Below are 51,304 nucleotides of genomic sequence, written 5' to 3'. Positions count from 1 at the left end.
CACGTCCGCCGCCCCGGCGCCGGCAACCACGTCCGCCGCCCCGGCGCCGGCAACCACGTCCGCCGCCCCGGCGCCGGCAACCACGTCCGCCGCCCCGGCGCCGGCAACCACGTCCGCCGCCCCGGCGCCGGCAACCACGTCCGCCGCCCCGGCGGCCACCCTCACCGCTGCGGCCCCTGTCCCCTGAGTACCGGTACCGCTGCGATACGGGGCGTGTCAGGGCATCACTCGACTGGTCTAGAGAAAACCGGTCTCTCGCGCGCGTCAGCTGTGCTATATGGGCATGAACTTCGCGAACTTCACCGTCGAGCGTGGCGTAACGACGACCACCCATCACCCGATCGAGTGCTTGAGGGTGGCTGCGTCTGATTGAGCCGGGACGCGTTCCTCCCTCTCGTGCACCAGCGGGTCGACCTGGGGGGGACGTTGTCGAACGAAGGCGGAACAGCGCTGCATGCGGGGGACGCCGCGTCCGCAGCGCTGCGGGGCTTCACCGAGCTCGCGGGCCCGGTGACCGATCCGCCCGAAGGGGAGTACCGCGTCCGCTACCGCAGCCTGATCAGCGCGGGCGGCCGGGGGGCGGTCGTGCGCTCGACCCTGCTGATCGTCGTGAACGTGGTCTTCGAACTCGGGTTCGTGCTGTGGCTGCTCGCACCCTGGCACCACCCCGAGGTCGACGGCGGCGGGTGGGCGCTGGCCGCGAACGTGCTCGTGATCGCGTCTATCGGGCTGGTCGAGGGGCTGCGGCTGGTCAACGTGTTCTCGCTGTCGCTGGCCTCGTTGCTGGCCCGCGACCCGATCCCGGTCCGGCCGGACCCCGGGATGCGGGTCGCCTTCCTCACCACGATCGTGCCGGGCAAGGAGCCTCTGGAGATGGTGCGGGCGACGCTGCGGGCCGCCCGCAAGATCCGCTGCCCGGGGACCCTGGAGGTCTGGCTGCTCGACGAGGGCGACGACCCGCAGGTCCGCGCGATGTGCGCGGCGGAGGGCGCCCGGCACTTCAGCCGCCGCCACCGGGAGGAGTACAACCAGCCGTCGGGGCCGTTCAAGGCGCGCACCAAGCACGGCAACTACAACGCCTGGATCGACGCGTACGGCCACCGCTACGACGTGTTCCTGTCCGTCGACCCCGACCACGTGCCGCTGCCCGGCTACGCCGAGCGGATGCTCGGCTACTTCCGCGACCCCGACGTGGCGTACGTCGTCGGCCCGCAGTGCTACGCGAACTGCGACAACTTCGTGACCAAGGCGGCCGAGTCGCAGCAGTTCCCGTTCCACAGCGTCATCCAGCGCGCGGCCAACGCCTACGGCGCGGCCATGCTGGTCGGTACGAACAACGCGGTGCGGCTCGACGCGATCCGCTGCGTCGGCGGGTTCGCCGACTCGATCACCGAGGACATGGCCACCGGGCTGGCGCTGCACGCCCGGCGCAACCCGGCGACGGGTTCGCGGTGGCGCTCGGTCTACACCCCGGACGTCGTGGCGGTGGGTGAGGGCCCGTCGTCGTGGAGCGACTACTACAGCCAGCAGCTGCGCTGGTCGCGCGGCACGTTCGAGCTGCTCTCGGGCACGTTCTGGCGGCGGTTGCGCCGGCTCGCCCCGGGCCGGGCGCTGCACTACGTCCTGATCACGACCTTCTACCCGTCGATGGCGCTGGGCTGGCTGCTCGGCGGCGCCAACGCGGTGCTCTACCTGGCGTTCGGCGTGTCGGGCATCGTCGTGCCGCCGGAGCTGTGGCTGGCGCTCTACGTCGACGCGACGCTGTTCCAGCTGTGGGTGTACGTGCGCAACCGGCGCTACAACGTCAGCCCGTACGAGCCGGCGGGCTCCCCGGGGATCCGCGGGATGGCGATGTCGGTGCTGGCCGCGCCGATCTACGCGTCGTCGCTGATCGCGGCGCTGCTGCGGCGGCCGGCACGGTTCGTCGTGACGCCGAAGCAGGGCGCCGGCAGCCGGGACGGGCTGGCGACCTTCCGCCGGCACCTGCTGTGGGCGGGCGCGCTCGCGGCGGCGCTGGTCGCGGCGGTGCTGCAGGGCTACGCGAACGTCGACGTGATGATGTGGCCGGCGCTGGCGCTGCTGATCAGCGTGGCCCCGGTGGCGATCTGGTGGCTGAGCGACGACGCCCCTCCGCCCGCCGACGGCACCCAGCTCCCGGCCGCGGCGCTGGTCCAGGCCGCAGCCGAGGTGAACACGGTGGTGATCGCCGCGCCCCGGGCGGCGTCCGATGAGATGGGGGCGGTGGCGTGACGCGCTCGTGGCTGCGGCGGGGGATCCGGCGCGCGGGCAGGTCGCTGCAGCGGCGACGCCGGGTGCTGGCGCTGGTGGCGTTGCCCACCGTGCTGCTGGCGGTGAACGTGCCGCCGGCGATCGCGTTCGTGCAGGACTTCCGGCACCAGATGCTGATCAACAGCCCGGAGTACCAGGCGCGGTACGGCAAGTGGGACGTCGTCGAGCTGCCCGCCGACCTGAAGGTCAACGCGATCCACGCGGCTCTGCTGCCCACCGGCAAGCTGCTGATCGTCGCCGGATCGGGCAACGACCAGCAGAGTTTCGACGCCGGTACGTTCCGCACCCTGCTCTACGACCCGGGCACCGGGCAGAGCCGCCTGATCCCGACCCCGGCCGACCTGTTCTGCGGCGGGCACGCGTTCCTGCCCGACGGCAAGCTGCTCGTCGCGGGCGGCACCCAGCGCTACGAGATCCTCGACGGCGCCGTGACGCGCGCGGCCGGCGCGATGGTCGTCAAGAACGAGTTCCCCGACGCCGGGCGCGACTTCCCCGAGGGCACCGAGTTCGTCGCCCAGGACGGCCGCAAGTACCGGGCCACCAACGCTTTCTCGTTGCCGCCGGCGACGAAGACGACGCCACGGAAGGGTCCGGTCACGGTCACGGCGAGCCAGACGACGGTGTGGGTGGAGTCGGAGGACACCGGCCGGGCCGGGGTCACGACGACCCCGGCGCAGTACGCGATCACGGGCCTCACCGGCGCGGATGCGAACAACCTGTACGGCCTCGCGCAGAAGATGACCCTCGACAAGCAGGACTTCCAGGGCATCGCCGACTCCTACGAGTTCGACCCGGTCAGCGAGCGGTACGTGAAGGTCGGCGACATGGCGTACAAGCGCTGGTACCCGACGCTGACCGGGTTGCCGAACGGCGAGGTGCTGGCGGTGTCCGGGCTGGACGGGACGGGCCAGATCCTGGCCGGGCAGAACGAGGTCTACGACCCGGCCACGAAGTCGTGGACCGAGCGCCCGGATCTGTTCCGGTATTTCCCGACCTATCCGGCGCTGTTCCAGACCGGCACGCCGGGGACGCTGTTCTACTCCGGCTCCAACGCCGGGTACGGCCCTGCCGATGCCGGCCGCACCCCGGGCCTGTGGAACCTGGAGCACAACACGTTCACCCCGGTGCCGGGGATACGTGACGCCGACCGGTTGGAGACCTCGGGCTCGGCGTGGGCCGGTCCGGTGCAGAACCAGAAGATGATCGTCGTCGGGGGTGGTGGGGTCGGTGAGTCGCCGCTGTCCACGGCGCGGATCGACGTCATCGACCTGAAGCAGCAGGATCCGCGGTTCACCGCGGGCCCGGATCTGCCGTTGCCGACGCGGTACCCGAACGTCGTCCAGTTGCCCGACGACAGTCTGCTGATCACCGGCGGGTCGCGGGACTACCGGGGCAAGGGCACCAGCGACAACCTGGTGGCGACCTTCTACCACCCGGACACGAACACGCTGACGGCCGCGGCCGACCCGACGGTGGGCCGGGACTACCACAGTGAGGCGTTGCTGCTGCCGAACGGCCAGGTCGTCACGATGGGCGGGAACCCGCTGTTCGCGGACAAGGACAACCAGAAGCCGGCGCCGTTCGAGAAGCGGCTGGAGATCTACACCCCGCCCTACCTGCTCCACGGTCCGCAGCCGGTGATCGCCGACGCTCCGGCGGAGGCGAAGCCGGGTGGGTCGATGACGGTGTCGTCGCCGGACGCCGCGACGATCGCCTCGGCCCGGCTGATCCGGCCGAGCGCGGTCACGCACGCGACCGACGTCGAGCAGCGTTCGGTGGCTCTCGACATCACCCGCAACCCCGACGGGTCGCTCGGGCTCGCTCTCCCGGGCGAGCCGACGCTGGTGCCTCCGGGCTATTACATGCTGTTCCTGGTGAACGAGGCCGGGACGCCGTCGGTGGCCCGATGGGTGCACGTCACATGAGGTCGTCGGCGCGCGGCGGCCGGCGCCGGATGTCAGACTCGCGACCCATGGCGCGCACGCGACGGGTCCCGCTGCTGGTGGCCGCAGCAGCCGCGGCGGTGGTGGTGCTCGCCGGGGCGGTCGTGGCCTACGTGTCGTCGGCCCCGGAGCCCGGGACCACCGCGCCGCGGAGTACGGCCGACGTGGTGGCGCCCTCGGGGTTCTTCGTGGACCCGCAGACCGCCGCGGCCGCGCAGGTACGGCAGTGGCAGGCCGACCGCCCGGACGACGCCGCGCAGATCCGCAAGATCGCCGACCGGCCGTTCCCGCTGTGGGTCACCGGCGACGCGGCCGAGGTCACCGCGCAGGTGCGCGCGTTCACCGATCGCGCCGCCGCGGCCGGGCAGCGGCCGCTGCTGGTGGCCTACAACATCCCGCACCGCGACTGCGGGAGCTTCTCCGGCGGCGGCGCCCCCGACGGGGGCTACTACCGGACGTGGACCTCGGGGCTGGTGGCCGGGCTGGCCGGGCGGCCGGCCACGGTGGTCCTCGAGCCGGACGCGGTGCCGCACGAGATCTCGGGCTGTGTCGACGGCGCGTTGCGCGACGAGCGGTACGTGCTGCTCGGTGAGGCAGTGGACGCGCTCAAGGGGGCCGGCGCCACGGTGTACCTGGACGCCGGCAACCCCGGCTTCATCTCCGACACCGGCGCGCTGGCGGGTGCGTTGCAGCGCAGCGGTATCGGGCGGGCCGACGGTTTCAGCCTCAACGTGGCGAACTTCTTCCCGACGCCCGACGTGATCGCTTTCGGCACCGAGCTGTCCGACAAGCTCGGCGGCGCGCATTTCGTGATCGACACCAGCCGCAACGGGCAGGGCCGGCTCACCGGTTCGACGGTCGACGGCGCCCCGTCGTTCTGCAATCCACCCGGGCGCGGGCTGGGCGAGGCGCCGACCACGCAGACCGGCAACGCCCGGGTCGACGCGCTGTTGTGGATCAAGCGGCCGGGGGAGTCGGACGGTGCCTGCCGGCCCGGCGAGCCGTCCGCCGGGCAGTGGTGGCCGGAGTACGCGCTGGGCCTGGCGCGGCGCAGTGTCGGGTCCTGATCCGGGTCAGGCCGTCGGTGTGGCCCCCGGCGCCTCGGCGAGGGCCTCGAGGGCCGAGGTGAAGCACGGCATCGAGGCCCGGACCTTCCCGGCCCCGACCATCCCGATGCCGCGCTCCTTGTGCATGACGGCTGTGGTGATCAAGGGGGCGATCCCCGTCGACACGACCTTGCGGACGTCGATCCCCACGGGCACGCCGGTGAAGTCCCAGTTCGGGATCGGCATGTTCGGGTTGTGGGTGACCACGATCTCCGACTGCTCCTCGCTGGTGGCGAGAGCGTCGGCGAAGCCGCCCTGGCCCGTCCCGACCATCTGCTGCACGGCGGGAGCCGCGACCGCCACCAGGCCGCCGAAGCCGTAGGCCTCGATGATGGCGCTGTCGCCGCAGTCCGGGCAGGCGTCCGCGTCGGTGAACCCGGGGAAGTACAGCGTGTCCAGCTTCTCCTCGGGTCCGGTGAACCAGCGGTCACCGAGCCCGCTGACCCGGATCGCGAACTCCCGGCCGTTTCGTGTCATGCAGGTGACGACGCTGCCCGCGTTGACGGTGGCCGCGGCGTCCAGGGCCGCCTTGCCTGCTGCCATCCCGAGCGTGAGGAAGAAGTTGACGTTCCCGGAGAGGAAGTCCAGCACGGATTCGAGGTGTTCCTGATCCATGCCGACCCGCACCAGCTTCGGTGCGAGCTCTCGGAACAGCAGGCTCGATGCGGCCGTGATGCGCACGTGGAAGTCGTCGCCCATGGTGACCGCCTGGGCCAGAACGGGGTTGATCGCCAGTCCGCCGTCGGGGAGCAGCTTCAGCGCCTCCGAGAGGCCGGCGCCGAGGACGTCGCGCATCCATACCAGGTGGTCGCCCACGGACCGGTCGTACACGCCGAAGCGCAGCACCTTGCCTTCGCCCTCGTGCATGCTCGTGTAGGCGCGATTCCCGTCGGTGGCGTTCTCCACCACGAACACGGGGATGTTCCCGGTCAGGATGCCGCCCATCGCCCCGACCGCGCGATAGTCATTGTTGGGGGCGAGCCGAACTTCTTCGGCGCACACCCGGCGTGCCGATTCCTCGTCCTGCGCCCAGCCTTCGAACAGTGCCGCCCCGATGGCCGCTCCCTGCACCGGGTCCGGCATGTCCTCGAATGCGATCGGTGGGCCGGCGTGCAGAATGAGTCGTTCCTCCAGCGCGGGAATGACGGTCTTCGCGGGCACCACGTCCACGAGCCGCGGCTGCGCGTCGATGATCTTCTGGGCGACAGCTGCATTCGCGTCGTCGATGGAACTGTATGTCGCCATGACGGGTTTCTCCGTTCACTTCAGGGCGTCGATGAGCGCCTGGAGTCTGCGATCGCCACCGGCGACCGGCTGCCAGTCGTAGTGGACGACCTGCGCACCCAGCCGGATCAGGGGTTCGGCGAATTCACGCAGACCGATGTTGACGATCCGCGGCGGTTCCGCGAGCAACCGGCGGATCGGCTCGGGCGTGGCGGGCAGGGTCGCCGTCGATGCGTCACGTCGCTGCAGGATCGCCATGGCGTGGCGGACCGCGGCGGCGTTGCCGGGCAGGACGGTGACGCCCGCCTGTTCGAGGATCCGTGTCTGTGCACTCAGGCACTGGGGGTCGTCCTCGGTGCCGCACACCGACGCCACCACGGCGAGATCCCGGCCGGTCGCGTGCAGCCTGGCCAGGCCGTCGGCGATGACTGCGGCGAGCGGTCCGGCCGGATCCGGGTGGGCGCCGTGACCGAGCACCACGTCGAGGAGCAGGACCGCGTTCTGCGGGTCGTCGAAGACGGCGGGGATGCGCTCGGTGCGCAACGAGGGATCGATCATCGGGTGCGGCCGCCCGCGGGTGTACACGTCGTCGCCGAGGTCGATCACCTCGTGGCCGGTCGAGCCGGGTGAGGCCCCGACCAGCATGGCGGCCTCCGCCGCCAGGGTCCCTCCGGTGTAGAGGGCCGTGATCCGCCGCTGCCCGGGGCGGAGCGCCACCGGGCGGGAGGCGCGCGTGCCCGCCAGTTCCACGGCCACCTGTGCCGTCTCCTCCAGGGTCCGCGCGTAATGGACGTTGCCCTCGACGTCCGTCTCGGGGCGTTCCCCCAGCAGAATCGCGACGACCGGTGTGGACAGCGTGCCGGCGACGCCGATCACCTCGTCGCGCACGCTCGCGGCGGGGGGTTTGCCGACGAGGACGACGACGCCGGTGGCCGCATCGGCGTCCAATGCCCGCAATGCCTGCAGGCACGTGATCGCGCCGACCTCCGCGCTGAGATCGCGTCCGCCGAGGCCGATCGCGTGCGACACCCCGCCGCCGAGCCGGTCGATGTGCACCATGACCTCTTGCAGCCCGGTACCGGAGGCTCCGACGAGGCCGATCGACCCGTCGCGGACCGCATTGGCGAAGCCCAGCGGAAGCCCGCCGATGCGCCCGGTTCCGCAATCAGGGCCCATCACGAGCAGTCCGCGTTCACGCGCCCTGTTCTTGAGCGCGACCTCGTCGGACGTGCTCACGTTGTCGCTGAAGATGAAGGCGTGGATGTTCCGGTCCAGGAGTCGATGTACCTCGGATGCCACGTACTGCCCGGGAATGGAGACGAGTGCGAGATTCGCCTGGCCGAGGATGCCCACCGCCCGTTCGAGCGAGCGGGCCGAACGCAATCCCGATCGGCCGGACACCGGCGCCCGGTAGCTGAGGAATTCGTCCACTTTTGCGAGCAGTGAGTCGCCGACCGCGGTGCCGGTGACATCGGCCACGATCACGAGGTCCGTCGGACCGGCATCATCGAGGGTGGGGGTGTCGAGTCCGGCGCCGCGAAGAATGTCTTTGTTGGTCGGCGTCCCCATCATGACAGACACCCGATTGATTCCGTTGGTGCCGTTGAGGGCGTTGCTCAGTTGCATGAGCCGCAACGAGTCCTGGTACGTGTTCGGCTTGATGATCGAGTAGAGCATTCCGCGCGCCTCGGCCTCGGTTGCATCCGGAGCTAGACCGTCGGCGCAGAGCCCAGGCCTGCGTAGGGCTGAAGGTCCCACGCGGCACGCCGGAAGGCCCTGCTCATCTGCGAGTCGCAGACACGGCTCGCCAGACCCGGCGGCCCGGCCCGCCCCCACCCCGGCTGTGGTGCCGCCTGCGCCGTCCGCGCCCGTGCCCCGCCCACCGGCTGGTCGACCCGGCCCGCCGCACTGCCCGGCTCCTCGGGCCGCCGCCGTCTCCCGTCCATGGGCCCGCCGGGAGCCTGGGTGGGGCCGGCGTCACGCGCTCCTGGTCCCGGACCGCTGTCGCTGTTCTTCGTGGATCCGGTTCTTCCGGTACCGGGTGCCCCAGGTCGCGCTGCGCACCGTCTCGGTCGACTCCAGGCCGGATCCGAGGGCGCCGCCGATGGTGGCCAGCGAGCAGACCAGCCAGGCGAGCCGAAGGTGGTCGACGAACCCCGCCGGCCGTCCGATCGCGTTGGAGAGCACCCGCGGGACCACCACGAACCAGCCGGTCAGGGTGGTTCCGGCGAAGAGCACCAGGTACGACACCAGGACGCCGATCGCGAGGGTCAACAGCGTCGCCGCGTTGTAGAGCCGGATCCGGCGGCGTTCCCGCGGGTCGTCGCTCCCCGGGTGCTGCCACAGTCCGTGGTTCAGGATCAGCCAGCCGATGATCGCGGCGAGGGAGACCACCATGGCGACCCACAGGCGGGCCGTGCTCATGGCCCCGCTGACCTGCCAGACCGGGCTGTTCACCAGCCCGAAGGCCGCGGTGGCCAGGGCCGCGGCGAGCGCACTGCGCAGCCCGAGCACCAGTCGCCACGGCCGGTTCACCCGCACCATCCCCGCGAGCATCCGCAGTTGTCCTGCCGAACTGGTCAGCCGCAGGTCGATGTCGTCGTCGTCGGGCTCGACCCGATGCAGGCCCGGCACCCGCTCCTCGAGTCGCCGAAGGGGCTCGTCGGTCTCTCCGGTCGCCCATTCGAGGATCAACCCGGCGACGACGTCGCGGGCCTGTTCCACCGGGTGCAGCACCTTCAGCGCCGGCACGACGAGCAACGCCGCTCCTGCGTCCCGGCTCAGCTCGGCCACGATGGGATGGCCGTCCTTGTGCACCGGCAGGTCGGTCAGGCAGATCGCGACGTCCCAGCCTTCCCGCTCGCGCCGGGCGGCGGCCAGGTCGATCAGCCGTTCCCCGCGGGCGTCCCCGCGACGGCGCAGCGTCTCCGAGACCACCGTGAACCTGTAGCGCATCCCCTCTCGGGGCTGGTCGGCCAGCATTCCCGGCAGCTCCCCGGCGAGCTGCTCGGCGATCTCGGTGGGAAGCCCGGGATCGGCCAGCAGCCCGACGACCACGGTGCGCTCCCGGCTGTCCTCGGTCTCCCAGCGGATCGGCCTCTCGAGCGTCTTCTGCTGTGCCATCGCCGCCCCCTTGCGTCCTGTCGGCCTCGTCGCCCGTTGCTGTGCACGCCCGGGGGCCGACTCGCCCCGGCGACAAGGCCAACCTCGGCCGATGGGCCGGCCCAGTCCTCGACCCCGGGGAACGGGGCGTGGTCGACGGATTCAGCCGTCCGGACCGACAAGCGACGGCCCGTGGATGTGCGTGTCAGCACCTCGCGTCCGGATGACAACAACCGATGCGGGTCCGGGGCGTTGATCACCACGTGTGGGGGATCGCGCAGCAGCGGCATGGGGACGATGCGGCGACAATGGGTGACGTGGGGCGGCACAGCCGGCGGGCGACGAGCTTCCGCCTGCTGTACGTGTGTACGGGCAACATCTGCCGGTCGCCGTTCGCGGAGATCCTGACCAGGCACCTTCTCGTGGGCCGGCTCGGTGGCCGCGCCGCGGCGGAGTTCGACGTGTCCAGCGCGGGGGTGCGGGCCGTGGTCGGCGCGCAGATGCATCCGGACACCCGGGACGAGCTCACCCCGTGGGGTCTCGACGGGGTGATCGCGGGCCGGTTCGCGGCCCGCCAGCTGCGCTCGACGATGATCGAGGAGGCGGATCTGGTGCTGGGGGCGAACCCGCGGCACCGTTCCGCGGTGGTGGAGCGCGCGCCGGTGGCGCTGCAGACGACGTTCGGCCTGCGGGAGTTCGCCCGGCTCGCCGCCGCGGTGGACCCCGGGGTGCTGCCGGTCGACGACCCGGTGGAGCGGGACCGGGGGACGACGAGCCCGGCGCCGGACGCTGGCAAGGCAACCGTCGGTGGACGCGGTACCAGCCCGTCGGAGGTGACAGACAACGCACGCTGCAACTGAGAGTGTGACGTCATGAGCGATGGCGACGCGGAGTCCCGAAGGCCAGGTCCCACGGCGGCCGAGGTCAGTGCCCACTTCGATGCCCTGTACGCCGGCGACGAGGCGGTGTGGAGCGGTGAGCCGAACGGCGCCCTCGTTGACGAGGTCTCGGACCTGCATCCAGGCCGTGCCCTCGATGTCGGTTGCGGAGAAGGCGCGGACGCCATCTGGCTGGCTCAGCGGGGCTGGCATGTGACGGCTCTGGACGTCGCGAAGGCAGCGCTGACTCGGGCCGAGCAGAATGCGCTCCAGGCGGGTGCTCAGGTTCAGTGGTTGCATGCCGGGCTGCTCGAGGCGCCCCTGGCCGGCGAGGCCTTCGACCTCGTGAGCGCTCAGTACCCGGCCTTGCGACACACCCCCGACAACGCTGCGATCCGGACCCTGATGCGCCTGGTGGCGCCGGGCGGCACCCTTCTGGTGGTGCATCACGCCGACGTGGACGTGGAGGAGGCCAGGGCGCACGGGATCAACCCTGCCGACTACGTCAGCCCGGACGATGTGCACCTGGCGCTCGATGAGGACTGGGTCGTCAAGGTCAACGAGCGGCGGGCGCGACACATCAGTGGCGGTGCGGGTGCCCGCCACACCCACGACCTCGTTCTCAGAGCCCAGCGGGTCGGCTGACGAAGCCGGCGAGCGGTTCTCGCCGCGCCCGAGTGCACTGGTCCGCCGCCGCAGGCGGCCGCCGGGCTGGGCGTGACGGAGACCGTGACCGTCGTGAGCCGCCTACAGGGCGAACGTCGGATGATGCGGCATTACCCGGAGCCCGCCTGGCGGACGCTGCGCGCCGCTCGTCGTCCCTTCTGGACCGCCGGACGACCGAGCCTGTGATCGAACACATGTTCGAGTAGAATGGCCCGTATGACCGAGTTGTGGCAGGCCTCCGACATGGAGTTGCTGGCCGCGCTCGGTGCGCTGCAGACCGAGTTGAATACGACGTGGGCGCGGATGCTGGGGTTCGTGCGTGAGGTGCAGAGCCGGGGGCTGGCCGAACGGCACGGCTACGGGAGCGTGGCCGATCTGCTGCGCGACACCCAGAACGTGACCCGGTCCACGGCCGCGGCGCGGGTCCGCGCGGCGCGCGATGTGCTGGCGGCCCGTGGGTTGTCGGGGCAGGCGCGGGCGGCGGGGTTGCCGGTGACCGCAGAGGCGGTGGCCGAGGGGGCGGTCTCGGCCGAGCATGTGCGGGCGATTCAGGACACGCTGGCCGGGTTGCCGGCGCATCTGGAGGGGCACCGGGCGGGCTTGGAGGCCGAGTTGGCCGGGTTCGCCCGGGCCCTGGACCCCGACGCGGTGCGCAAGCTGGGCAAGGCCGCGCTGGCCGGGCTCGACCCAGACGGGCCACGCCCGCGCGACGGGGACCCGACGCGGACCCGGTTCGCGTTGGTGCCCCGCGGCGCAGGCTTCGAGGCGCGCGGCTGGTTCGCCCGCGAGGACGCCGCGATCCTGCGCACCGCGCTGTCCCCGCTCGCCGCGCCGGCCCCGGCCGCGGGTGGGGTGCCCGACGAGCGCACCATGGCGCAACGCCAGGGTGATGCGGTGGTCGACCTCGCCCGCCGCTCGCTCGACACCGGGACGCTGCCCACCGAGGGTGGGGAACGCCCGCACGTCACCGTCACCGTCCCTCTCGAGGTGCTCGAGCGCCGTATCGGGGCCGGGCTGTTGGATTTCGGTGACGGCACGCTGGCGTCCGCGATCGCCGCGGAGGACGCGCGGCGCTGGGCCTGCGACGCGCAGGTGGTGCCGATCGTGCTCGGCGCCACCGGCGAACCCCTCGACATCGGCCGCACCACCCGGGTGGTGCCCCGCGGGATGCGCCGGGCGCTGGTCCAGCGCGACGGCGGCTGCGCCTTCCCCGGCTGCGAATGTCCCGCGCAGTGGGCCGACGCGCACCACATTCTCCACTGGGCCGACGGTGGGGTCACCGCGCTGCACAACCTGGTGCTGCTGTGCCCGCGGCACCACACCCTGATCCATTCCGAGGAATGGGCCGTCAGCCTCAGCCAGGGCTTCCCGATCTTCCACCCGCCACCCTGGATACCGGGCGGGCCGCGGCGCAACCCGCTGCACCGCACCGACCTCATCGCACGACCACCGGGTTCCACACCGAACGCGCCCGGATCCGGCGAGCTCGCACGCCTGCTCGCCATCTGACGCACGCCGGGTCCGCGGCAAGGCCCGTCACCCGAGTTGATGAATCCGGCCCCCGTGTCCGGTTCGCGGCCCACGAGGTGCTGAGATCCCCCGAGAGGGGGCAGACGCGATCGTGCCCGGCGCACCGGGCGGGACAGGGGGAGCGGAACGTGAGTATGGACGCGGCGGCGGGTGGCCAGGAGCCGGTGCTCGTCGGCATCGGCGACATCGCGGTCACGCAGTCCTGGGTGATCACACCGTCCGGCACCCGACCGGTCGGCAGCGTCCAGTGGCTGTTCACCGACATGTCGCGCACCACCGAACGGATCCCGACCTGGGCCATCGTCTGCGCGATCATCTTCTTCGTGTTCTGCCTGCTGGGCCTGCTGTTCCTGCTGGTCAAGGAGACGCGGACCGAGGGATCGGTGCAGATCGTCGTGCAGGGCCCACAGCTCGTGCACACCGTGCAGCTTCCGGTCTACTCCGTCGACCAGGTGCACGACTACAACGCGCGGGTCAACTACGCGCGTGCCGTGAGCGCCGCCGGGCCGCGGTGAGCGTTCGCTACGACCGGCGCGCCGCGTTCACCATGCTGCGCCTCTACGTGCTGTTCGCCGCCTGGACCGGTCGCCGCGACCTGCCCGGCGCGTGCGTCTACCGCAGACTGACCGGTCGGCGTTGCCCACTCTGCGGGCTGACGCATGCCGTCGCGCATGCGGTGCGCGGTGACCTCCGGCGGTCCACCGTGGAACACCGGCTCGCCGTCCCACTGATCCTGCTGACCGCCGGGGAGATCGTCGTCGCCGTCGGTCGGGCTGCCCGCCGACTGCCGCCCAGCGGCCACCGCCCGTGACGCCTCCATCGGGCAGTTGTCGCCCCCAATTCGCAACGTTACGTTCCGCTGGGCATCGGTCCGGCGGCCCCGTTCGAAAGGCATCACTGTTGTCTTCTGCTCCGCGGGCGGGCCGGTGCCGCAGCGGATCGAGCGTGCGCCCGGCCTGGCGTTCCCGGACGCGGCAGGACGGCAGCCGGCTGATCCGGTCGACCCGGCCGGCCGTCGTCGCACTGCTCACCGCCCTGCTCACGGCCGCGACGACGTCGGCGGCATGGGCGGCGTCCCCCGCGCCGGCCAAAGCCCTCGGGTACGACGTCTCCTATCCCCAGTGCGGCAAGCCGCTGCCGACCGGCGGCAGCTTCGGGATCGTCGGCGTCACCGGCGGCCTGGCCTTCTCGAAGAACCCCTGCCTCGCCACCCAGTACCGATGGGCCACGCGCATGCCGAACAGCGCGGCGGTGTACGTCAACACCGGCAACCCCGCGCCGGCGAGCAACCACTACTGGCCGGCGTCGGGGTCTCATGACCCGGCGCTGTGCAAGGACAACCGTTCCACCACCGACCCCGGATGCGCCTACGACTACGGCTGGCACGCCGCCGCCGACGCGGTGGCCACCGCGACATCGGTGGCTCCCGCGACGCTCCGGCTGACCTGGTGGCTCGACGTGGAGACCGCGCCGAACTGGCACGGCGACGGCCCCTCCAACGCCGCGGACCTGCAGGGCGCCCTCGACTACCTGCGCGGCCACGGCGTGCCGACCGTCGGGCTGTACTCCACGGGGTACCGGTGGCAGGCCATCACCGGCGGCTACACCGCGTCGTCCGCCGGCCGGTACAAGGCGGCCTGGGCGCCGGAGTTCGCCCCCCAGCAGCCGATGGAGTCGGTACCACTGTGGATCGCGACCGGAGGCGACGCCGCCGCCGCGTCCGCCGCGTGCCCCACCACCTTCACCGGCGCCCCCGCCTGGTTGGCGCAGTATCGCGACGGCGGCGGACGCGATGCGAACCTCGTCTGCGGATAGCCCGCCCCTCGACGGCCTTCCGGGCGGGCGCCGGGCCCATGTGCGGCCCATGATCGGTACCGAATGACGTGGAACGCAGTGTCTCGCCGGCGCGGAGCGCAACCGCTCGACGGAGGTCTCGCGTCCTCAGGAACCCGGCACGCCCCCGTCCCCGTTGTCAGGGAGCCCCGCCGACCGCGATCGGGTCGGCGCCGGCACCTCCACCGTCGGGGCGTGCCGCAGCATGGTCCACGGGAGGAGCCCATCGATGTTCCGGCAGCGCCCTGCGTCCCTTCGCCGCCCGGACCCGCCCGGCGCGAGGCGCCGTCGCCTCCGCGCGGGTCTCGTCGCGGCCGCCGGTGGCGCGGCGGCGATGGCGGTCCTTCCCGATCGGCTCCGGCTCGACCGCCGGTTCCCGTTCGTCGACGTGGCGGCCTGGCGGCCGCACGCGGCGGTGACGGCGGCGGCGGGTGCCGCGGTCCTCGCCACCGGGAAGGGTTCCCGCCCGGCCGCCGCCGTGGTCGGGACGGTGGCGCTGGCCGGGATCTCCGCCGTCGCGCGCCGGGCGATCGCGGCGCCGGCTCCCGCCCCCGGCCCCGGCGACCTGACGATCCTGAGCGCCAACGTCCTCAAGGGACGAGCCGACACCGGCGAGCTCGCCAGGCTGATCGAGCGGGAGACCCCGGATGTGGTGGTGCTCCCGGAGGCCGGACCCGACTTCCGCGACAAGCTGATGCCGCTGGTCGCGGACCTGGGCTACCGGTCGTGGGTGTCCGCGGAACCGGGCACCGCCGACCTGTGGGGCGTGACGCTGCTGGCCTCGGCACGAGCCGGGGATCTTCGCGTCCGCACGGGGTACGAGATGCGGTGCCACTACCTGCAGGCCACCGGCGGGATCCTCGGCCGCCGGGACCTCTTCGCGGTCCATGCCGCGTCCCCGCTCAAGCCACGGTGGACGCCGGTGTGGCGCAGCGACCTCGAACTCGTCGCGGGCTGGTGCGGTGCGCCGGTGCCGCCGATCGTGGCCGGCGACTTCAACGCCACGCTCGACCATTCGCTGCTGCGAGCGGGTCTCGGTGGGTGCCGCAGCGCCGCGACCGGGACCGGGCGCGCCCTCGCCGGCACCTACCCGTCGTCGCTGCCGCGGTGGCTCGGCATCCAGATCGACCACGTGCTGGTCCCGGCCGACGCGGTGACCACCCGGTTCGAGATCGTCGACGTCGCGGGGAGTGACCACCGGGCGGTGCTCGCCCGCGTGCGCCTCGCACCGGCCTGAGCCATGGATGGCGATGATGTCGGCATGGACCAGCGCATCAGCCTCGTCACCCTCGGCGTCACCGACCTCGCCCGCGCCCGCGCGTTCTACGAGGCGCTCGGCTGGGGCGGCGCCCGGCAGCCCGACGACGAGGTCTGCTTCTTCCAGGCCGGCGGGATGGTGTTCGGGCTGTGGACCGCGCTCGGCGGCCACGGCGCGCCGGGCATCGAACTCGCCCACAACGTCCGCTCGGCCGGGGAGGTCGCCGCGGTGCTCGCGGAGGCGCAACGCGCCGGCGGGACGATCGTGCGGCCGGCGGCGCTCGCCGAGTGGGGAGGCACGTCCGGCGCGTTCACCGATCCGGACGGCTACGTGTGGGAGGTCGCCCACAACCCCGGGTGGACGCTGGGCGAGGACGGGACCGTCCACATCTGACCGCGGGCGTCAGATCCGGCGGGCCCGGGCGAGCCGGGCGGGCAGGTCGACGAGGTCGCCCATCGGGCGGCCGAGCAAGGCGGCGTGAGCCTCGCGGACGATGACCCCTCGATACCGGCTCGGTCGCAGGTCCTCCAGGGCCCATCCGGCGCCGAACGCCTCCCGGATCACGGTGTCGCCGACCTGAGGCCCGAAACCCGGCCCGGTGTCGGACAGGGCGAGGACGTGGACCAGAGCGCCGGGGCGGCAGGCGCGGTGCAGGCTGTGCAGGTACCGGCTGCGGTCCGCGGGGCCGAAGATGTGGAACAGGGCGCTGTCGACGACCGTGTCGTAGAGCGGGTCATCACCCAGCTGCAGCGCGTCGGCGATCTCGAAGCGGGCCGCGACGTCGTGCTCGGCGGCGTTGGCGCGAGCCTGTTCGATCGCGTGCTCCGAGGAGTCGATGCCGCAGACGTCGTAGCCGAGCCGGGTGAGGTGGATGGTGTGCTCGCCGGTGCCGCACCCGGGATCGAGCACCCTTCCGCGGATCCAGCCGTCGCGTTCCAGCGCGACGATCGCCGGTTGCGGCTCGCCGATCACCCACGGCGCGGTGCGGGAGGTGTACGCCTCGTCGAAGGTGGAACGTGACGGGGCCGGCTCGGTGGAACTCATCAGCCGACCGTAGAAGCTCAAGCGCAGTTCAGGTCAAGCGCACGCGTCCGGTACGGCCGGCCGCGTGGACGCGTGCGGGGTCGGGTAGACAGAGCCGATGGCAGCGTTTCGACTGCGGCGGCCCCGGTCCGACGGACATCCGGGCGGACGGGCGGCCGCAGCCCTCGACGTCCTGGACGCCCGGATCCGGCCCGACCTCCGCCGCGCCGTCGTGGCCGGCGCGCTCGCCCTCGCCGCGCTGACCGCAGGCAGCAACCTCGGCGGGCTGAACGCGACCGAGTTGCACACCAGGCTGATCGTCATCGGGCTGGCTGTCGTCTTCGTGCTGCTCGGCATCGTCGCGACCCGGAGCACCGCCACCCAACTGGGGCGCGCGGCCGGCCACGCCGGCCCCGGCGCGGGCTCCGCCACCAAGGTGCTGTGCCTGCTCGTGGGCTATCTCGTCGTGTTCGTCGGCGCGCTGGGCCTGCTGACCATCCCGCTGCAGCAATTGCTCGTCGGCGGCGCGCTCACCGGGGTCATCGTCGGCATCGCCGCCCAGCAGCCCCTGAGCAACGTGTTCGCCGGCCTGCTCCTGCTGCTGGCCCGGCCGGTCGTCGTGGGGCAGCGAGTCTGCATCCACTCCGGCGCGCTGGGCGGTCCGCTCGAGGGCACGGTCGCCGACATGGGCCTGATCTACACCACCCTCACCACCGAGGACGAGGTCCTCAGCATCCCCAACGCCGCGCTGCTCAACTCGGCGATCCGCGCTCCGGCGGTGCGCTGAGTTCGCCGCTGCTCATCACGAATTCACAGGTCGGCGCAGTGGCCCCGCCCCCGTTTGCGTCATCCGTTCCCTTCGTCCCCCGGTGGTGCGCCGGTGGGCCCTGCGGGGATCGGATGAATGGCGTAGTTCGAGACCCCCGAGTGGCGGCCGGTGCGCTCGTTCCACTGCCTCCTATTTGTGACGCAAATAGTCTGTGAATCGGACGACGGTGCGATTCCACGCCATTCGAGGCCGGCGGTACAGGCTGATGGTGTAACAACTCGTCGACGCAGGTCGAGTCGCAACACAGGAGGGGAAGCCCTGGTCACGGCCGGTTTGCGCGCAATTCCGCAGGGTTGTGGTGCCGTGCGGGACGGCCGACCGAGCCGCGAAAAGGCTACGCCGCCCTTTCTGCTTCACCGGCATGACGAATCGGTCAGTGAGCGCGAGAAGGGGGAGCACATGTTCGCACGGCGGGTCGTCGTGGTCGGAGCAGGCTATGTCGGCCTGACGACGGCGGCATGCCTGGCCTCATTGGGCCATCGCGTCATCTGCGCCGAACTCGATCCCGCGAAGGTCGAGCGACTCGAGCAGGGCGATATCGGCATTCTCGAACCCGGCCTGACCGACCTGGTCGTGGAAGGTGCCGCTGCCGGTCGGCTCTCCTTCGTCGTGGGAGTGGCGGCCGCGCTGGCCGAGTTCGAGCGGGACTGGGACCCCACCGAGATCGTCTTCCTCTGCGTGCCGACCCCGATGGGGGTGGGTGGGATGGCCGACCTGAGTGCTGTCGAGAGTGTGGTGGAGGAGGCCCGCGACCTGCTGCCGGAGGGCTGCGTCGTGGTGAACAAGTCGACCGTGCCGGTCGGGACCGCGGCGCTGACCTCCGAACTGCTGGGCCGCCCGGACGTCGCGGTGGTGAGCAATCCGGAGTTCCTGCGCGAGGGCTCGGCGGTGCACGACTTCCTGCATCCCGACCGCATCGTCGTCGGCAGCGACGACCAGAACGCCGCCGAGCGGGTGGCCGCCCTCTACTCCCGGCTCGGCGCGTCCACTGTGCTCACCGATGCCGCGAGCGCCGAGATGATCAAGTATGCGGCCAACAGCTTCCTCGCCATGAAGCTGTCCTACGTGAACGCCGTCGCCGAGCTGTGCGAACGGTTCGGCGCCGATATCTGCGACGTCACCGAAGGTATCGGCTACGACCGCCGCATCGGCCAGGCCTTCCTCGCGCCCGGACCGGGATGGGGCGGATCCTGTCTGCCGAAGGACACGCAGGCGCTGCTGCAACTCGCCGACGCCGCAGACTTCGAGTTCCGGCTGCTGCGCGCAACGATCGACACCAACACCCGGCAGTTCCAGCGCATGGTCGACAAGGTGCGCCTCGCCGTGACCGGCAGCCGGACCGGCTCGCTGGCCGGTCGGCGGCTCGGGCTGCTGGGCCTGACGTTCAAGGCCGGTACCGACGACCTGCGCGACTCCCCGGCCCTGGGGGTCGCCGCGCTGCTGCGGCAGGCCCGGGCCGAGCTGGTCGGCTACGACCCCGGGCTGGGGCCCGACCGGCTCGATCTCGACCCGTCGTTGCTCACCCTCGTCCACGACCCGTATGCGGCGGCCAAGGACGTCGACGCGATCGTGATCCTCACCGAGTGGCCGCAGTTCCGCGGCCTGGACTGGCATGCCGCGGCGGGTCTCGTGCGGCATCCGGTGGTCGTCGACACCCGCAACCTGCTCGATCCCGACGTGCTGCGCCGGGCCGGATTCGCCTGGGTGGGGGTGGGCCGGCGGACGCCTGCCGCATGGCCCTTCCGATCGAACGGCGCGGGGGAGAGGAACGGACGGCCGTCGTCGCCGATGGCGCGCACTCCGAACGGCCCGGGCTGATGGGGCGTGTCGCCTCTCAGCCGGATACGGACCGGATCCACGCCAGGGTGCGGGAGATCCCCTCCCCGATCGCCGTCGGCGGCGCGAGCCCCAGGTCGCGCCGCGCCCGGGTCACGTCGAGGCAGCTGCGGGCCAGCTCGCCGGCGCGCGGCGGGGCGAAGACGGGGTCGAAGCCGGCCGGGTCGACGCCGGCCTCGGCGGCGATGATGCCGGCCAGTTCGAGCACGGTCACCTCGATTCCGGTGCCGATGTTGTACTCGGCGTGGGGCAGGGCGCCGGCGGTGGCGGCGGCGACGTTGGCCGCGGCGACGTCCTCGGCGTAGACGAAGTCCCGGGTCTGCCGGCCGTCGCCGTAGACGGTGGGCCGGCGGCCGGCGAGCGCGCGGTCGCAGAACAGGGCGATGACGCCGGCGTCGCCGCGCGGGTCCTGGCGCGGGCCGTAGACGTTTCCGCAGCGCAGGGTCACGACGTCGACGCCGTGAGCGCGGAACCAGCGGGCGTAGCGCTCGGCCGTCAGCTTGCTCAGCCCGTAGGCGGACACCGGCTCCGGTGTGGTGATCTCCGGTGTGGGCACCGGTGCACCCTCGCCGTAGATGGCGCCGCCGGTGGAGGTGTTGACCACCCGCCGCACGCCGGTCTCCTGCGCGGCGGCGAAGACGTTGATCGAGCCGCGGATGTTGATGTTGGCGTCGTGTGCCGGGTCGGCCATCGAGTGCCGGACGTCGATCTGCGCGGCGAGGTGGAAGACGAGGTCGGGCCGGAAGTCGCGGAAGGCCTGCCGGACGGCCTCGCCGTCGCGGATGTCGATGGTGGCGAGCTCCACGCCGTCGGCGAGGTTGGCCTTGGTGCCGCGGCTCAGATCGTCGATCACCAGGACCTGGGCGTCGTCGCGGGTGACGGCGTCGACGACGTGAGACCCGATGAAGCCGGCTCCGCCGGTCACGACAGCGCGCACGTTGTGACTCTACGGGCCGGGCGCAGTGTGCCCTCAGCTCGGTGGTCCGGGCCGGCCGGACCGGGATCTCGTGCGCATCTTGCCGAGTACCTGCCCCGCCGTGCGGAGGACGATCTTGACGTCCAGCCAGAGCGACCACGACTCGGCGTAGAGGTTGTCGTAGTGAGCGCGGTCGGGGATCGAGGTGTCCCCGTGCAGGCCGCGCACCACGGCTAGCCCGGTGAGCCCGACCGGCATCCGGTGCCGGTGCGGGTACCCCGGCACCGTGCGGCTGAACTCCTCGACGAAATGCGGTCTCTCGGGGCGGGGGCCGACCAGGCTCATGTCGCCCCTGAGGATGTTGACCAGCTGGGGGAGTTCGTCCAGCGCCGATGTCCGGATGAACTTCCCGACCGGACGCAGCCGCGCGTCCTGGTCGATGTTCCAGCGCACCTCGCCCTCATCACCGACGGGCGTGAGGGAGCGGAACTTGTAGAGCGTGAACGGGCGTCCGCGCAGCCCGATGCGTTCCTGCCTGAAGATGACTCCGGGGCCGGACTCCAGGCGCACGGCCAGCGCCACGATGCCCAGCACCGGTGCGACGAGGACCAGGCCGACCGAGGCCAGCAGGATGTCGAGGGCCCGCTTCACCCGCCAGGACAGCCGCCGGAACGCCGGTCGGCGCAATCGGTCGAGCGGCAGGTCCGCGACGATCTCACTGTCGCCCGCCCGATCGTGCAGTTCGTGGAACCTCGGGAGCACGTACACCTCGCAGCGCTGCCCGTGCAGCAACCGCATCGGGTCCACCGCGGCCGCGCACGAGCCCCGCCAGTACGCGACCACGATCACGTCGATCCGCTCGCGGACGATGAGGTCGGGCAGGTCCGCCAGGCTCCCGATCGGCACCACCGACGGGGCTTCGTCGAACTCGTCGTCGACGAACCCGACGAGTTCAACGCCCCCGGTGGGGTCGGTGGTCAATGCATCGCCGATCCGGCGGCCGGTCCGGCCGGTACCGATGACCAGCGCCCGGGCGAGCCCGCAGCGGTGGCGGCGCTGCCGGCGCACCGTCGCGTAGGCGGCGAACCGGCCGGTCGTGGCGAGGACGAGCAGCACCGCCCCGGTCAGCACGGCGTCGTCGACGTACCCGAACGGGTCGGCAGAGCCGTGTACCAGCAGCGGGACCACCGCGACGAGCAGGGTTGCGCCGGCGGTCGAGCGCAGGATCGTCGGGAAGTCGTCCAACGCGGACGGATGGAACCGCCAGTCGAGGCCGCCGGTCATCGTGGTCCGGACGACGATCGCTGCTGCGATGCACAGGGCGATCCATCCAGCGCCGAGAACCGAACCGGCGAGCACCCCGGCGCCCAACGCGGTGAGCTCGGCGACCGCCACGGTCCAGGAGAACAGGGTCCGTGCGCTCACCCGCTCGGCCAACAGCCGCGCACTCTCCGCGGCCCTGCCCACAGTGGAGCCGGGGGCTCCGGGGACCGCGTGCAGGGGTGCCGAGCCGGCCGCGACCCTGCCGGCCCCGCCGATCGACGGAGCGGCAGGCTGCGGCTCGATGGGCTCGGGTCGCCGAGCCACAGCCTCACTCATCGCATGATCCCATCCTCGTGGCGCGCCAATGCGCCGGGAACTCCTTCACCGAAATCAGGCGCGACACGTTCGTCGATCTCCCTCGTACCGAACCCTCGATAGGCGTCCGTCGAAGTACTGGCTGCGCTACCGATATCCCCAATTTGTGGCGGTGATGTCGCTTCGGACTGCTCCAGAGTTACGCCGATGTTGGGCCGAAATCACCAAGCGGTGTCCGACCGTGCTGCCGCTGCCGGCGACAGTGAGCCGGGGGATGCCCGAATAGCCCGCTTTTTTGATCGTTGTTCGCGCGGGCGCGGGCGTAGACTGGTTGATCCGACGACGCCCCAGTCGTCGTCACGCGGCATCCTGGACCAGGAGAACCGCCAGCGCAACCGGGGGGAGTTCGCCACGATGGGCGCCGTTGCATGTCCAGGGTGGACCCGGCGCAGAGGCGGGGCAGCGCGATGACGACGGTTCTGATCTGGATCGCGGCCTGGATCGCGGTCGCCGCGTTGCTCGCGTTCCCGATCGGCTGGATCATCCGGCGCTCCGGCAGGAACGGCATCGATGCCGCCCGTCCGGTGGTGGAGCCGCCCGGGACGGGCGACGAGGCCGGCCCGTCCCCCGCCTCGTCGCGGACGGCGGCCTCCTCCACCGACCCCCGTCCGCCTGGTCGTTAACGCCTGGCTGCCTCCGCACGAAGACCCCTACCGGAATACGCCCGACACCCGCCGCAGATGTTCTGAGCTGCGGCGGAGTGCCGATCGCGGGTTCCGCTGAAGCGAGTGCCTCCAGCAGTTGAGGCCCACAAGGGGACGACATGCGCCACGCCATTCCGCCACCGTCACGTCGCGTGGTTCCGGGGCCGCGGACGGTGATACCCGAGGGGCTGACGTCGTCCTCCAGCCGGCCGCCGGCCGTCGTCGCCGCCCCGGAGATCGGGGATCTCATCCCACAGCAACGGCCGGAGCCTGCGCCGGGAGTGGCCCCTCCGTGTCCCCCGGCGGCCAGCCCCACCGGTGCTGCCGCCCTGTGCGTCTGCGGACATCCCCGGGATGCACACGAGCACTGGCGTCCCGGGCGCGACTGCGGGCAATGCGGTGCCCAGGGGTGTTCGGCATTCCGTTCCGCCGAAGGTCCGTGGCGCCGGTTGCGACGAAGGATGCGACGACCGGACGCCTGATGCGGTGCCGTGCCGCCGGATGGCCTACCCCCATTCAGGGGTAACGATAATCCGATCGCCGCCGACTCCCAGGCGAACTCAGCGCCGTGAGGGGAGAGCACGTGCAGGACGACGATCACGTCGATGAGTGTGGGAGAACGGGCGGTGTCGTTACCGGCACCTATCCGACCGGGGGAGTGCCGGGAAGTGGGTCAGAACCGGCGTGACAGTTACGCTCAGGCGACCTGAGATCGACGCGGCGTACACGGCGCACACGATTTCGGGCCGAGTTCCCACTGACTCCCGGCGATTCGCCGGACTTCGCGATCTGTTCATGCGGCCGAGCGTCTTCGCGGCGCTGACCATCGCTCTGGTCTGCCTTCCGCAGGGCGCGAGCGGCGACCCCACCTCGGTCACGGTGACGCCGGCGGATGTCAGTTCGCTCCTGCTCGTCGCCGCCGCCATCCTGCGGTTGCTGCGAGGCCGGCTGGCCCTGCCGCGACGCGCGGTCGTGCTCTTCGGCGCCGTCACCGTGGCGCTCGCGATCGCGTCGGTCCATGCCGACGACCTCTCCCACGGCCTGGTCGGTTTCATCCGGTACTCGCAGGTCTTCGTGTTCGTCCCGCTCGCCATGGTGATCGCGCTGCGGGATCGTCGAGACCTCGCGCTCCTCGGCTGCACCATGATCGCTTCGGGCGTCTTCGAGGGCGCGGTCGGTGTATGGCAGTACGCCACGGGCAGCGGAGCCACCTACGCCGGCACGACCGTCCGCGCCGTGGGCACCTTCGCCGCGACCGACGTGATGGGAATGTCGGTCGTGGTCAGCTACGCGCTCGTCGTCGCGGTGGCCGGGGCCGTCGCGCTGGGTGGCCGGCGGCGGGTGGCCCTCGGTGCCGTCGCGGTCTTCCTGCTGGTCCCGCTGATCTTCTCGCTGAGCCGCGGAAGCTGGATCGCGGTGGTGTGTGCGGTCGTCGTGGTGCTGGCCCTCGCCGGCTGGCGGGTGCTGCTGATCACCGCGGTGGGCGCGGCGGCCATCGGGGTCCTGCTGGTCGGAGGCCTCGGGATCGGCTCCGCGACGATCGGCGACCGCATCGCGTCCATCGGCTCGTCGACCGCGGCCCCGGACTCGTCGGTGAGCGACCGGTACGACCTGTGGGCGACGGCCGAGGGCATCTGGCGCGACCATCCGGTCACCGGCGTCGGTATCAAGGGCTTTCCGCAGTACCGCGACGCCTACTCGCCGATCGAACTGTCCTCCGGCAGTGACACCTACAAGGCGGGTGGCACCTACTACCGGGAACCGCTGCTCTCCCCACACAACTTCTACCTCCTGGTACTGAGCGAGCAGGGCATCATCGGCGCCGTCGCGCTGTTCGGCTGGCTCCTCGCGATGCTCGTGCTGGCGCTGCGCCGGGTCCGGTTCCCCGCCACGGCGCCCTGGCGGTGGGCGGGTCTCACCGCGGTCGCGTTGATCGTGTGGCACCTCGTCGACTACGCCTACTCCGATATCGGCGGCAGCACGACGGTCTTGACCTCCGCCGCGCTGGGCCTGGTGGCGTGGTGGGCGTTTCCCGTACGTGAGCGCACCGGACCGGCGGTGCGTGTGCAGAGCGCGCCGAGCACCCCGGTGGCTGCGACGGGCCCGGCTCCGGCCGGGGCCCGGGCCGGTGCCACCGGAGCGCGGCGTCTCGTACGCGCCTCCGCGGTCTCGGCGCTGCTCTACGGTCTCGGTTCGCTGCTGGGTGTCGGCCGGGACCTGCTCCTCGCCGGCCTGTACGGCGCCAACGGCGGTACCGACGCGTTCCTCGTCGCCTGGACGGTTCCCGAAACCGCGGCTCCGCTGCTGCTCGACGGGGCCCTGGCCCTGGTCGTCGTGCCGGCCGTCGCCCACGCGCTGACCCGGCGCGACCGTCCGGACGCGGTGCGCGCGGTGGCCGAAGCGATGCTGCCCCGGATCTGCGCCGTGCTCGCGGTGGTGTCCGCGGCCATCGCGCTGGGCGCTCCGCTACTCGTCGGAGTGCTCGCCCCGGGCCTGACCGAACCCGCGCTCGCCGTGCAGTGCACCCGGATGGTCGCGATCAGCGTGCTGCTGGTCGGTGTCACCGGCTACCTCAGCGCTGCGCTGCGCGCGCTCGACGTCGTCGTGACGCCGGCGGCGATCTACGTCGCCAACAACGTCGGCATGATCCTGGCGATCCTGCTGCTGCACCGGTCCCTGGGGCTGCTCAGCGCGGCCATCGGCGTGGTCGCGGGCAGTGTCCTGATGCTGGGCGTCCTGCTGCCCGGTTACCTGCGCCGGGTCGGGCTGCCCCGCCGCATCGTGCTGCAGTCCGACGTGGTGACCTTCGGCGCCTTCGTGCCGATCGTGGTCTACACGCTGGTGCGGCAGGCGCAGACCTTCGTCGAGCGGTTCCTCGCCTCGGATCTGCCGCCGGGCACCATCACGTACATCAACTACGCGCAGAAGATCGCGCAGATGCCGATGATGCTCGCGTTGATGATCGCGCTGGTGACCTTCCCGGCGTTCGCCCGCAGCGCCGACACCGACGAGGCCGACGGCGCCCGGGTCCGGATGGAGACCGACCTGCTCGTGATCGGCGCGGTCACCCTGGCGGCCACCGCGTTCCTGGTCGTGTTCGCCGAACCCGTTGTGGCGCTGCTGTTCCAGCGTGGCGAGTTCACCGCGGCCGACAGCGTGGCCACCGCCGACGTCATCCGCGTGTACGTGGCAGGCCTGCTCGGGCAGGCCCTGGTCAGCGCCCTGTCGCGGGCGTTCTCGACCGACCGCAGGCGCTGGTGGCCGGTCGCGGCGATGGCGGTGGGGCTGGTCGCCACAGCGGTCATCGGCGGGCTCGTCGTCGGGTTCTGGGGAGCGCCCGGCATCGCGCTGGCGAACGCGGCCGGCATCAGCATCAGCGCGGTACTGCTCCTAGTGCCGTTCGGCGGGCGCAGGCCGGCCGCCCGGGCGTCCGTGCTCCTCGGGTACGCCCGCTGGCTCGTCCCGCCGACCGTCGTCGCCGTCGTCGCGGGGACGGGCCTGCAGCACCTGCTCTCCGGGCTCCCCACGATCGTGACGGTGCTCGCCGGCGGAATCGCCATCGTGGCGATCTTCGCGGCGGCGCTGGCTGCGATGGGACGGGTGCGCTCACGTCGGGTGCCCGCTGCCGGCTCTGCCCCGACCCCGCCCGCAGCCCCACTCACCCAGGAGGTCGACCGGTGACCAGACCCAGCACCGGCAGCACGATGCCGGTCACCCTCATGTATCACTCGGTCGCGGAGTACGAGTCCGACCCCTTCCTGGTCACCGTCACCCCGGGCCGGTTCCGCCGGCAGCTGAACTGGTTGCAGCAGCGGGGGCTGCGCGGGGTGAGCATGCGCGAGCTCGTCGCGGCCCGTCGTCGCGGTGACACGCGCGGCCTGATCGGCCTGACGTTCGACGACGGGTACACCGACTTCGCGACCGAGGTGGCCCCGACCCTGCTCCGGCACGGCTTCACGGCGACCGTGTTCGTGCTGGCCGAGCGCCTCGGCGGCACCAACGACTGGGAGTCGCACGGGCCGGTCAGGCCGCTGATGACCCTCGACGAGGTACGCGCTGTCGCGGCGCAGGGCATGGAGGTCGCCTCGCACGGGCTCGGCCACGTGTCGTTGCCCGATGTACCGGTCGAGGTGGCCGCAGCCGAGATCCGGCGCAGCCGCTCGACGCTGAGCGCGCTGCTCGACCAGGACGTCGCCGGCTTCGCCTACCCCTACGGCCACGTCGGCCGGCGCGAGGTCGACCTGGTCCGCGAAGCCGGCTATACGTACGGGTGCGCGATCTGGCCCTCGGCGCAGACGTCGGTCCACGCCCTGCCCCGCGCCTACGTCGGCGAACGCGACGGGGCGGCCCGGCTGCTGGCCAAGATCGTGAAGCAGCGCATCGTGGGCCGGGCCCCGGCAGTGGCGCGATGAGGGTCCTGCACGTCATCACCGGTCTGGCCGCGGGCGGTGCCGAGCAGCAGCTGCGGATGCTGGTGGCGCGCTCGGAGGTCGAGGCGGAGGTCGCCTGCCTGACGAATCCCGGCATCGTCGCCGACGCCATCCGCGCCGACGGCGTCGCGGTGCACCACCTCGGTATGCGGGGCAACACCGACCTCGCAGTGCTCCCGCGGCTGGCGTCGCTGATCCGGCGCGGCCGGTTCGACGTCGTGCACACCCACCTCTACCGGGCCTGCCTGTACGGCCGGGTCGCGGCCCGGCTCGCGGGTGTCCGCAGCATCGTCGCCACCGAGCACTCGCTCGGCGCACGTCTGCTGGAAGGCCGCGACCCCGGCCGGCCCGGGGTGCGCGAGCTGTACCTGGCCACCGAGCGGCTGGGCGCCGTGACCATCGCCGTGTCCCGCGCTGTCGCCGACCGGCTCGCCGGATGGGGGGTGCCCGAGCACCGGCTGGTGGTCGTGCCCAACGGCATCGACGCACACGCGTTCGCGTTCGACCCCGAGGCCCGCCGCCGCGTCCGGGCGGCCCACGGCATCGCCGAGCACACACCCGTCGTCGGGGCGGTCGGCCGGCTCGACCGGGGCAAACATTTCGACCTGCTGCTGCGAGCTCTGGCCGAGGTACCCGACGCGGTGCTGTTGCTCGTCGGCGAGGGCCCCCAGCGGGAGCCCCTCACCGCGCTCGCCGCGCAGCTCGGCATCACCGAGCGCGTCCGATTCACCGGCGAGTCCGCAGCGGTGCCGACACTGCTGTCGGCAATGGACGCGTTCGCGTCCCCGTCGGAGTCCGAGACGTTCGGACTGGCCGTCATCGAGGCGCTCGCCGCGGGCCTGCCCGTCGCGTACGCGTCGTGCCCGGCGCTCGCCGAGCTGCCCTCGAGCGCAGCCCCGCAGGCCCACGCGATCGAGCCCGACACGCAGGCCCTACGGGCCGCACTGCAGACCATGCTCGTAGCCGGCAGGCGGCACGAGCCCCCGTCCGCGGTCACCCGGCACGACATCGCCGAGGTGGCGCGGACGATCGACCGGATCTACGAGCGCACCGCTGGTGGGGAACAGGTCGCGGCGACCGCGACCCAGGAAGGTGGACGTCATGGTTAGTCTCCGCGCTCGGCTGACGGCGCCGCTGAGGCGCGTCTGGCCGTTGCTGCTCGCGGTGGTGCTCGGCCTCGGCGCCGGGCTGGCCTACAACGCGCTCACCGCGCCGACCTACTCGGCGCAGGCCGTGGTCATCGTGACCGCCACCGACACGACCGTCGCCTCCAGCCGCGACGTCAGCTACGCCGCGGTCTTCGGCCGCATCTTCAACCAGCCGGAGATCCTCACCCCGGCGGCAGCGGCCGCCGGGGTGGACGCGAACCAGCTGCGTACCCGCGTGCAGGGGACCGCGGCGACGGACTCGCCGTCGATCCAGCTCACGGCCACGGCCACGACGGCCGATGCGGCCGCGGCCGAGGCCAACGCGGTCGCGAAGGCGCTGATCGACTACGGCAACAGCCGGACGGCCGACACCGGGGTCCGGCTGGCCCTGCTCGGCAGCGCCTACCCGCCCGCGACGCGGTCGGCGCCTGTCCTGGCGCTGTCCCTCGGCGTCGGTGCCGCGGCCGGGATCGTCGTCGGCGGTCTCGTGCTCGCAGCGGATGCGGGCAGGCGCCGACGCGCCGCCGGCTCGCCGGGTCCTGACCACCGCAATGCGATGCCGGCCGGTGTCCTGGCGGCGGAGGGCAGGTACGGCCCGGCACCGCGTCCGTCGGCGGACACCGTGGGAGTCAACGGGAGCGGACAGTGACCGGCCCCGAACGCTGGCCGTCGGCCCTCACCCGCCGGCTCCGCGCCCGCGACCTGAGCATCGTGCTCGGGCTCGAGGAACTGGCCGGCTCCTGGGACGCTCTGGCCGCCGCCCACCCGACACCGATGCAGTCGCTGGCCTGGGCCACGGCGGCCGACGCGGCGGAGGGCGACGGCGCGCAGGTGCTCAACATCGTGCTCGGTGACCGCCGCGATCCCGACGCCATCGCGTCCCTGCGCCGGGTCAGCAGACGGCCCACCGAGCTGGCGCTCACCGCGTTCGGCGAGCCCATCGACGTGCTGTACCGGGACCGCGCGGCACTCGCGGCGCTGTGCGACGCCATCGCGGAGCTGCGGCTGCCGGTCAAGCTGCGCCGGCTGCTCGCGTCCTCGCCTACCGCGGACGAGTTGACTCGGGCCTACGCCCGCCGCGGCGTGGTCGTTCGGCGCGACACCAATCCGTACCCGGCCATCCGGCTCGACGAGACCTGGCTCGAGCCGGAGGGCAGGTTCAACTCCGGGCGCCGCTCGGACCTGCGGCGGGCCCGTCGACGCGCGGAAGCGCTCGGCACCGTCACCGTCGATCTGACCGCGCCGGGTCTCGACCAGGTCGACGCGCTGCTGGCCGACGCCGTCGCGGTCGAGGCCGCGGGCTGGAAGAGTCGGGCGGGCACCGCGCTGGCCGCCGATCACCGTCAGCGGGAGTTCTTCCGGCACTGGACGGCGCTGGCCGCGCAGGACGGGTCGCTGCGGATGGCGTTCCTGCGGCTGGACGGGCGTCCGGTGGCCATGCAGCTGGCCGCCGAGGCGGCGAACCGGTTGTGGCTGCTGAAGATCGGCTACGACGAGGAGGTGGCCCGGTGCTCACCGGGGAACCTGCTCATGCTCGAGGTGGTGCGGGCCGCCGCGCAGCGCGGACTCTCACACGTCGAGTTCCTGGGCCGGTCGGAGGCCTGGACCGCGCTGTGGACGACCCAGACGCGGGCGTGTGTCGGCATCGCGGCGTACCCGTACGCGGTGGGCAGTGCGCCGGTGCTGGCGAAGGACCTGCTGGCGTTCAGCCGAGCCCGCCGCAGCGCCGTGGCCGCCGTGTCCAGGGCGGGCTGAGATGGGCCGGCACACAGTGGACACCGCGGCGTCGTTGCGCGCACGCGGGCGGGCCGGCCTCGTCTCGGTCCGCACCCGGATCGCCCGGCGCTACATCGCCGGTGAGGGCCTGGCCGACGCGGTGCGCGTCGCCGACGAACTCGCGACGAGCGGTGTCAGCGCCACGTTCGGGTTCTGGGACGGTCCCGCCGACACCCCCGGGACGGTCGCATCCGAGTACCGGATGGCCTTCGACGTCGCGACCGTCCGGCCGGGTGACTACATCTCGATCAAGCTGCCCGGCCTCGGCTTCTCCCCGGAGCTGTTCGACGAGTGCGTCTCGCGCGCCGGTGCGGCGGGCTGCCGGGTGCACCTCGACTCGCTCGATCCCGGATCAGCAGACCGCACTCTCGCGATGGCCGGGCAGGCCCGGGCGACGCGCCCGGACGTCGAGGTGGGCTACACCGTCGCGGCCCGCTGGCGGCGCGCCGTCGGCGACGCGCACCGAGCGTGCGAGCTCGGCCTGCCGGTCCGGGTGGTCAAGGGGCAGTGGCCCGATCCGGGCGGCGACGAGGGTGATCTCCGGCTCGGCTACCTCCGGGTGATCGACGCGCTGGCCGGACGCGCCCGGCACGTCGCGGTCGCCACGCACGACGTCGAGCTCATGACCGAGGCGGTGCGGCGGTTGCGTGCGGCCGGTACACCCTGCGGTGTCGAACTGCTCTATGGCATGCCGATACGGCACAGCCGCCGCGACGCGCAGCGGCAGGGCCTGGACGTGCGCCTCTACCTGCCCTATGGCAAGGCCTACCTGCCGTACGCGGTGGCGCATCTGCGCAAACAGCCACGGATGGTCGGCTGGATCGCCAGGGACCTCGTCGCGTCGGCCGTCGGATCCGTCGTGCGGGCAGGACGGGAGCAGCGATGACCACGGCCGATGGGGGAGTGATGCGTACCGGGAGCCGCCGATGGCTGCCGGCCGGGAGGCTCGACCGGCGTCTGCTCGATGCCGGGCGCGGCCGCCTGCTGCGCGGCGTCATCGTGCTCGGCGCGCTGGTGGGCACCGGAGCGGCTCTCGGCGCCACCTACGGGATGGTCGCCGAGCCGACCTACACCGCGAACGCGTTCGTGGTCGTGACGGCGACCAGCGATCTCGGGCTCTCCCGGGAGACCGGTTACGCGCAGGCCTACAGCCGGATCGCCGCGACACCGGACGTGCTCGCCGCCGCGACGGCGAGCACGGGGAGCGCACCGGCGGCGCTCGCGGGTGAGGTCGTGGCGACGGCGTCCCGGGACGCACCGATGATCGAGATCTCGGTCAGTGGCCGCGACGCACAGCGGACCGCCGCCATCGCCACGGCGGTCACCGGCGCCCTGATCGACCACGGGAATCGGCAGAGCGCCGCGACCGCGGTCCGGCTCAGCGTCTTCAGCTCGGCGACGGTTCCGGTGACCCCCTCGTCACCGACGCCGTCGCTGCTCGCGCTCGCCGGTGCCGGGGCGGGGCTGCTGCTCGGCGGATTGCTCATCCTGGGGCCACCCGCCCCGCTGCCGGCCGAAGCGCGGCCGCGGATCCCGGTGGTCTTGCCAGGCGGGGCCGGCCGATGACCGGCGCGGTGCGGACGATCGCCGACACGGGCGTGTGGGCCACGCGGTGGGTGCGCGACGTGGCCGGGTTCGCGGACCTCGCGCAGGAGTGGGACGCGCTGCACAACCGCTGCCCCGGCGCGACCGCGTTCCAGCGCGCCGGTTGGCTGACGGCCTGGTGGGCGGCCTACGGCCGCGACGACCTCCGGGTGCTGACCGTCCGGCGCTCCGGGCAGCTGGTCGCCGGGGCCGCGGTGATGCTGGAGCGTCGCCACGGCGTCCGAGTACTCACGCCGGTGGGGCGTGGAGTGTCCGACGTCAGCGAGTTCCTGGTCCAGGCAGGCGACCTGCAGGCTCCGGCGCTGGGCCGGTTGTCCGCGGCGCTCGCCGCCGAGCCCGGGTGGGACGTGCTGGATCTGCCCGAGGTGCGTGCGGGCGGGATCGCGGCACAGGTCGAGGCGGCGTGGCCGGGCCGGCGCTGGTCGAGCCCGTCCTCGGTCTGCCTCGAGCTCCCCGGGCGCCCCCTCGACGAGCTGTTGCCGCAGCTGCCGACGCGCACACGCGGCACGATCCGGCGCAAGCTGCGAACGATCGACCAGGCCGGCGTCGCGGTGCGGACCGCGGCCCCGGCCGAGATCGCCGACGGCGTCACCACCCTGCTGGCGCTGCACGAACGGCAGTGGCGCGGCCGCGGCGGCAACCCCGAACACCTCACCCCCCGTTTCGCCCGGCTGTTGCGGCAGGCCGCGACCGCACTGGCGGCCACCGGCAACGCGCGGCTGGAGCAGTACCGGATCGACGGCACGGTGCTGGCCGCGGAGCTGCTGCTCATCGACGGCGACTCGGTGGGGGGTTACCTGACCGGTGTCGACCCGGCCCTGCGCGAGCGCGTCGACACGGCCACGTTGATGGTGCGGCACAACCTCGCGCTCACCGCCGAGCTGGGGAAGGACCGGCTGAGCCTGCTGCGTGGCGAGGAGGACTACAAGCTGCGGTGGCGGCCGATGCGCGTCGAGCAGCATCGGGTACTCCTCGCGCGGCGTGGCGGCCCCGTCGCCGTCGCCTACGCCGGCCTGGTCGGTGCGCGCGCGACCACCGGCCGGTGGCTCGCCGACCGCCACCCCGAGCTGCGCGACACGCTGGCCGACGCGTTGCAGTGCGCCCGCCAGGAGGGGCCGGCCGCCGGCGCGCGCGCTCTGCGCACCCGGGCGAGGACGCGGCGATGACCCTGCGCGTCCTGCACGTCGCGCAACCCACCGACGCCGGGGTCCACCGCTACGTGCTGGCAGCGGTCGCCGACCAACTGGCGCGGGGCTGGTCGGTGACGGTGGCGTGCCCGCCCGGCGGCCGGCTCGCCGGCGACCTCACGGGACTCGGCCGTCCGCCGGTCCACTGGCCCGCCGCCCGCAGCCCCGGCCCCGCCACCGCCGGGGAGGCGCTGCGACTGGCGCGGATCGTCCGCCGGCACGATCCGGACGTCGTGCACCTGCACTCCGCGAAGGCGGGGCTGGCCGGCCGGTTGGCGATCCGTGGGCGGCGGCCGACGCTGTTCCAGCCGCACGGCTGGTCCTGGCTGGCCGCGACCGGCCCGACGGCGCGCGCGGCCATGGCCTGGGAGAGGGTCGCCGCGCGCTGGGCCGCGTCGCTGGTCTGCGTGGGGCCGGGGGAGCAGGCGCAGGGGCGCGCGGCCGGGATCCGCGGGCGCTGGGCCGTCGTGCACAACGGTGTCGACCTTGCGCACTTCGCACCGGCCGGCGAGCAGGAGCGGGCCGCTGCGCGGGCATCGCTGGGCGTCGCGCCGGACGTGCCGCTCGCCGTGTGCCTAGGCCGGGTGACCCGGCAGAAAGGTCAGGACGTGCTGCTCGACGCCTGGCCTGCCGTGCGCGAGCGCACCCCCCGGGCGGAGCTGCTCGTCGTCGGCGATCACGACGCCGGCCCCGAAGCCGGACGGCGGATGAGCACGGCGCCCGGTGTGCGATGGCGCCCGGCGGTAACCGACGTGCGGCCGGTCTACGCGGCGGCCGACGTCGTGGTACTGCCCTCGCGGTGGGAGGGGTTGTCGCTCACCGCGTTGGAGGCGCTGGCCAGTGGCCGGTCGCTGGTGGCGTCGGACATCCCCGGCCTGGCCGAGATCGTCAGCCCCGGCACCGGGGCGCTGGTGCCGCCGGATCACGCCGGTGCGCTCGCCGCGGCCGTGGCCGCGCGGCTGGACGATCCGGACCGGGCCCTCGCCGAGGGTGCCCGGTCCCGGGAGCGGGCCGCGATCTTCGACGAGCGGCGCACCCTCGACGAGCTCGCCACGCTCACGCTGTCGATCCCGGGCCGAACAGCTTCTGATAGAGCGCCGCGGACTTCGGGTTCTGCGCACCGCACTGCCACACGCCGTGCGGGCAGTAGTCGGTGACCGTCTCGTACACGACGTCGTGGGTGGCGATCCAGTCGTGCATGCCCTGGATGAAGGCCGGGTCGTCGCCCCGGCGGAACAGCCCCCACTCCGGGTAGGACACCGGCTTGCCGTGAGCGGCGGCGAACTCCACCTGGAACTTCAGGCCGTAGGGCTGATCGATGTAGTCCTGGAATGTCGTGCCGGGATCCTGGTCGTAGGTGTCCATGCCGATGATGTCCACGTACCGGTCGCCCGGGTAGCACTGCGGCCATGCGACGGCGTCCTCGCCCCGGCTCGGCGCGAAGTCGAACCGGAACGCCGCACCCGGAACCTGACGCATCGTGGTGACGATCCGCTGCCAGTAGCTCTGCCAGGCCTGCGGGTCGGGACCGCACCGTCCGGAGTACGTGTCGCCGTTCATCTCCCAGCCGAGCACGATCACCGTGTCACCCGCTCCGGCGGCGACCAGACGCTGCGCGAGCACCTGGTAGTGCTGGTCGAACTCGCCGGCCGCGCCGCGCCGGAGTCGATCGGCGACCTGGGCGTCGGTCAGCCCGGCCTCGTTCGCGTCGGACATCGGCACGTTGAGCACGAGCAGTCGGTTCGGATCAGCGGTGCGCCATGCCGCCCACGGCTGCACCAGCCAACTCGGTCCCTCGATGTCCGACCAGGACCCACCGGGCAGATAGGTGTGCCCGACGGCGGACACCCGGCCGCCGCGCCAGGCGTCGAACTGGGGCATGAGTTGGATACCCGTGGCGTCGGAGCCGAGGAACGCCCCGGACGCCGTTGCGTGCTGCGGCGGGGCGGCCGGGGCGGTCGCCCAGGCCGGCGCCGCAGTCGAGCTGTTGCCGAGGAGCAGCCGATGTGCCGGAGTCAGTCCGAGGGTCGCGACCAGCGCAGCCAGGACGACGAGCCCCCCGACCAGCCGGGCCTGTCGGAAGCGCCGGCTCCGGCGCCCGATGGACGACTGCGGGGAGAGCAGCGATGCGCCGCTTCGATGCCGCCGGCCGGACCGGTGAAGTGAGAAAACGCGGGGCGGCACCTGCCCAGCATAAACAGAACGGCGCACGGAACCACTGCGAGGGGACAGGTTCACATCAAGTTCAGAAGGTGAACGACGAGTCCTGCGCATCCTATTCAGAATTGGTCTCAGGTCTGCGATGAGCGTCGTGAACGGGCCTCCCACCACTGCAACAGCAGCGACACCCCGCCCACGGCGGCAACCGCCGTGCAGAACCCGCCGAGCACGTCCGTCGGATAGTGGATACTCAGCGCGATCAACGCAATGCCCATGGTGACGGCAACCGCCACCGCTCCGAGGAGCATGAGGGACAGGACCCGGCCGCGGAGTCGAGGGTCGACGACGTTCGCCACGATCAGGGCCACCACGAGCGCAATGGCAGTGATGCCGCCGGTGTGCCCGCTCGGCATCGACAGATCCCCGTGGAAGGTGCGGCCGACCAGCGGCTTCAGCGCCGACGTCAACAGGCCGGTCACCGCAGGTCCGAGTACGGCGAGAACCGCGAGCAGTCGGCGTCGCAGCGCGAGACAGGTCAGAGCCAGGACCCCCGCCATGACGATGACCGATGTGGGCTCACCGAAGTGCATCACCGTGTTCAGCGCATGACGGTGTCCCGCGGTGAACGCGTGGACCCGACCCGCCAGCGAGCCGTCCAGCGCTCCGGCCGCAGTGGTGTCTGCGTAACGCATTGCGAGCACGGCCAGTATCGCGGACGCGAGAAGCGCCACCGCGGCGGTTGCGCGAACTCCACTCTCCGGAATCAGCGAGGCCGGTCGTTCGATCTTCGAGCGGGTCACTCGGCCACGGTACGTGAATTCGCTGAGCGAGCGGCGATCGATTCCGGCCACCCCGGACGGTTCGGCGCGTGGGCTCATTGCCAGTCCGGCGGCCGGGCGAACTCACAGCACCCGCGTTTCACCCGAGGCCCCGTCGTTCCCCGGCTCCCGATCCGGCTCCGCGGCACTCGCCATTCCCCGCCCCGCGACCACTCCCGGACCGGTGGGCTGCACGCGGACCGTGATCGTCCAGGTCGCGCCGGCCGGCAGCCGCGGGGTGTCGCAGCGCACCCGGTCCTCCTCGGCGAACACCGCGCAGCCGTACCCGCCGGCGCCGGGCGGGGTGCCCGCGGTCGCCGCGGAGATGGTCGCCGGGCCGGTGACGACGTCCTCCACGACGACGCGGGTGGCGTCGCGCGGTCCGTGGTTGGTGACCGCGAGGGTGTGCTCGAAAGGGGTGGCGGAGTCGGCCGGGGTGGCCAGGGTGAGCCCCAGGTCGGTGGCCGGGACGGTGACCTGGTCGGCCGCGGACAGCTGCGCGGCGGCCGTGGCCGGGAGCGGGGTCCGCAGCACGGCGGGCGACAGCCCCTGGCTCAGGAACTGCCGCGGCTCGCCGCTGCCGTCGGCCGGCGCGACGAACACCGCGCGTGCGGAGTCCGGGCTGCCGTAGAGAACGTGCTGGTCGTCGAGCCATTCGACCTGGTCGTCGATGCTGCGGGTCTCGGCCAGCGGCGTCTCGCGCATCGTCGCCAGGTCCAGCACGTGGAACCGCCACACCGGCGACCCGAGCCCGTTGTCCATCCGCTTCTTGAACGCCAGCCGGGTCCCGTCCGGCGACAGCGACGGGCACTCCACGTTCTCCCGCCCGACGACGACGCGCCGCGCGGCGATGTCCCCGGCGACCAGGAAGGTGCGCCCGCCGGTGGCCATCGTCGCGTAGAAGTGGTTGCCGTCGGCGGCGAACGTGACGCCCCAGAAGTTGACGTCGGGGGAGTGGAAGGCGGCACCGTCGCGGACGATGGCGAGCTCCTCGAGGTCGGCCAGCTTCGTCCCGGCCGCCATGTCGATCAGCGTGGTCCGGGTGGAGAACCCGTGCTCGGCATAGGAGTGTCCGGTGACGAACACCGTGGTCGCGCCGTAGCGCCCGTCCGGGGACACCCGGGCCCGGCTGGGCAGCCCGCTCAGCGGGATCTCGTGGCGGACCGCGAAGTCCGGCCCGAAGATCAACGCGTACTCGATCGGCGGGAAGCCGCCCCCGACGGCCAGGCACAGCCCGCTGCCTGCGGCGAAGTGCACCCGGTCGCAGCTCAGGCCGGTCACGCTGCGGGCGCCGTTCGGGTCGGCGAGCGGGACCAGACCGACCCGCCCGCGGGCGTCACCGTCGGTCAGGTTCTGGAACAGCAACGCCGGCGCGCCGTCCGCGACCCGCACCGGGACGCCCGGGCCGGGGACCGACGCCCGCCACCCGGACCAGGCCACGTATCCGGCGGCGAGCAGCACGCACATCGCGGCCAGCGCGCCGAACAGCCACGACCGGGCCTCGTCGCCCCGCGGGGCCCGCAGCCGCGTCCCCGGCTCATCCGGCGGCGTCGCCATCGGTCACCTCCCGGCGCCCCCGGCCCAGCACGACGACGGCGACGACGAGGGCCGGGACCAGGAACGCGACGAGGACCCCGACCGCGAGCCGGGTCCCGGCCACCGTCCACAGCAGACCGAACAGCAGCGAGGAGACCAGCCGGGCGAGGCTGGTGGCCGTCGTGATCAGGGCCATCCCGCTGGTCCGCAACCGCGCCGGCAGCACCGCACCGGCCAGCGCCATGAGCACACCGTCGGTGGCCGCGTAGTAGCCGCCGAGCAGGACCAGGCAGACGACGACCCAGCCCACCCCGGCCCAGGGGGTCAGCAGCAGCAGGTAGATCAGCAGCAGCGACCCGTACCCGGCGGTGAAGACCCGGGGCCTGCCGTGCCGGTCGGCGAGCCGGCCGACCGGCACGGCGAGCACCATGAACACCAGCGAGGTGGCCACGTACAGCAGCGGGAAGAACCCGATGTCGAACCCGAGCCGGTCCTGCAGCGTGAGGTAGACGAACCCGTCGCTCAGCGTCGCCAGGCCCAGCAGCGAGCCGGCCACGACCAGCCCGGTCACGCCCGGCCGCCGCAGCAGCCGGGCCGCCGCCCGCAGCGAGACGCCGGCGCCGGACCCGGCGGCAGCGGGCATCGGCGGGTTGCGCACGAACAGCGCCACCACACCCAGCCCGATCAGCCCGGCACACAGGCTCACCACGAACACCGCGTCGTACCCGCCGGGCACCGCGGCGAGCACCGCGAAGGCCAGCACCGGGCCGCCCATCGCGCCCACCATGTCCAGCGCGCGGTGCGCTCCGAACGCGGCGGCCCACTGCTCCCGCGGGGTGGCGAGGGAGATCATCGCGTCCCGCGGCGCGGTGCGGATGCCCTTGCCGACGCGGTCGATGAACACCAGGCCGGCCAGGGCCGTCCACACGTTGCCCACCGCGAGCATCCCGAGCCGGGACAGCGTCGAGAGCGCGTAGCCGGCGACCGCGGCCTCCTTGTGCCGGCGCGCCCGGTCCGCCCATAACCCGGCGAGCAGCCGGACGGGCGCGGTCGCGCCGGTGTAGAGCCCGTCGACCACCCCGAACACCAGCGGCGACAGCTGCAGCCCGAAGACCAGGTACAGCGGCAGCACCGTGGTGATCATCTCGGCCGAGACGTCGGTGAAGAGGCTGGTCAGCCCGAGCGCGAGCACGGTGCGGTTGACCCACGGGCGGGCCGGACGGGAGCCGGGCGCCCCGCGGCGGGCCGCGAGCACCTGCGCGGAGTTCTCGATCTGGTACAAGGACCGGCCCTTCGCTCACCGCCGGACGCAGACGTCGAGGTGGTGAGCGTAGGAGGGCGCGGCGTGGGTTCCGTCCTCAATTCTGAGGATGTCCGCCACCGTCGCGGCGATCTGCGGGTGGGCCCCGGCCGGCCGCAACGGCGGATCCCTCAATTCTGAGGATGAACGCCCGGCCGCGACGCGGGCAGGCTCCTCGTCGCGGTGGGCCGCTGTGATTGCGCCCCTCCCGGCTCACCGCCCCCATTCATCGGCCCCGCCCGCAGGGGAGGACCCATTGTTCGACAACGCCAGCGGTCATCTGCCACTCGAGACCGTGTCGCACACATCGCCACCGGAGCTCACCGTCGTCGTGCCGACCCGCAACGAGTCGGGGAACATCGGGCCGCTGCTCGACCGCGTCAAGGCCGCGGCCGGGCCGCGCCGGATCGAGGTGCTCTTCGTCGACGACAGCGACGACGACACCCCGGAGAAGGTGCTCGCCCGCTCGCTGGCCGAGCGGCTGCCCGTGCGGCTGCTGCACCGCGAGCGCGGGGATCGCACGGGCGGGCTCGGCGGCGCCGTGGTCGCCGGGTTGCGGGAGGCCCGCGCCGACTGGGCCGTGGTCATGGACGGCGACCTGCAGCACCCGCCCGAGCTGGCGCTGCGGCTGGCCGGCGTCGGGCGCTCGCGCGACCTGGACCTGGTGGCCGCGAGCCGGCACGTCGGCGGGGGCGACGCGGGCGGCCTCGGCACCACCACCCGGCACGCGGTCTCCGGCGGCGCCACCGCCGTGGCCAAGACGATGTTCCCGCGCCGGCTGGCCCAGCTATCCGACCCGATGAGCGGGATGTTCGCCCTGCGCACCGCCGCGATCGACCTCGACCGGCTGGAGCCGCACGGCTTCAAGATCCTCATGGAGATCGTGGTCCGCAACCCGCGGCTGCGGGTGGCCGAGGTCCCGTTCTCCATGCAGCCCCGGCACACCGGGCAGAGCAAGGCGTCACTCGCCGAGGGCGCCCGGTTCACCGGCCACCTCGCCCGGCTGCGGCTCGCGGTGCTGGCCCGGCAGGTGGCCCGGTCCGCGGAGAGCGCCGGGCCGCGGCAGTGGCTGCTGCGCGCGTTCCTGTTCGGTCTCGTCGGTGCGTCCGGACTGCTGGTCAACACCGCCGTGCTGATGCTGCTGGGCATCCAGGCACCCCGGCTGCACTACCTGATCGCCGCGGTACTGGCCACGGAGGCGTCGACGGCCTGGCTGTTCCTGCTCACCGAGAGGCTGGTGTTCCCCGGCGCCAAACCCGGCACCCGGCGCGGCCGGGCGGTGCGCTTCTTCCTGCTCAACCACATCGCACTGCTCGCCCGGCTGCCGTTGCTCGCGCTGCTGGTCGAGGCACTGGGCATGAACGTGGTATGGGCCAACCTGATCACGCTGCTGCTGCTGTTCGCGGTGCGCTTCCTGGTGGCCGACGCCGCGATCTACGGCACCGCGGCCGCGGCCGCGCCGCCGCGGGAACCGATGAAGATCGTCGTCGATGTGTCGGTCCCGCCGGACGGCGCCGCGGCCGACACGGCACCGGCACCCACGCCGCGCGTCGCGGCGCCGCGCACCGCCGCCAGGCCCGGGCAGCGCTACCTGCCCTACCGCTACGAGATCCCGGACGTCGCCACCGTCGGCTCCCAGGTGCGGCTGCCCGAGCTGGAGTACTTCCGCGCGCAGTACCTCGGGCACGACACCGACATCCAGGTGCGCATCCAGCCCACCGGCACCGCGATGCCCCGCACCCGCGCCACGATGACCCAGACCACCACGCCGCCGAGCGTCGCCTACTCCGAGCACCTCGGCCGGCTCGGCGCCAACTTCCACGTGCAGCTCGGCGAGCCGATCGTGGTCACCGTGGCCCCGCCGCTGGCGCACTCGCCGCACGTCGTCTACACCAACATCCTCGAGGCCCTGCTGCGTTTCGTCGCGGTCAGCCGGGGCGTGATGCTGCTGCACTCGGCGTGCCTCGAACTCGACGGCCTCGGGATGCTGATCTCCGCGGAGACCGACACCGGCAAGACCGGGACCGTGCTGCGGTTGGTCCGCGAGCGCGGCGCGCGCTTCCTGTCCGACGACATGACGATCCTGCACCCCGACGGCCGGGTCGGCTGCTTCCCCAAGCCGCTGACCATCTCCCACCACACGCTGCGCGCCGTCGGCTCCGACGAGCTCAGCCGCAGGGAGTGGCGGCGGCTGCAGCTGCAGAGCCGGCTGCACTCCAAGGAGGGCCGGCAGTTCGCGATGCTGCTCAGCCGGCTGAACATCCCGATCATGGGCGTGAACGCGCTGACCCAGCGCCTGGTCCCACCACCGAAGTACACGGTGGACCGGCTGCTGCCGTGCACGATCGTCCCGAGCACCGTAGTGAGCGAGCTGTTCCTGATCTCCCGCGGCGCCCACGGGGCCGGCGAGCTGAGCCGGGCCGACGCCATGCGCAACCTGCTGGCCAACACCGAGGACGCCTACCAGTTCCCGCCGTTCCGCCAGCTCGCGCCGTCCGTCGTGATCGGTGCGGACGATCATCTGGCGCTGCGCCGCAAGGAGCACGCGATCCTGGCCTCCGCGCTGGACGGGCTGCGTTGCCGGTGGATCTCCACACCGGACTTCACGTGGGCCGACGAGATCCCGCGGGCGCTCGGCGCCCCGGCCGTCGCCGCCGCGAGGGCGGGGTGAGCGAGGTCCGCCTCCCGGCCTCGATCGTGCTGGACCGGCCGGCCGTCGGCGATCGCGCCGGCAGCCGGCCGCCGGGCCGGGCACTGCTGCGGCTCCCGGATGCGCTCGCCGCGCGCACCGCCGGGTGGCCGGGGCCGGTCCGTCGTCTGGGCCCGCCGGCCGTGATCCTGCTGGCGGGCACGGTGCTGCGGGTGTGGCAGCTCGGGGCCGTCGGTTTCAACAGCGACGAGGCGGTCTACGCCGGCCAGGCCGCCGCCCTGGCCGGCGATCCGGCCGCCTCGCAGCTGTTCCCGATCTTCCGGGCGCACCCGCTGCTGTTCCAGACCTCGCTCTCGCTGCTGTACCGGCTGGGAGCGGGCGACGTCGCCGCCCGCGCACTGGTGGCGGCCTTCGGGGTGGCCACGATCGGCGTCGTCTGGCTGCTGGGGCGGCTGCTGTACCGGCACCGGGTCGGCCTGATCGCCGCGCTGTTCTTCGCGCTGATGCCCTACCACGTCGGGGTGTCGCGGCAGGTCCTGCTCGACGCCCCGATGACGTTCTTCGCCACGCTCACCCTGTACCTGTTCGCGCGGTTCTGCGTGCACCGCTCGCCGCTCGCGCTGTACGCCGCGGCGCTCACCATGGGGCTGACCGTCCTGGCCAAGGAGACCGCCGTCCTGCTGCTGGGCGGCCTGACGGTCTTCGCGATCCTCTGCCCGGCGGTACGGCCGCGGTGGCGCCCGGCGGCGGTGGCCGTGGCGATCACCGGACTGGTCGTGGCGGCCTACCCGCTCTCGCTGCAGTTCTCGGGCCGCCGGTCCACCGGGCAGAACTACCTGGCCTGGCAGCTGCTCCGGCGGGCGAACCACACCGCGCTGTTCTACCTCGAGGTCGTTCCGATCGCGATGGGGCCCGGGGTCGTCGCGCTGGCGCTGGCCGGGCTGTGGTTCCTGCGCCGGCACGGAAGCTGGCGGGAGGCGCTGCTGCTGTGCTGGGCCGGGGTCCCGACCGTGTTCTTCGAGGTCTGGCCGACGAAGGGCTACCAGTACCTGCTGGTCACCACGCCGGTGGTGGTGATCCTCGCGGCCCGCGCGGTCGCGGCCCTGCAGGTTCCGCGGCTGCGCGGGCCGGCCCGGGCCCCGGCCACCCGGCTGGTGCGGGCCGGCGTCGTCGCCGTCGTCGCGGTGAGCCTGGCGGTGCCGAGCTGGCGACAGGTCGACCCCGAGCCCACCACCACGTTCCTCGCCGGATCCGGCGGGCTCCCGGCGGGCCGGGAGATGGGCCGCTGGATGGCCCGGAACCTGCCGGAGGGGGCCCGGGTCATGACCATCGGGCCGTCGATGGCCAACATCGTCCGCTTCTACGGGAACCGCCCCGCGGTCGGGCTCTCGGTGAGCCCGAACCCGATCAGCCGCAACCCCTCCTACGAGCCGATCGACAACCCGGACCGCGAGCTGCGCCGCGGCACGATCCACTACGTCGTCTGGGACGCCTACACGGCGGGCCGCACGGCGTTCTTCGCCGACCGCCTGCTGCGCTATGTCGAGAAGTACCACGGGATCGTCCTGCACACGGAGTCGATCACGGTCCGGTCCGATGACGGGAGCGAGGTCAGCAAACCGGTGATGATCGTCTACGAGGTCCGGCCGTGACCCGGCGCGCGATGCTCGTCGTCGTCGCCGGCCTGGTCGCGCTCGCCGTGACGCCCGCCGCCGCGGTGCCGTCCGCCGCCCGCGGCCCGGCGCCGTCCGCGGCCGCCGCCCCGGCGGACCGGTCACAGCCGCTCGGGCCGTCCACCACCACCACGCCGATCAAGCACTTCGTCGTGCTCATGCAGGCCGACCACTCCTTCGACAACTACTTCGGCACCTACCCCGGCGCGAACGGCATCCCGCCGGACGTCTGCCTCCCGCTGAGCACCGACAAACCCGACCCCACCGAGTGCGTGCGGCCCTTCCGGCTCGGCAACGAACCGCCCGAGGACCTCGCCGACGGCAGGCGGGTGCAGACCCGCCAGTACAACGCCGGCCGGATGGACGGCTTCGTCGACGCCTACCGCAGGCAGGGCCTCGACGGCACCACGGCGATGGCCTACTACGACGGCCAGGACCTGCCCTACTACTGGAACGTCGCCGACGAGTACACGCTGTTCGACAACTGGTTCAGCTCCGCCCGCTCGGGCAAGCGGCTCAACCACTTCTACTGGGTGGCCGGGGTTCCGACCCCGGATGGGCTGGCGCGGGTGCCCGCCGGCGGCTACGGGGACATCCCGACGATCTTCGACCGGCTGCAGGCCCGCGGCCTGTCCTGGAAGTTCTACGTGGAGAACCACGACCCCGCGGTCAACTTCCGCACCGCGGCGTCGAGCCCGGAGACGACGAAAGTCCCGCTGCTCAACTTCGCCCGCTTCGTCGACGACCCGCAGCTCGCGGGCCACATAGTGGACCTGTCCGAGTACTACCGCGACCTCGCCGAGGGCACCCTGCCCGCGGTCTCCTACGTCGTCTCGTCGGCGTCGAACGAGAACTCGGCCGGCCGGGTCGCCGACGGCCAGTTCCTGGTGCGCCGGATGGTGAACGAACTGGCCAAGAGCGGTTCCTGGTCCGGCTCCGCGTTCCTGTGGACCTACAGCGGATGGGGTGGCTGGTACGACCACGTCGCCCCGCCCACCGTCGACGAGTACGGCTACGGCTTCCGGGTGCCCGCGTTGCTGGTCAGCCCCTACGCCCGGCGCGGGCACATCGACAGCACCCCGCTCGACCACACCGCGGCGCTGAAGTTCATCGAGGACAACTGGCAGCTCGCCCCACTCGGCACCCGCGACGCGGCGTCGCCCGGGCTCGGCTCGGCGTTCGACTTCGCCGCGCCGCCGCGGCGGCCGCAACTGCTCGGCCTCGACCGCGTGACGCCGCCGGTGGGCACCCGGGCGCGGCTGGTGGTGTACGCGAGCTACGGCGGTGTCGTCGCGTTCGCGGCCGCGGCGGTCGTCGTCCCGGCGGTGCTGCGCCGGCGCCGCGAGCTGCACGCCGCGGCTCCGGAACCGGTGCGGGCGAGGGAGGCCGTCTCATGATCCACCTTCGATTCCTGGCGGTACCGCTGCTCGTGCTCGTGGCCTGGATCGGCCTGGCCGGGCCGGCTGTGGCCGCGCCCCCGGCGCCACGGGACAAGACCGTGGAGATCACCACGGTGCCGTCCACCCCGGACGCGCGGTTCGCGCTCGACGGCGTGCCGCTCGTGACCGACCCGCGGGGCATCGTCCGCTTCACGGTGCCGCGGTCGAAGAAGCCGCACCGGCTCGAGCTGCAGAACCCGACCATGGAGTCGCCGGGGACGAAGGCCGAGTTCGTCCGGTGGCACGGCTACGGCGGCGGCGAGCAGGGCTACAACCCGGTGATGGCCGATCTGGTCATCGACCGCGCGCTGCGGTTGCAGGTGGCGTTCCGGGTCAACCGGGTCGTGCAGTACTCCTTCGTCGACCAGGCCCGCCGCCCGGTGCCACCGGAGCGGATCGAGTCGATCACCCTGCGCAGCGACCTGGGCCGGACCCAGACCCTGGCCGGCGGCCGCCCGGTGCTGCTCACCGCGGTCCGGCCGACCCTGGGCGACGGGCAGCTGGTCGCGAAGGAGAGCACCTGGTCGGTGCAGAGCGTCATGATCGACGGGACCAACGTCGTCACCATCGGCGAGCAGCGCTTCCGGCCCAGCCAGGTCGGGGAGCGGCTGGAGATCGTGGTACTGCTGCGCTCGGCGCACTTGCGCGTCCGGGACCGGCTGCTGGGCACGCCCGTCCAGGCCGTGGTCCACCTCACCCTGCCCAACGGCGTCGTGCTGCCGGTGCCGACCGACGACGGTGGCGAGGCGGTGGTCAACAACCTCGCCCGCGGGACCTACACGGTCACCGCCCAGGGCCAGGCGTACGCCGTCGACCAGGAGCTCGCGCTGTCACGCAGCCAGTTCGTCGACGTGCGGGTGCTGACCCACCTCGACGCCGTGATCCTCACCGGGATCGGCGTCGTGGCCGTGACGGTGCTGTGCGGGCTGGGCCTGTGGCGGTCCCGGCTGCACCGGCGCCGGCTCGCCGAACCGGCGCCCGCGCCGGCCGCCACCACGGGGGCCGGGCCGCGGGAGGAAGTCGTGGTGAACCGGTGAGACGCGCGCTGTCCGGGCTGCTCGCCGCGCTCGCCCTCGTGCTGTGCGGCGGCGCGGAGGCCGGCGCCGGCCCGGCGGCGGCCCGCCCCGCCCTGCCTGTGCTGGCCTACTACTACATCTGGTTCGAGCCGTCCTCATGGGACCGCGCCAAGACCGACCGCCCGGCACTGGGCCGGTACTCCAGCGACGACCCCGAGGTCATGCGCCAGCACGTCCGGGCGGCGAAGGCGGCCGGCATCAGTGGGTTCATCGTGAGCTGGAAGAGCACCGAGGTGAACAACCGGCGGCTGCGCCGGCTCGCCGACGTGGCGCGCGCCGAGCGGTTCACCCTGTCCGTCATCTACCAGGGGCTGGACTTCGAACGCCACCCGCTGCCCGTCGACCGGGTGGCCCAGGACCTGCGCTACTACGCCGACGCCTACGCCCCCGACCCGGTCTTCCGCGCCACCGACCGGCCGCTGCTGATCTGGTCGGGCAGCTGGATGTTCTCGGTGGCCGACATGGAGCGGGCGATCGCCCCGATCCGCTCGACCGTGCGCGTGCTCGCGTCCGAGAAGGACGAGGAGGGCTACACCCGGGTGGCGCCCGTGGTCGAGGGCAACGCCTACTACTGGTCGTCGGTCGACCCGGCCCAGAACCCGGACCACGCCGCCAAGCTGGCGTCGATGGGCCAGGTCGTGCACCGCGACCGCGGGCTGTGGCTGGCGCCCTTCGCCCCCGGCTTCGACGCACGCCTGCTCGGCGGCACCCGGGCGGTCGACCGGCGCGACGGCCAGACCCTGCGCGAGGAGTACGCGGCGGCCGTCGCCTCCGCCCCGGACGCGCTCGGCCTGATCAGCTGGAACGAGTTCAGCGAGAACACCCACGTCGAACCGAGCGAGGCGTTCGGCAACCGCTACCTCGAGGTGCTCGGCGACCTCGCCGAGGCCCCGCTCGCCGTGCTGGGTGAGCCGGCGCTGGACTCCAGCGCCTCGTCGGGGTCGTCGCCGTCACCGGTGGGCGGCTATGTGCTGGCCGGCTTCGGGGGCGGCGGCGCGCTGCTGCTCCTCGGTCTCGCGCTGCTGCGCCGCCGCCGGTCCGGAACCGATCGGGCACCACGCCGGCGGCGGCCCTCGACGCGGACGGTGCGGGCCGGCACCGCCATCGTGCTCGTGGGCGCGGCCACGGCGGCGCTGCTCGCCGTCCGGGCGGCCCCATCCGGCGGCAGGGCCGGCGTGGTGAAGGCCGCGACCACCTACTTCGCCGGGGACAAGCCCGTCCGCGACCCCGCCGGGGTGGTCGTGGCGGCCGCGGGCGACATCGCCTGCGCCCCGGACACCGCGGGCCCGGGCAGCGAGGAGCAGAACAGCGCCACCCGGTGCCAGGAACACACGACCGCCGACATCGTGCGCTCGATGCAGCCCGACGCGGTCCTGGCCCTCGGGGACCTGCAGTACCCGAACGGCACCCTCGAGCGGTTCCGGACCGGCTACGACCTCAGCTGGGGGGCGTTCAAGAACATCACCTATCCGGTGCCGGGCAACCACGAGTACGGCACCCGCGGGGCGGCGGGCTACTTCGACTACTTCGGACCGGCGGCCGGGGCCCGCGAGGCCGGCTACTACAGCTACGACCTCGGCGGCTGGCACATCGTCGCCCTCAACTCCGAGTGCGGCCGGGTCGGCGGCTGCGGGCCCGGCTCCCCGCAGGAGCGGTGGCTGGCCGCCGACCTCGCCGCGCACCCGGCCGGCTGCACGCTCGCGTACTGGCACCGGCCGCGGTTCTCCTCCGGCCACCACGGCAGTGACCCGAACTACGCGGCGTTCTGGACCACCCTGCACGCCGCGGGCGCCGACCTGGTGCTGGGCGGGCACGACCACGACTACGAACGGTTCGCCCCGCTGGCTCCGGACGGCACGCTCGACCAGCGCGGCATCCGCCAGTTCGTCGTGGGCAGCGGCGGGGACAGCTTCTACAAGCTGCACGAACCGCAGGCCGGCCGGGAGGTCGGGATCGCGTCGGCCCCCGGCGTGCTGCGGCTGGTGCTGCGGCCCGGCGGCTACGAGTGGGCCTTCCAGACCGCCGACGGGGCGCCGGACCGGGGCACGGGCGAATGCCACTAGACGAGCACGCGGACAGGACAGCACGCAGGACACGGCACGGACGTCGGCACGGACGAGAGGTGGTGTCGCGATGACCGATCACACCGACGACAGGAAGGTCCGGAGTGGGCGGTGGCGCCGGGTGCGGGGCGCCGCGCTCGCGACCGCGGCACTCGCGGTGTGGGGTGCCGTGGTGTTCGCGCCGGTGCCGGCGTCGGCGGCCCGGGACGGTGCCCCCGGGGCGACGCACGCGGGCGTGCATCCCGCCGCGGTGGGCGCGCCCGGGCAGGTGCCCGGCGAGCAGCCGGGCGTGCAGCGCTGGCTCACCCTGCGCGAGGGCCTGCAGATCGAGCTCAACAACGCGATCGTCGCCGTGCGCACGCTCGACCGGAGCGACCGGGCGGGCGCGACCGCCCGATGCCAGCGGCTGCTGCGGGTGGCGGGCGCGCTCACCGTGTTCGCGGGGGCCCCGGCGGCGAACGTCGACCGGTTGGCCAAGGCGGGCATGCAGAAGTTCGTCACGGGCGCCCAGGCCTGCCTCGGTGGGAACTACGACAGCGCGCTGGCCACCATCCAGGCCGGGCTCGACGAGCGGACGGCCGCGCAGGACGCGCTCGACGCCACACTGATGGGTCACTAGGCGGGCCGTCGAGATGATCCGCCGACGCACCACCCTCACCCTGCTGACCGTCGCCGTGGTGGCGGCCGCCCTGCTCACCGGCAGCACGGGGGTCGCGGCCGCCGCGAGCACCACGTTCACCGCGGACGCCGACACCTACGTGCAGGCCGACCAGCCCACCGTGAACCGGGGAACCGCCGTCGACCTGCGGGCCGACGCCTCGCCGGTGTACAACGGCTTCCTCAGGTTCACCGTCTCCGGGCTCACCGAGACGCCGAGCCGGGTGACGCTCAAGCTCTTCAGCCGGTCGACCGGCAGCGTGAACGCCCGCCTTCAGTCGGTGGCCGACAACTCGTGGACCGAGACCGGCGTCACCGCCGGGAACGCCCCGGCGCTCGGCCCCGTCGTCGCGACGTCCGGCGCGCTCACCGCAGGTCAGTACGCCTCGTTCGACCTGACGTCGCGGGTCACCGCGAACGGGACGTACTCGTTCGCGCTCACCACGGGCAGCACGGCCGTGCGCATCTTCGACAGCCGGGAGGGCGCCAACCCGCCGCAGTTGGTGGTCGAGTCCGGCGACCCGTTCCCGCCGTCGAACGACCCGTTCGTGCTGGCCGCCGGCGACGTGGCCTGCGCGCCGGACGAATCCGGCTTCAACGGCGGGCTCGGCGTGCCCGGGCAGTGCCACATGAAGGCGACCTCCGACCTGCTCCTGGCCAACCCGGCCGCCGCGGTGCTGGCCCTCGGCGACACCCAGTACAACAGCGGGGATCCGGCGGCCTACACCGCGAGCTACGACCCGTCGTGGGGCCGGGTCAAAGCGATCACGAAACCTGTCGTCGGCAACCACGAGTACGGCCAGAGCGGGGCGAGCGGGTACTTCGGCTACTTCGGGGACGCGGCCACCCCACGCCAGCCGGGCTGCCGCAAGGCGTGCGAGGGCTACTACAGCTTCGACGTCGGCAGCTGGCACATCGCGATGATCAACACCGAGTGCACCCGGATCGGCGGCGGCACCGGGTGCGCGGTCGGCTCACCGCAGTACCAGTGGCTCGACGCCGACCTGGCCGCGCACCCGAACAGGTGCACGATGGTCGTCGGACACCGGCCCCGGTGGAGCTCGAACAGCTTCGCCAGCGCCGACATCGCCCCGCTCGTCGACGTCATGTACGCCCGCGGGGTCGACATGATGCTGACCGGGCACGCGCACAGCTACGAACGGTTCGCCCCGCAGAACCCCTCGGGCCAGCGCGACGACGCCACCGGGATCCGGCAGTTCGTCGTCGGGACCGGTGGGGAGAACTCCAGCGGCTTCGGCACGGTCGTGGCCAACAGCGAGGTGCGCAAGAACACGATCTTCGGAGTGCTCAAGGTGATCCTCCACCCGGCGGGATACGACTGGACCTTCCGACCCGATCCCGATACCCCGTTCGCCGATTCGGGGAGTGGGGTCTGCCATTAATCGACGCCGGACGGCTGAATGCCCGGATCCGGAGCCGGCGAACTCGGCTGTGCAGACATCCGGCGACCCTTCGGATGAGTTCCTGACCTGGACAGGAGCACTCTGCATTAACCTTTCGGCCAGCTAAAGGATGTTCACCGTCCTTCGGGACGTAACGATCCTTCCGTGCGTGTCGACCACTTCTCCGGAAACGGAAGCAGACCGGTTCCAGGGGAGGGCGGTGCCGAATGCCCGCTAACGGACGTGGCGGACTTCTGCGGCGGCTGCCGCGGAGGCCCGGCCGTCGAATGGCCTTCGAATCCGCCACCGTGCTGCTCGGCGCGGCCCTCGTGGCGTCGTTCTCCGGAACGCTGTCCACGGTGCTGGGGGTGGACGACACGTCGGCCCGCTACCTGCTGGCCCTGCTGTCCGCCGGCGTCGGCGCCGCCGCGGTGGGCTTGGGGGAGACCGCCGGGCGGCTCTCCGGCAACCGCCGCGCGGCGTGGCTGATCCCCGCACTCGCGCTCTACAGCGTGGCGGTGCTGCCGGGCACGGCGCCGGCACCGGACGACAACGGTGCGGCCGAGCCGCCGCACCCCGGGCTCGTCGTCACCTATCTGACGCTCGTCATCCTGCTGCTCGCCGCCATCCGGCCCCCGGGGCGGAGCGGAACCCGAGCGGGGTGGATCGTTGCCGTTGCCGGTGGGCTGCTCGCGGTCGTGCTCCGCGAGCTGGGTGGGGTCCTGCCCGTGAGCGGTCCCCTGTTCGGCTCGCCGGTCCCGGTCAACCTCGTGGCGTTGCTCGGCTGGTGCCTGGTGTCGACGGCCGTCGTCGCCGCCGGGTGCCGGCTGCGGAGCGCGCCGCTGTGGCGGCTCGGGCTGGGCTTCGGGGTGATCGCCGCGGCCCACGTGTACCGGGCGTCCGAGCTGGACGGAGCCGACGCGGGCGTCGTCTTCTCCATGCTGCGGCTACTGGGCATGGTGGTCGTGCTGCTCGGCATGGCCCAGCTGCTGCGCCGCGCGCTGCGTACGGTGCTCGCCGAACGCTTCGCCCACGAGGAGGAGCTGCGGTTGGCCGCGGTCCACGCCGAACGCGTCGCCCGGCGGGCGGCCGAGCGCGAGCACGAGCTGCGCAACGGGTTGTCCGGCCTGAGCGGCATGGCCCGGCTGCTCGACGGTGACCCGGGCGACGAGGGCCGGCGGCGGGCGAGATCGGCCGTGCGGACCGAGCTGCGCAGGCTGAGCGACCTGCTGGAGCGCAAGGGCCATGCTCCCCCGGGCGGGGTGTACGACGCCGGTCGGACCCTCGACGAGCTCGTCGCGCTGTGGCGGCTCGCGGGCCTGGACGTCGAGGCCTCGGTCGAGCCCGGGCTGCTGGCCACCGGGCGCCAGTCGGACTTCTCCCAGGCGATCACGAACCTGCTGACGAACTGCTCGCGGCACGCCCCGGGCGCCCGGGTGTGGGTCATCGCGCGCCGCACCGGTGCGGTGCTGACGGTGCAGGTCCGCGACGACGGGCCCGGGCTGGTGGCGCAGGCCCCGCCCGCGCCCGGCGACCCCGAGCGCCCGCACGGCATGGGGCTGCAGATCGTCGAGCGGCTCGTGGCGGGGGAGGGCGGCCGGCTGCGGCTGCACCCACCCGACCCGGCGCGGCCGGGCTGCACCGTCTCGGTCGAGCTGCCGGCCGCGC

41 protein-coding genes are annotated in these 51,304 nt (G+C 72.9%); 31 read left to right on the top strand and 10 right to left on the bottom strand.

The window, feature by feature from the left end; genetic code table 11:
* Positions 1 to 369: 369 nt before the first annotated feature.
* The 3 genes from HF526_RS22750 to HF526_RS22740 are packed head-to-tail and all read left to right on the top strand — an operon-like array spanning position 370 to position 5,299.
* Positions 370 to 2,250, top strand: coding sequence for a glycosyltransferase family 2 protein (locus HF526_RS22750; RefSeq protein ID WP_211177659.1), 1,881 nt, complete (start codon positions 370 to 372; stop codon positions 2,248 to 2,250).
* Positions 2,247 to 4,214 (top strand): radical copper oxidase GlxA, encoded by a 1,968-nt coding sequence (gene glxA / locus HF526_RS22745; RefSeq protein WP_338051668.1) that lies wholly within the window; start codon positions 2,247 to 2,249, stop codon positions 4,212 to 4,214. The genes HF526_RS22750 and glxA overlap by 4 nt, the downstream gene beginning before the upstream one ends.
* 47 nt (positions 4,215 to 4,261) lie before the next feature.
* Positions 4,262 to 5,299: a glycoside hydrolase family 6 protein gene (locus HF526_RS22740; RefSeq protein ID WP_211177658.1), complete on the top strand. Its 1,038-nt coding sequence runs from the start codon at positions 4,262 to 4,264 to the stop codon at positions 5,297 to 5,299.
* Positions 5,300 to 5,305: 6 nt separating this feature from the next.
* On the opposite strand, the gene HF526_RS22735 is transcribed toward HF526_RS22740, so the two are convergent.
* The 3 genes from HF526_RS22735 to HF526_RS22725 form a co-directional block, all read right to left on the bottom strand.
* Complete coding sequence (locus tag HF526_RS22735; RefSeq protein WP_169383583.1) at positions 5,306 to 6,583, bottom strand: YlbE family protein; 1,278 nt, start codon at positions 6,581 to 6,583, stop codon at positions 5,306 to 5,308.
* Between the two features lie 15 nt (positions 6,584 to 6,598).
* A complete protein-coding gene (gene fdrA / locus HF526_RS22730) occupies positions 6,599 to 8,239 on the bottom strand; it encodes an acyl-CoA synthetase FdrA (protein ID WP_169383582.1) in 1,641 nt (546 codons plus the stop codon).
* A 300-nt stretch (positions 8,240 to 8,539) separates the two neighbouring features.
* The gene (locus tag HF526_RS22725; protein ID WP_169383581.1) at positions 8,540 to 9,685 is read right to left on the bottom strand and encodes a hypothetical protein; all 1,146 of its coding nucleotides are present in this window, start codon (positions 9,683 to 9,685) and stop codon (positions 8,540 to 8,542) included.
* A gap of 296 nt (positions 9,686 to 9,981) precedes the next feature.
* Between HF526_RS22725 and HF526_RS22720 the strand changes: the two genes are divergently transcribed.
* From HF526_RS22720 to HF526_RS22685, 8 genes are all read left to right on the top strand, one after another.
* Positions 9,982 to 10,524 (top strand): arsenate reductase/protein-tyrosine-phosphatase family protein, encoded by a 543-nt coding sequence (locus HF526_RS22720; RefSeq protein WP_169383580.1) that lies wholly within the window; start codon positions 9,982 to 9,984, stop codon positions 10,522 to 10,524.
* Positions 10,525 to 10,536: 12 nt separating this feature from the next.
* On the top strand, positions 10,537 to 11,187 hold the full coding sequence (locus HF526_RS22715; protein ID WP_169383579.1) for a class I SAM-dependent methyltransferase: 651 nt from the start codon (positions 10,537 to 10,539) through the stop codon (positions 11,185 to 11,187).
* Positions 11,188 to 11,424: 237 nt separating this feature from the next.
* On the top strand, positions 11,425 to 12,717 hold the full coding sequence (locus tag HF526_RS22710; RefSeq protein ID WP_169383578.1) for an HNH endonuclease signature motif containing protein: 1,293 nt from the start codon (positions 11,425 to 11,427) through the stop codon (positions 12,715 to 12,717).
* 155 nt (positions 12,718 to 12,872) lie between these two features.
* Positions 12,873 to 13,253 (top strand): hypothetical protein, encoded by a 381-nt coding sequence (locus HF526_RS22705; protein WP_211177661.1) that lies wholly within the window; start codon positions 12,873 to 12,875, stop codon positions 13,251 to 13,253.
* The gene (locus HF526_RS22700) at positions 13,250 to 13,549 is read left to right on the top strand and encodes a DUF2752 domain-containing protein (RefSeq protein WP_169383576.1); all 300 of its coding nucleotides are present in this window, start codon (positions 13,250 to 13,252) and stop codon (positions 13,547 to 13,549) included. The genes HF526_RS22705 and HF526_RS22700 overlap by 4 nt, the downstream gene beginning before the upstream one ends.
* Before the next feature lie 134 nt (positions 13,550 to 13,683).
* Positions 13,684 to 14,553, top strand: a complete 870-nt coding sequence (locus tag HF526_RS22695) for a glycoside hydrolase family 25 domain-containing protein (protein ID WP_169383575.1) — start codon at positions 13,684 to 13,686, stop codon at positions 14,551 to 14,553.
* Positions 14,554 to 14,800: 247 nt separating this feature from the next.
* Positions 14,801 to 15,808, top strand: coding sequence for an endonuclease/exonuclease/phosphatase family protein (locus HF526_RS22690; protein WP_169383574.1), 1,008 nt, complete (start codon positions 14,801 to 14,803; stop codon positions 15,806 to 15,808).
* Positions 15,809 to 15,832: 24 nt separating this feature from the next.
* The gene (locus tag HF526_RS22685) at positions 15,833 to 16,222 is read left to right on the top strand and encodes a VOC family protein (RefSeq protein ID WP_169383573.1); all 390 of its coding nucleotides are present in this window, start codon (positions 15,833 to 15,835) and stop codon (positions 16,220 to 16,222) included.
* Between the two features lie 9 nt (positions 16,223 to 16,231).
* Here HF526_RS22685 and HF526_RS22680 read toward each other — a convergent pair whose 3' ends face one another.
* Entirely contained in the window at positions 16,232 to 16,873 is a 642-nt protein-coding gene (locus HF526_RS22680; RefSeq protein WP_169383572.1) for a class I SAM-dependent methyltransferase, read from the bottom strand.
* Between the two features lie 97 nt (positions 16,874 to 16,970).
* Here HF526_RS22680 and HF526_RS22675 point away from each other — a divergent pair, with 97 nt between their 5' ends.
* Together HF526_RS22675 and HF526_RS22670 are read left to right on the top strand one after the other, a co-directional pair.
* Positions 16,971 to 17,639, top strand: coding sequence for a mechanosensitive ion channel domain-containing protein (locus HF526_RS22675; RefSeq protein WP_169383571.1), 669 nt, complete (start codon positions 16,971 to 16,973; stop codon positions 17,637 to 17,639).
* A gap of 441 nt (positions 17,640 to 18,080) precedes the next feature.
* A complete protein-coding gene (locus HF526_RS22670; RefSeq protein ID WP_169383570.1) occupies positions 18,081 to 19,499 on the top strand; it encodes a UDP-glucose dehydrogenase family protein in 1,419 nt (472 codons plus the stop codon).
* Between the two features lie 16 nt (positions 19,500 to 19,515).
* Here HF526_RS22670 and HF526_RS22665 read toward each other — a convergent pair whose 3' ends face one another.
* Together HF526_RS22665 and HF526_RS22660 are read right to left on the bottom strand one after the other, a co-directional pair.
* On the bottom strand, positions 19,516 to 20,454 hold the full coding sequence (locus tag HF526_RS22665; RefSeq protein WP_169383569.1) for an NAD-dependent epimerase/dehydratase family protein: 939 nt from the start codon (positions 20,452 to 20,454) through the stop codon (positions 19,516 to 19,518).
* A 33-nt stretch (positions 20,455 to 20,487) separates the two neighbouring features.
* Positions 20,488 to 21,858: a sugar transferase gene (locus HF526_RS22660; RefSeq protein WP_211177657.1), complete on the bottom strand. Its 1,371-nt coding sequence runs from the start codon at positions 21,856 to 21,858 to the stop codon at positions 20,488 to 20,490.
* Positions 21,859 to 22,478: 620 nt separating this feature from the next.
* Here HF526_RS22660 and HF526_RS22655 point away from each other — a divergent pair.
* The 10 genes from HF526_RS22655 to HF526_RS22610 all read left to right on the top strand — a co-directional run bounded on the left by HF526_RS22655 (position 22,479) and on the right by HF526_RS22610 (position 34,018).
* Positions 22,479 to 22,694 carry a hypothetical protein gene (locus HF526_RS22655; protein ID WP_169383567.1) on the top strand — a complete coding sequence of 72 codons (216 nt, stop codon included), beginning with the start codon at positions 22,479 to 22,481 and terminating at the stop codon, positions 22,692 to 22,694.
* 816 nt (positions 22,695 to 23,510) lie between these two features.
* Positions 23,511 to 26,396 carry a lipid II flippase MurJ gene (locus HF526_RS22650; protein WP_169383566.1) on the top strand — a complete coding sequence of 962 codons (2,886 nt, stop codon included), beginning with the start codon at positions 23,511 to 23,513 and terminating at the stop codon, positions 26,394 to 26,396.
* Entirely contained in the window at positions 26,393 to 27,127 is a 735-nt protein-coding gene (locus HF526_RS22645; protein ID WP_338051666.1) for a polysaccharide deacetylase family protein, read from the top strand. Before HF526_RS22650 ends, HF526_RS22645 begins: the two co-directional genes overlap by 4 nt.
* The gene (locus HF526_RS22640) at positions 27,124 to 28,254 is read left to right on the top strand and encodes a glycosyltransferase (protein ID WP_169383565.1); all 1,131 of its coding nucleotides are present in this window, start codon (positions 27,124 to 27,126) and stop codon (positions 28,252 to 28,254) included. Before HF526_RS22645 ends, HF526_RS22640 begins: the two co-directional genes overlap by 4 nt.
* Positions 28,247 to 28,942, top strand: coding sequence for a lipopolysaccharide biosynthesis protein (locus HF526_RS22635; protein ID WP_169383564.1), 696 nt, complete (start codon positions 28,247 to 28,249; stop codon positions 28,940 to 28,942). Before HF526_RS22640 ends, HF526_RS22635 begins: the two co-directional genes overlap by 8 nt.
* Positions 28,939 to 30,048: a GNAT family N-acetyltransferase gene (locus tag HF526_RS22630; RefSeq protein ID WP_169383563.1), complete on the top strand. Its 1,110-nt coding sequence runs from the start codon at positions 28,939 to 28,941 to the stop codon at positions 30,046 to 30,048. Before HF526_RS22635 ends, HF526_RS22630 begins: the two co-directional genes overlap by 4 nt.
* A 1-nt stretch (position 30,049) precedes the next feature.
* Positions 30,050 to 30,955 carry a hypothetical protein gene (locus HF526_RS22625; RefSeq protein WP_169383562.1) on the top strand — a complete coding sequence of 302 codons (906 nt, stop codon included), beginning with the start codon at positions 30,050 to 30,052 and terminating at the stop codon, positions 30,953 to 30,955.
* Positions 30,952 to 31,635 carry a YveK family protein gene (locus tag HF526_RS22620; RefSeq protein ID WP_169383561.1) on the top strand — a complete coding sequence of 228 codons (684 nt, stop codon included), beginning with the start codon at positions 30,952 to 30,954 and terminating at the stop codon, positions 31,633 to 31,635. The genes HF526_RS22625 and HF526_RS22620 overlap by 4 nt, the downstream gene beginning before the upstream one ends.
* On the top strand, positions 31,632 to 32,840 hold the full coding sequence (locus HF526_RS22615; protein WP_169383560.1) for a GNAT family N-acetyltransferase: 1,209 nt from the start codon (positions 31,632 to 31,634) through the stop codon (positions 32,838 to 32,840). Before HF526_RS22620 ends, HF526_RS22615 begins: the two co-directional genes overlap by 4 nt.
* Complete coding sequence (locus tag HF526_RS22610) at positions 32,837 to 34,018, top strand: glycosyltransferase (RefSeq protein ID WP_239029018.1); 1,182 nt, start codon at positions 32,837 to 32,839, stop codon at positions 34,016 to 34,018. Before HF526_RS22615 ends, HF526_RS22610 begins: the two co-directional genes overlap by 4 nt.
* Here the strand turns inward: HF526_RS22610 and HF526_RS37040 are convergent.
* The 4 genes from HF526_RS37040 to HF526_RS22590 form a co-directional block, all read right to left on the bottom strand.
* Entirely contained in the window at positions 33,918 to 35,045 is a 1,128-nt protein-coding gene (locus HF526_RS37040; protein ID WP_211177656.1) for a glycoside hydrolase family 26 protein, read from the bottom strand. The genes HF526_RS22610 and HF526_RS37040 overlap by 101 nt on opposite strands.
* Positions 35,046 to 35,152: 107 nt before the next feature.
* Entirely contained in the window at positions 35,153 to 35,899 is a 747-nt protein-coding gene (locus HF526_RS22600; RefSeq protein ID WP_169383559.1) for a phosphatase PAP2 family protein, read from the bottom strand.
* A gap of 24 nt (positions 35,900 to 35,923) precedes the next feature.
* Entirely contained in the window at positions 35,924 to 37,396 is a 1,473-nt protein-coding gene (locus HF526_RS22595; protein WP_169383558.1) for a DUF11 domain-containing protein, read from the bottom strand.
* A complete protein-coding gene (locus HF526_RS22590) occupies positions 37,377 to 38,657 on the bottom strand; it encodes an MFS transporter (RefSeq protein WP_169383557.1) in 1,281 nt (426 codons plus the stop codon). The genes HF526_RS22595 and HF526_RS22590 overlap by 20 nt, the downstream gene beginning before the upstream one ends.
* A gap of 313 nt (positions 38,658 to 38,970) precedes the next feature.
* On the opposite strand from HF526_RS22590, the gene HF526_RS22585 reads away from it, so the two are divergent.
* The 8 genes from HF526_RS22585 to HF526_RS22550 form a co-directional block, all read left to right on the top strand.
* A complete protein-coding gene (locus tag HF526_RS22585) occupies positions 38,971 to 41,346 on the top strand; it encodes a glycosyltransferase (protein WP_169383556.1) in 2,376 nt (791 codons plus the stop codon).
* Entirely contained in the window at positions 41,343 to 42,977 is a 1,635-nt protein-coding gene (locus HF526_RS22580) for a glycosyltransferase family 39 protein (protein ID WP_169383555.1), read from the top strand. Before HF526_RS22585 ends, HF526_RS22580 begins: the two co-directional genes overlap by 4 nt.
* Complete coding sequence (locus tag HF526_RS22575) at positions 42,974 to 44,395, top strand: alkaline phosphatase family protein (RefSeq protein WP_169383554.1); 1,422 nt, start codon at positions 42,974 to 42,976, stop codon at positions 44,393 to 44,395. The genes HF526_RS22580 and HF526_RS22575 overlap by 4 nt, the downstream gene beginning before the upstream one ends.
* Complete coding sequence (locus HF526_RS22570) at positions 44,392 to 45,474, top strand: hypothetical protein (protein WP_169383553.1); 1,083 nt, start codon at positions 44,392 to 44,394, stop codon at positions 45,472 to 45,474. The genes HF526_RS22575 and HF526_RS22570 overlap by 4 nt, the downstream gene beginning before the upstream one ends.
* Positions 45,471 to 47,576 (top strand): metallophosphoesterase, encoded by a 2,106-nt coding sequence (locus HF526_RS22565; protein WP_169383552.1) that lies wholly within the window; start codon positions 45,471 to 45,473, stop codon positions 47,574 to 47,576. The genes HF526_RS22570 and HF526_RS22565 overlap by 4 nt, the downstream gene beginning before the upstream one ends.
* 70 nt (positions 47,577 to 47,646) lie before the next feature.
* On the top strand, positions 47,647 to 48,195 hold the full coding sequence (locus HF526_RS22560) for a hypothetical protein (protein ID WP_169383551.1): 549 nt from the start codon (positions 47,647 to 47,649) through the stop codon (positions 48,193 to 48,195).
* Positions 48,196 to 48,208: 13 nt separating this feature from the next.
* Positions 48,209 to 49,636 (top strand): CBM96 family carbohydrate-binding protein, encoded by a 1,428-nt coding sequence (locus HF526_RS22555; protein ID WP_169383550.1) that lies wholly within the window; start codon positions 48,209 to 48,211, stop codon positions 49,634 to 49,636.
* Positions 49,637 to 49,923: 287 nt separating this feature from the next.
* On the top strand, positions 49,924 to 51,304 hold a 1,381-nt coding region (locus tag HF526_RS22550; RefSeq protein ID WP_169383549.1), incomplete at its 3' end, for a sensor histidine kinase.

The sequence above is a fragment of the Pseudonocardia acidicola genome (assembly GCF_012911935.1).
Taxonomy (GTDB): Bacteria; Actinomycetota; Actinomycetes; order Mycobacteriales; family Pseudonocardiaceae; genus Pseudonocardia; species Pseudonocardia acidicola.
Note: the sequence above shows the minus strand (reverse complement) of the source record. Positions and strands in the feature narration are given on the sequence as shown.

What these genes read in the sequence shown, in the direction of transcription:
- HF526_RS22740 (WP_211177658.1), top strand. Translation starts at nt 4,262, where the DNA reads ATGGCGCGCACGCGACGGGTCCCGCTGCTGGTGGCCGCAGCAGCCGCG.
- HF526_RS22735 (WP_169383583.1), bottom strand. Translation starts at nt 6,583, where the DNA reads ATGGCGACATACAGTTCCATCGACGACGCGAATGCAGCTGTCGCCCAG.
- fdrA (WP_169383582.1), bottom strand. Translation starts at nt 8,239, where the DNA reads ATGCTCTACTCGATCATCAAGCCGAACACGTACCAGGACTCGTTGCGG.
- HF526_RS22725 (WP_169383581.1), bottom strand. Translation starts at nt 9,685, where the DNA reads ATGGCACAGCAGAAGACGCTCGAGAGGCCGATCCGCTGGGAGACCGAG.
- HF526_RS22715 (WP_169383579.1), top strand. Translation starts at nt 10,537, where the DNA reads ATGAGCGATGGCGACGCGGAGTCCCGAAGGCCAGGTCCCACGGCGGCC.
- HF526_RS22710 (WP_169383578.1), top strand. Translation starts at nt 11,425, where the DNA reads ATGACCGAGTTGTGGCAGGCCTCCGACATGGAGTTGCTGGCCGCGCTC.
- HF526_RS22705 (WP_211177661.1), top strand. Translation starts at nt 12,873, where the DNA reads ATGGACGCGGCGGCGGGTGGCCAGGAGCCGGTGCTCGTCGGCATCGGC.
- HF526_RS22690 (WP_169383574.1), top strand. Translation starts at nt 14,801, where the DNA reads ATGTTCCGGCAGCGCCCTGCGTCCCTTCGCCGCCCGGACCCGCCCGGC.
- HF526_RS22685 (WP_169383573.1), top strand. Translation starts at nt 15,833, where the DNA reads ATGGACCAGCGCATCAGCCTCGTCACCCTCGGCGTCACCGACCTCGCC.
- HF526_RS22680 (WP_169383572.1), bottom strand. Translation starts at nt 16,873, where the DNA reads ATGAGTTCCACCGAGCCGGCCCCGTCACGTTCCACCTTCGACGAGGCG.
- HF526_RS22675 (WP_169383571.1), top strand. Translation starts at nt 16,971, where the DNA reads ATGGCAGCGTTTCGACTGCGGCGGCCCCGGTCCGACGGACATCCGGGC.
- HF526_RS22670 (WP_169383570.1), top strand. Translation starts at nt 18,081, where the DNA reads ATGTTCGCACGGCGGGTCGTCGTGGTCGGAGCAGGCTATGTCGGCCTG.
- HF526_RS22655 (WP_169383567.1), top strand. Translation starts at nt 22,479, where the DNA reads ATGACGACGGTTCTGATCTGGATCGCGGCCTGGATCGCGGTCGCCGCG.
- HF526_RS22650 (WP_169383566.1), top strand. Translation starts at nt 23,511, where the DNA reads ATGCGGCCGAGCGTCTTCGCGGCGCTGACCATCGCTCTGGTCTGCCTT.
- HF526_RS22640 (WP_169383565.1), top strand. Translation starts at nt 27,124, where the DNA reads ATGAGGGTCCTGCACGTCATCACCGGTCTGGCCGCGGGCGGTGCCGAG.
- HF526_RS22635 (WP_169383564.1), top strand. Translation starts at nt 28,247, where the DNA reads ATGGTTAGTCTCCGCGCTCGGCTGACGGCGCCGCTGAGGCGCGTCTGG.
- HF526_RS22625 (WP_169383562.1), top strand. Translation starts at nt 30,050, where the DNA reads ATGGGCCGGCACACAGTGGACACCGCGGCGTCGTTGCGCGCACGCGGG.
- HF526_RS22620 (WP_169383561.1), top strand. Translation starts at nt 30,952, where the DNA reads ATGACCACGGCCGATGGGGGAGTGATGCGTACCGGGAGCCGCCGATGG.
- HF526_RS22615 (WP_169383560.1), top strand. Translation starts at nt 31,632, where the DNA reads ATGACCGGCGCGGTGCGGACGATCGCCGACACGGGCGTGTGGGCCACG.
- HF526_RS22610 (WP_239029018.1), top strand. Translation starts at nt 32,837, where the DNA reads ATGACCCTGCGCGTCCTGCACGTCGCGCAACCCACCGACGCCGGGGTC.
- HF526_RS22600 (WP_169383559.1), bottom strand. Translation starts at nt 35,899, where the DNA reads ATGAGCCCACGCGCCGAACCGTCCGGGGTGGCCGGAATCGATCGCCGC.
- HF526_RS22595 (WP_169383558.1), bottom strand. Translation starts at nt 37,396, where the DNA reads ATGGCGACGCCGCCGGATGAGCCGGGGACGCGGCTGCGGGCCCCGCGG.
- HF526_RS22570 (WP_169383553.1), top strand. Translation starts at nt 44,392, where the DNA reads ATGATCCACCTTCGATTCCTGGCGGTACCGCTGCTCGTGCTCGTGGCC.
- HF526_RS22560 (WP_169383551.1), top strand. Translation starts at nt 47,647, where the DNA reads ATGACCGATCACACCGACGACAGGAAGGTCCGGAGTGGGCGGTGGCGC.
- HF526_RS22555 (WP_169383550.1), top strand. Translation starts at nt 48,209, where the DNA reads ATGATCCGCCGACGCACCACCCTCACCCTGCTGACCGTCGCCGTGGTG.